Annotated in this window: 59 protein-coding genes and 2 pseudogenes (1 of these 61 only partly in view); 29 read left to right on the plus strand and 32 right to left on the minus strand. The window is 70.3% G+C overall.

The features are described from left to right. Nucleotides 1–119: 119 nt before the first annotated feature. Together ACZ5CR_RS17515 and ACZ5CR_RS17520 are read right to left on the minus strand one after the other, a co-directional pair. Complete coding sequence (locus ACZ5CR_RS17515; protein ID WP_468858248.1) at nt 120–389, minus strand: WhiB family transcriptional regulator; 270 nt, start codon at nt 387–389, stop codon at nt 120–122. 101 nt (nt 390–490) lie between these two features. Continuing rightward, on the minus strand, nt 491–868 hold the full coding sequence (locus tag ACZ5CR_RS17520; RefSeq protein ID WP_468858250.1) for an ANTAR domain-containing protein: 378 nt from the start codon (nt 866–868) through the stop codon (nt 491–493). A gap of 132 nt (nt 869–1000) precedes the next feature. On the opposite strand from ACZ5CR_RS17520, the gene ACZ5CR_RS17525 reads away from it, so the two are divergent. Beyond that, nucleotides 1001–1327, plus strand: a complete 327-nt coding sequence (locus tag ACZ5CR_RS17525) for a MarR family transcriptional regulator (protein WP_468858252.1) — start codon at nt 1001–1003, stop codon at nt 1325–1327. A 97-nt stretch (nt 1328–1424) separates the two neighbouring features. Further along, nucleotides 1425–1718, plus strand: a complete 294-nt coding sequence (locus ACZ5CR_RS17530; protein WP_468858254.1) for a type II toxin-antitoxin system Phd/YefM family antitoxin — start codon at nt 1425–1427, stop codon at nt 1716–1718. Between the two features lie 68 nt (nt 1719–1786). Here the strand turns inward: ACZ5CR_RS17530 and ACZ5CR_RS17535 are convergent, their stop codons facing one another. Next, complete coding sequence (locus tag ACZ5CR_RS17535) at nt 1787–2281, minus strand: Lrp/AsnC family transcriptional regulator (protein WP_468858255.1); 495 nt, start codon at nt 2279–2281, stop codon at nt 1787–1789. A 72-nt stretch (nt 2282–2353) separates the two neighbouring features. Here ACZ5CR_RS17535 and ACZ5CR_RS17540 point away from each other — a divergent pair, with 72 nt between their 5' ends. The 3 genes from ACZ5CR_RS17540 to ACZ5CR_RS17550 all read left to right on the plus strand — a co-directional run bounded on the left by ACZ5CR_RS17540 (nt 2354) and on the right by ACZ5CR_RS17550 (nt 4720). Then, nucleotides 2354–3373, plus strand: a complete 1020-nt coding sequence (locus ACZ5CR_RS17540; RefSeq protein WP_468858256.1) for a DMT family transporter — start codon at nt 2354–2356, stop codon at nt 3371–3373. A gap of 47 nt (nt 3374–3420) precedes the next feature. Continuing rightward, nucleotides 3421–3921, plus strand: a complete 501-nt coding sequence (locus ACZ5CR_RS17545; protein WP_468858258.1) for a DUF2000 domain-containing protein — start codon at nt 3421–3423, stop codon at nt 3919–3921. 139 nt (nt 3922–4060) lie between these two features. After that, complete coding sequence (locus ACZ5CR_RS17550; protein ID WP_468858259.1) at nt 4061–4720, plus strand: dihydrofolate reductase family protein; 660 nt, start codon at nt 4061–4063, stop codon at nt 4718–4720. Between the two features lie 47 nt (nt 4721–4767). Here the strand turns inward: ACZ5CR_RS17550 and ACZ5CR_RS17555 are convergent. Further along, nucleotides 4768–5145 (minus strand): annotated as a pseudogene (locus tag ACZ5CR_RS17555) (ABC transporter permease); the annotation flags it as partial. A gap of 53 nt (nt 5146–5198) precedes the next feature. Here ACZ5CR_RS17555 and ACZ5CR_RS17560 point away from each other — a divergent pair. From ACZ5CR_RS17560 to ACZ5CR_RS17595, 8 genes are all read left to right on the plus strand, one after another. Continuing rightward, nucleotides 5199–5558 (plus strand): TetR family transcriptional regulator C-terminal domain-containing protein, encoded by a 360-nt coding sequence (locus ACZ5CR_RS17560; RefSeq protein WP_468858261.1) that lies wholly within the window; start codon nt 5199–5201, stop codon nt 5556–5558. A 221-nt stretch (nt 5559–5779) separates the two neighbouring features. Beyond that, nucleotides 5780–6082: an urease subunit gamma gene (locus ACZ5CR_RS17565; protein WP_190078901.1), complete on the plus strand. Its 303-nt coding sequence runs from the start codon at nt 5780–5782 to the stop codon at nt 6080–6082. Between the two features lie 13 nt (nt 6083–6095). Then, entirely contained in the window at nt 6096–6425 is a 330-nt protein-coding gene (locus ACZ5CR_RS17570; protein ID WP_468858263.1) for an urease subunit beta, read from the plus strand. Beyond that, nucleotides 6418–8139 carry an urease subunit alpha gene (locus tag ACZ5CR_RS17575; RefSeq protein WP_468858265.1) on the plus strand — a complete coding sequence of 574 codons (1722 nt, stop codon included), beginning with the start codon at nt 6418–6420 and terminating at the stop codon, nt 8137–8139. Before ACZ5CR_RS17570 ends, ACZ5CR_RS17575 begins: the two co-directional genes overlap by 8 nt. Before the next feature lie 11 nt (nt 8140–8150). Continuing rightward, nucleotides 8151–8825 (plus strand): urease accessory protein UreF, encoded by a 675-nt coding sequence (locus tag ACZ5CR_RS17580; protein ID WP_468858267.1) that lies wholly within the window; start codon nt 8151–8153, stop codon nt 8823–8825. Between the two features lie 89 nt (nt 8826–8914). Beyond that, nucleotides 8915–9598, plus strand: coding sequence for an urease accessory protein UreG (gene ureG / locus ACZ5CR_RS17585; RefSeq protein ID WP_389906582.1), 684 nt, complete (start codon nt 8915–8917; stop codon nt 9596–9598). Beyond that, a complete protein-coding gene (locus tag ACZ5CR_RS17590; protein WP_468858268.1) occupies nt 9595–10368 on the plus strand; it encodes an urease accessory protein UreD in 774 nt (257 codons plus the stop codon). Before ureG ends, ACZ5CR_RS17590 begins: the two co-directional genes overlap by 4 nt. A 151-nt stretch (nt 10369–10519) precedes the next feature. After that, entirely contained in the window at nt 10520–12124 is a 1605-nt protein-coding gene (locus tag ACZ5CR_RS17595; protein WP_468858270.1) for an alpha/beta hydrolase, read from the plus strand. 163 nt (nt 12125–12287) lie between these two features. Here ACZ5CR_RS17595 and ACZ5CR_RS17600 read toward each other — a convergent pair whose 3' ends face one another. Then, complete coding sequence (locus tag ACZ5CR_RS17600; RefSeq protein ID WP_468858272.1) at nt 12288–13016, minus strand: lysophospholipid acyltransferase family protein; 729 nt, start codon at nt 13014–13016, stop codon at nt 12288–12290. A gap of 271 nt (nt 13017–13287) precedes the next feature. Between ACZ5CR_RS17600 and ACZ5CR_RS17605 the strand changes: the two genes are divergently transcribed. Next, the gene (locus ACZ5CR_RS17605) at nt 13288–13704 is read left to right on the plus strand and encodes an SSI family serine proteinase inhibitor (protein WP_468858273.1); all 417 of its coding nucleotides are present in this window, start codon (nt 13288–13290) and stop codon (nt 13702–13704) included. 59 nt (nt 13705–13763) lie between these two features. On the opposite strand, the gene ACZ5CR_RS17610 is transcribed toward ACZ5CR_RS17605, so the two are convergent. From ACZ5CR_RS17610 to ACZ5CR_RS17630, 5 genes are all read right to left on the minus strand, one after another. Continuing rightward, the gene (locus ACZ5CR_RS17610; RefSeq protein ID WP_190078913.1) at nt 13764–13925 is read right to left on the minus strand and encodes a hypothetical protein; all 162 of its coding nucleotides are present in this window, start codon (nt 13923–13925) and stop codon (nt 13764–13766) included. A gap of 85 nt (nt 13926–14010) precedes the next feature. Next, nucleotides 14011–14964: a cytochrome c oxidase assembly protein gene (locus ACZ5CR_RS17615; protein ID WP_468858275.1), complete on the minus strand. Its 954-nt coding sequence runs from the start codon at nt 14962–14964 to the stop codon at nt 14011–14013. A 184-nt stretch (nt 14965–15148) separates the two neighbouring features. Next, entirely contained in the window at nt 15149–16174 is a 1026-nt protein-coding gene (locus tag ACZ5CR_RS17620) for a 6-phosphofructokinase (RefSeq protein WP_453533885.1), read from the minus strand. Between the two features lie 162 nt (nt 16175–16336). Continuing rightward, nucleotides 16337–17065 carry a type 1 glutamine amidotransferase gene (locus ACZ5CR_RS17625; RefSeq protein ID WP_389906588.1) on the minus strand — a complete coding sequence of 243 codons (729 nt, stop codon included), beginning with the start codon at nt 17063–17065 and terminating at the stop codon, nt 16337–16339. Between the two features lie 40 nt (nt 17066–17105). Next, nucleotides 17106–18344, minus strand: a complete 1239-nt coding sequence (locus tag ACZ5CR_RS17630; protein ID WP_389906589.1) for a MurT ligase domain-containing protein — start codon at nt 18342–18344, stop codon at nt 17106–17108. Between the two features lie 142 nt (nt 18345–18486). On the opposite strand from ACZ5CR_RS17630, the gene def reads away from it, so the two are divergent. Continuing rightward, entirely contained in the window at nt 18487–19026 is a 540-nt protein-coding gene (def, locus tag ACZ5CR_RS17635; RefSeq protein ID WP_468858278.1) for a peptide deformylase, read from the plus strand. A gap of 21 nt (nt 19027–19047) precedes the next feature. Here def and ACZ5CR_RS17640 read toward each other — a convergent pair whose 3' ends face one another. After that, a complete protein-coding gene (locus ACZ5CR_RS17640; RefSeq protein WP_468858280.1) occupies nt 19048–19695 on the minus strand; it encodes a TetR/AcrR family transcriptional regulator in 648 nt (215 codons plus the stop codon). 167 nt (nt 19696–19862) lie between these two features. Here ACZ5CR_RS17640 and ACZ5CR_RS17645 point away from each other — a divergent pair, with 167 nt between their 5' ends. The 4 genes from ACZ5CR_RS17645 to ACZ5CR_RS17660 all read left to right on the plus strand — a co-directional run bounded on the left by ACZ5CR_RS17645 (nt 19863) and on the right by ACZ5CR_RS17660 (nt 23613). Beyond that, nucleotides 19863–21089 (plus strand): acyl-CoA dehydrogenase family protein, encoded by a 1227-nt coding sequence (locus ACZ5CR_RS17645; RefSeq protein WP_389906592.1) that lies wholly within the window; start codon nt 19863–19865, stop codon nt 21087–21089. An 81-nt stretch (nt 21090–21170) separates the two neighbouring features. Beyond that, a complete protein-coding gene (locus ACZ5CR_RS17650) occupies nt 21171–21617 on the plus strand; it encodes a MarR family winged helix-turn-helix transcriptional regulator (RefSeq protein ID WP_468858283.1) in 447 nt (148 codons plus the stop codon). Beyond that, nucleotides 21614–23011 (plus strand): MFS transporter, encoded by a 1398-nt coding sequence (locus ACZ5CR_RS17655; protein ID WP_468858285.1) that lies wholly within the window; start codon nt 21614–21616, stop codon nt 23009–23011. Before ACZ5CR_RS17650 ends, ACZ5CR_RS17655 begins: the two co-directional genes overlap by 4 nt. 53 nt (nt 23012–23064) lie before the next feature. Next, on the plus strand, nt 23065–23613 hold the full coding sequence (locus ACZ5CR_RS17660; protein ID WP_468858287.1) for an isochorismatase family protein: 549 nt from the start codon (nt 23065–23067) through the stop codon (nt 23611–23613). A 15-nt stretch (nt 23614–23628) separates the two neighbouring features. Here the strand turns inward: ACZ5CR_RS17660 and ACZ5CR_RS17665 are convergent, their stop codons facing one another. The 8 genes and pseudogenes from ACZ5CR_RS17665 to ACZ5CR_RS17700 form a co-directional block, all read right to left on the minus strand. Then, complete coding sequence (locus ACZ5CR_RS17665; protein ID WP_468858290.1) at nt 23629–24708, minus strand: FecCD family ABC transporter permease; 1080 nt, start codon at nt 24706–24708, stop codon at nt 23629–23631. Beyond that, nucleotides 24705–25703: a FecCD family ABC transporter permease gene (locus ACZ5CR_RS17670; protein WP_468858292.1), complete on the minus strand. Its 999-nt coding sequence runs from the start codon at nt 25701–25703 to the stop codon at nt 24705–24707. Before ACZ5CR_RS17670 ends, ACZ5CR_RS17665 begins: the two co-directional genes overlap by 4 nt. Further along, the gene (locus ACZ5CR_RS17675; protein WP_468858294.1) at nt 25700–26752 is read right to left on the minus strand and encodes an ABC transporter substrate-binding protein; all 1053 of its coding nucleotides are present in this window, start codon (nt 26750–26752) and stop codon (nt 25700–25702) included. The genes ACZ5CR_RS17670 and ACZ5CR_RS17675 overlap by 4 nt, the downstream gene beginning before the upstream one ends. A 105-nt stretch (nt 26753–26857) precedes the next feature. Further along, the gene (locus tag ACZ5CR_RS17680; protein ID WP_468858296.1) at nt 26858–27658 is read right to left on the minus strand and encodes a GNAT family N-acetyltransferase; all 801 of its coding nucleotides are present in this window, start codon (nt 27656–27658) and stop codon (nt 26858–26860) included. A gap of 84 nt (nt 27659–27742) precedes the next feature. Then, complete coding sequence (locus tag ACZ5CR_RS17685; RefSeq protein WP_468858298.1) at nt 27743–28663, minus strand: PhlD; 921 nt, start codon at nt 28661–28663, stop codon at nt 27743–27745. Nucleotides 28664–28894: 231 nt separating this feature from the next. Beyond that, nucleotides 28895–29356, minus strand: a complete 462-nt coding sequence (locus ACZ5CR_RS17690) for an MmyB family transcriptional regulator (protein WP_468858783.1) — start codon at nt 29354–29356, stop codon at nt 28895–28897. 126 nt (nt 29357–29482) lie between these two features. Continuing rightward, a pseudogene (locus ACZ5CR_RS17695) lies at nt 29483–29863 on the minus strand (helix-turn-helix domain-containing protein); the annotation flags it as partial. Between the two features lie 332 nt (nt 29864–30195). Next, the gene (locus tag ACZ5CR_RS17700) at nt 30196–31083 is read right to left on the minus strand and encodes a Gfo/Idh/MocA family protein (RefSeq protein ID WP_468858300.1); all 888 of its coding nucleotides are present in this window, start codon (nt 31081–31083) and stop codon (nt 30196–30198) included. A 222-nt stretch (nt 31084–31305) separates the two neighbouring features. On the opposite strand from ACZ5CR_RS17700, the gene ACZ5CR_RS17705 reads away from it, so the two are divergent. Genes ACZ5CR_RS17705 through ACZ5CR_RS17715 form a run of 3 tightly spaced genes read left to right on the plus strand, consistent with a single transcriptional unit; the run spans nt 31306 to nt 33915 of the window. Beyond that, nucleotides 31306–32784 (plus strand): MFS transporter, encoded by a 1479-nt coding sequence (locus ACZ5CR_RS17705; protein ID WP_468858302.1) that lies wholly within the window; start codon nt 31306–31308, stop codon nt 32782–32784. A 22-nt stretch (nt 32785–32806) separates the two neighbouring features. After that, nucleotides 32807–33409 carry a TetR/AcrR family transcriptional regulator gene (locus tag ACZ5CR_RS17710; protein WP_468858786.1) on the plus strand — a complete coding sequence of 201 codons (603 nt, stop codon included), beginning with the start codon at nt 32807–32809 and terminating at the stop codon, nt 33407–33409. Nucleotides 33410–33468: 59 nt separating this feature from the next. Next, nucleotides 33469–33915, plus strand: coding sequence for a cupin domain-containing protein (locus tag ACZ5CR_RS17715; RefSeq protein ID WP_468858304.1), 447 nt, complete (start codon nt 33469–33471; stop codon nt 33913–33915). On the opposite strand, the gene ACZ5CR_RS17720 is transcribed toward ACZ5CR_RS17715, so the two are convergent. Further along, nucleotides 33888–34907 (minus strand): DMT family transporter, encoded by a 1020-nt coding sequence (locus ACZ5CR_RS17720; protein ID WP_468858307.1) that lies wholly within the window; start codon nt 34905–34907, stop codon nt 33888–33890. The genes ACZ5CR_RS17715 and ACZ5CR_RS17720 overlap by 28 nt on opposite strands. A gap of 193 nt (nt 34908–35100) precedes the next feature. Between ACZ5CR_RS17720 and ACZ5CR_RS17725 the strand changes: the two genes are divergently transcribed. Beyond that, a complete protein-coding gene (locus ACZ5CR_RS17725) occupies nt 35101–35688 on the plus strand; it encodes a TetR/AcrR family transcriptional regulator (RefSeq protein ID WP_468858789.1) in 588 nt (195 codons plus the stop codon). A gap of 165 nt (nt 35689–35853) precedes the next feature. After that, entirely contained in the window at nt 35854–37695 is a 1842-nt protein-coding gene (gene asnB / locus ACZ5CR_RS17730; protein ID WP_468858309.1) for an asparagine synthase (glutamine-hydrolyzing), read from the plus strand. A gap of 48 nt (nt 37696–37743) precedes the next feature. Here the strand turns inward: asnB and ACZ5CR_RS17735 are convergent, their stop codons facing one another. The 4 genes from ACZ5CR_RS17735 to ACZ5CR_RS17750 all read right to left on the minus strand — a co-directional run bounded on the left by ACZ5CR_RS17735 (nt 37744) and on the right by ACZ5CR_RS17750 (nt 40657). Then, nucleotides 37744–38070 (minus strand): plasmid mobilization protein, encoded by a 327-nt coding sequence (locus tag ACZ5CR_RS17735; RefSeq protein WP_468858311.1) that lies wholly within the window; start codon nt 38068–38070, stop codon nt 37744–37746. 240 nt (nt 38071–38310) lie between these two features. Continuing rightward, nucleotides 38311–38994: a formylglycine-generating enzyme family protein gene (locus ACZ5CR_RS17740; RefSeq protein ID WP_468858313.1), complete on the minus strand. Its 684-nt coding sequence runs from the start codon at nt 38992–38994 to the stop codon at nt 38311–38313. A 14-nt stretch (nt 38995–39008) separates the two neighbouring features. Next, on the minus strand, nt 39009–40229 hold the full coding sequence (locus tag ACZ5CR_RS17745) for an RNA polymerase sigma factor (RefSeq protein WP_468858315.1): 1221 nt from the start codon (nt 40227–40229) through the stop codon (nt 39009–39011). An 11-nt stretch (nt 40230–40240) separates the two neighbouring features. Beyond that, nucleotides 40241–40657 carry a YciI family protein gene (locus ACZ5CR_RS17750; RefSeq protein WP_468858318.1) on the minus strand — a complete coding sequence of 139 codons (417 nt, stop codon included), beginning with the start codon at nt 40655–40657 and terminating at the stop codon, nt 40241–40243. A gap of 200 nt (nt 40658–40857) precedes the next feature. On the opposite strand from ACZ5CR_RS17750, the gene ACZ5CR_RS17755 reads away from it, so the two are divergent. After that, nucleotides 40858–41664 (plus strand): isocitrate lyase/PEP mutase family protein, encoded by an 807-nt coding sequence (locus ACZ5CR_RS17755; RefSeq protein ID WP_468858323.1) that lies wholly within the window; start codon nt 40858–40860, stop codon nt 41662–41664. On the opposite strand, the gene ACZ5CR_RS17760 is transcribed toward ACZ5CR_RS17755, so the two are convergent. Together ACZ5CR_RS17760 and lpdA are read right to left on the minus strand one after the other, a co-directional pair. Further along, entirely contained in the window at nt 41661–43784 is a 2124-nt protein-coding gene (locus ACZ5CR_RS17760) for an MMPL family transporter (RefSeq protein ID WP_468858325.1), read from the minus strand. The two genes, ACZ5CR_RS17755 and ACZ5CR_RS17760, sit on opposite strands and share 4 nt — an antisense overlap. A 142-nt stretch (nt 43785–43926) precedes the next feature. Next, nucleotides 43927–45330, minus strand: a complete 1404-nt coding sequence (gene lpdA, locus ACZ5CR_RS17765; protein ID WP_468858327.1) for a dihydrolipoyl dehydrogenase — start codon at nt 45328–45330, stop codon at nt 43927–43929. A 293-nt stretch (nt 45331–45623) separates the two neighbouring features. Between lpdA and ACZ5CR_RS17770 the strand changes: the two genes are divergently transcribed. The 3 genes from ACZ5CR_RS17770 (at nt 45624) to ACZ5CR_RS17780 (ending at nt 48896) form a co-directional block, all read left to right on the plus strand. Then, nucleotides 45624–46472: an SAM-dependent methyltransferase gene (locus ACZ5CR_RS17770; RefSeq protein ID WP_468858329.1), complete on the plus strand. Its 849-nt coding sequence runs from the start codon at nt 45624–45626 to the stop codon at nt 46470–46472. A 256-nt stretch (nt 46473–46728) separates the two neighbouring features. Then, nucleotides 46729–47604, plus strand: a complete 876-nt coding sequence (locus ACZ5CR_RS17775) for a TauD/TfdA dioxygenase family protein (RefSeq protein ID WP_468858792.1) — start codon at nt 46729–46731, stop codon at nt 47602–47604. Between the two features lie 59 nt (nt 47605–47663). Further along, nucleotides 47664–48896, plus strand: coding sequence for an epoxide hydrolase family protein (locus ACZ5CR_RS17780; protein ID WP_468858331.1), 1233 nt, complete (start codon nt 47664–47666; stop codon nt 48894–48896). A 21-nt stretch (nt 48897–48917) separates the two neighbouring features. Here the strand turns inward: ACZ5CR_RS17780 and ACZ5CR_RS17785 are convergent, their stop codons facing one another. Further along, complete coding sequence (locus ACZ5CR_RS17785) at nt 48918–49448, minus strand: GNAT family N-acetyltransferase (protein ID WP_468858333.1); 531 nt, start codon at nt 49446–49448, stop codon at nt 48918–48920. A 91-nt stretch (nt 49449–49539) separates the two neighbouring features. On the opposite strand from ACZ5CR_RS17785, the gene ACZ5CR_RS17790 reads away from it, so the two are divergent. Continuing rightward, a complete protein-coding gene (locus ACZ5CR_RS17790; protein ID WP_468858335.1) occupies nt 49540–49926 on the plus strand; it encodes a YunG family protein in 387 nt (128 codons plus the stop codon). Between the two features lie 40 nt (nt 49927–49966). On the opposite strand, the gene ACZ5CR_RS17795 is transcribed toward ACZ5CR_RS17790, so the two are convergent. The 5 genes from ACZ5CR_RS17795 to ACZ5CR_RS17815 all read right to left on the minus strand — a co-directional run. After that, entirely contained in the window at nt 49967–51181 is a 1215-nt protein-coding gene (locus tag ACZ5CR_RS17795) for an RNA polymerase sigma factor (RefSeq protein ID WP_468858795.1), read from the minus strand. A 68-nt stretch (nt 51182–51249) separates the two neighbouring features. Then, entirely contained in the window at nt 51250–51600 is a 351-nt protein-coding gene (locus ACZ5CR_RS17800) for a YciI family protein (RefSeq protein WP_468858337.1), read from the minus strand. A 163-nt stretch (nt 51601–51763) separates the two neighbouring features. Next, the gene (locus ACZ5CR_RS17805) at nt 51764–52732 is read right to left on the minus strand and encodes an aminoglycoside phosphotransferase family protein (RefSeq protein WP_468858339.1); all 969 of its coding nucleotides are present in this window, start codon (nt 52730–52732) and stop codon (nt 51764–51766) included. A gap of 336 nt (nt 52733–53068) precedes the next feature. After that, nucleotides 53069–53458 (minus strand): subtilase-type protease inhibitor, encoded by a 390-nt coding sequence (locus ACZ5CR_RS17810; protein ID WP_468858798.1) that lies wholly within the window; start codon nt 53456–53458, stop codon nt 53069–53071. Between the two features lie 357 nt (nt 53459–53815). After that, nucleotides 53816–54384, minus strand: the 3' end of a protein-coding gene (locus ACZ5CR_RS17815) for a polysaccharide lyase 8 family protein (RefSeq protein WP_468858341.1). It continues 1876 nt past the right edge of the window; only the last 569 of its 2445 coding nucleotides appear in the window; its start codon lies off the right edge, out of view; its stop codon occupies nt 53816–53818.

Here is a 54384-nt window from a genome sequence, read left to right on the forward strand (position 1 = left end):
CGAGCCGACGTCCTCTTCGCGATGCTCCGCGACGGCACCTTCTACGAAGCCCAACCCGCCCCAACCCCTTGACCAAAGTCATAGGGGCACCCCCCGGCACTTGCCGTGACTCCGCGGGGCTAGCGCGACTCCGCGGAACTGAGGTGTGCGCGTGCGGAGCTGTCGGCCTTTCGTCGCAGCACCGCACGCTCCTCCGCGTTGGCTCCGCCCCAGACTCCGAACGCCTGACCGCTGTCGAGAGCCCAGGTGAGGCAGGGCCGGAGCACCGGGCACCGCAAGCAGATCCGCTTGGCGGCCAGCTCCTCGCGCAGCGCAGGTCCCGCCGCGCTGACGGGGAAGAACAACTCGGGGTCCTCGCGCGCGCAGAGCGCGCCGTGTACCCACTCCATCAATGCCTCCCTTCGGGGGTGGAGTTGGCACGGGTGCCCCCGCCACGCGGACGGAAACCGGAGAGTCCCGTGAGAAGGAAGGGGCCGGTGTTGTGCCGGGCTCATCCCTCATCCGTGCCAGATGCCGCTGGTAGTCCCTGGAGCTGGGCGACGATCGCGGCCAGTTGCCGCCGATACGGCTTCGGAATCTCTCCTCCTGCGACGGCGCTGACCAGCTCATCAGCCACGAGGTGCAGCTTGGTGTTCGTGTTCTGGGAGACGGAGACCAGGACGTCCCACGCGTGCTCGGCGCTCAGGCCGAAGGAGGCCATCAGAACTCCGCGCGCCATGTCGATGACGGGCCGCGTCTCCATGGCCCGCCGCAGCTGACAGAGTTCGGCGCTCGGGCACTGCTCGACCCCGCCGTCCGGAGCGATTTCGCTGTCCGGAGCGGCTTCGATGTCCCGCGCGAGCCGCGCGGTAAGTGCACGTTCTGTCATGGCGGCAGCTCCGTAGCATCCGTGCGTCGTCACCTCACTCAGAGTCGGCCCGTCGAGGTTCACCCGTCAAGAGATACCGGAAACGTAGTTCGTCCTTTTGAATGCGCGAATCAGACGCCCTATCTTGGAGCGATGGGTGAAGTACCTGAACCACACAGCGGTTGGACGTTCCTCACCAACCACGCCCGTGTCCTTGCCGCGATCGCCGACGACCCCGCCACCCGCATCCGGGACATCGCCGCTCGCTGTCGGCTCACCGAGCGGGCCGTACAGAAGATCGTCGCTGATCTGGAGGGGGGTGGCTATCTCTCCCATACGCGTCAGGGCCGTTCCAACGCGTATCTCATCGAAGCGGGGACCATCCTGCGCCACCCCGCCGAATCAGGCCTCGCCGTCGCGGAACTCCTCACGCTCCTGGCCCAGCACGACGCCGAGAGCGGCGACGAACCAAGGCGGTAGCGCCGCTCCTGATGCGGATGGCGCCCCCTCTGACCTGCGGCGAACCCGTGCCGCGCGAGCCTGATGGCCGTGCCGGGTGCCGGTTAAGCTGGGGAACATGGCCTACGAGATTCCGGTGACGCAAGCCCGGGCAGAGCTCGCCGATCTGATCAACCGCGTCGTCTACGGCGATGAGCGGGTGGTCGTCACCCGTCACGGCAAGCCACTTGTGGCCCTTGTCTCCGCCGCCGACCTGGAGCGACTCGAGCAGTTGCCCAAGGCCGACGCCGACGGGGAGCAGGTGGTCAGCTCCGTCTCGTCGCTGCGCCCGACCTCCGCCCCGTCGTCCGGCGCGGGGGAGCGGCAGCGCTTCGGCATCGCCGCCGAACACCGGGGCCCCAACGCGACCTAGCCGTATGGATGTTGAGAACGTCAGCCGTTGAGAACGTCAGCCGTCGAGAACATCGGCTGCTGAGAACGTCAGCGGCTTCTGTGCGAGGAGCGGGGCCGATCGGGGCTCGTCGGCTCGATGCAGCGGGACTGGACGTGCTCGTAGATCATCGTGGTCTGTACGTCGGCGACTTCGCGGCGTTCGGTGAGACGGTCGATGACGAAGGCGTACACGCTGTCGACGTCCGGGACGGCGATGTGGATGAGGAAGTCGTGAGCGCCGGAGGTGACGAACAGGCCGATCACCTCGGGCAGTCGGGCGGCCCACTCGCGGAATCCCTCGATGACCGGGCGGGCCGGCGGCCGGATCCGCACCGAGATGAGCGCCTGGACGGGGCGGCCGGCGGCGTCGAGGTCAAGGGCCGCGTGGTAGCCGGTGATGACGCCGCGCTCGCGGAGCAGCCTGACGCGTTCCAGTGAGGTCGAGGGGGAGACCCCGGTCCTGGCCGCCAGCTCGCGGTTGGTCTGCCGTGCATCGTTCTGCAGTTCCCGCAGCAGGGCCCTGTCGAGTGCATCAAGTTCCATGAAATCCACTGTATGTCGGACGAAGTTCGGCAAGCGGAGGTGCTTGCCGGATTCCTGCCTAGTCTCGCCGCCATGGATACACGGAAGAACGGCCCGGCCTTCGGTGCGGGTCTTGTGCTTGCGGCGGCGGTGCTGTGGGGCACGGTCGGCCCTGCTCAGGTCCTGGCGGACGATCCCATGGAGCCGGCGGCCCTCGGCGGCTGGCGGCTGGTCGTGGGCGGGCTGATCCTCGGGGCGCTCACCGCGTGCCGCCCGAGGAAGCTCCGGGTTCTAGCCGAGGGCACAGTCCTGCGCCCGCTGCTGGTCTGCGCGGTCTCGACGGGCGTCTACCAGGCGGCCTTCCTCTCCTCGGTGTCGCGGACCGGGGCGGCTCTGGCCACGGTGATCGCCCTGGGCGCCGCGCCCGCGGTGACCGGCGTGTGCGCCCGGCTGGTCGTCGGTGAGCGGATGGGCGCCGGCTGGATGACCGGCACCGTCGCGGCCGTCGCAGGCTGCGCCCTGTTGCTGGCGCCGGGCAGCGGAGGCCGTGTGGATCTGCTCGGCCTGCTCCTGGCGGTGGCCGCGGGTGCCTGCTACGGCCTGTACACCGTCTTCGCGAAGCAGATGGCCGCCGCCAGCCGCGCCGCCGATCTGCCCACGCTCTCCGCGCTCTCCCTGCTCCTCGGCTCGCTCCCTCTGCTGCCCTGGATGATCACCGACACCACCCCGCTGCGCGACGGCTCCACCCTCGCCCTGATCGGCTGGCTCGGCGTGGCCACCACGGCTGCCGCTTACTGGCTGTTCACCGCGGGTCTCGTCAGGGTGCGGGCGACCGTGGCCGGGACGCTCAGCCTCGCCGAGCCCCTGGCCGCGGCCCTGATCGGCGTGCTGCTCCTCCACGAGCACCTTCCTCCGCCGGCGTGGGCCGGTTGCGCACTGATCCTCGCCGGAATGATCACCACCTGCCTGCCCGCGCTGCCGCGCGGTCGCTCCGCCACACGAGCGACGGAGTTTCCGCCCGATCGCCGCACCACGTGCGCCGGAGCCTCCGCGAGCGTCTCTAAGGCCGAACTAAATGCGGATTCAGCGCCGCGACCCAGTACATATGCCTAGCATTCCCGGATCTGACCGCATGAGTAAAGAGGATTGCCATGTCTGTGATGAACGCACCGAGCACGGCGACAGTGGACTTCGCGCCGGAAACGGTGGGCTTCGCGCCGGAAGAGGTGGACTTCAGTCTTTCCACCCGCAAGGCCCGGCTGAAGTGGGTCGTGGTCGTCAACGCCGACCTGCCTCCCGGCCGGGCCGCCAACGCCGCCATCTGCGCCGCCGCCCCCACGGTGACCGCTGTCCCCGGCCTCCTTGGCACCGACGCCACCGATGAGGAAGGCACCATCCACCCGGGCCTGCCCTGGGCGGGCTGCTCGGTGCTCGTCGCCGACTCCGCCACGCTGCGCACCATCCGCGCCAAGGCGGCCTCCCGCACCGACACCTTCATGGCCGACGTGCCCGCCGCCGCCCAGAGCACCCGCGTCTACAGCGACTTCATCGCGGCCGTGGGCGAGACCCGGACCGAGGACATGGACTACTGCGCGGTCAGCATCGTCGGCCCCCGCAACCCGGTCGACAAGATGGTCGGCAAGCTCCCCCTCATGCCCTGAAGGGACCGGCTTTCGGCGCGCCTTGGAAAGTTCTGGAAAATAGCTGTGGGCCGCTGTCGATCCGGCAACGTCCCGTTCGACGTCATGGTGTGTGGCGCCCCGCCGCACGATGACGCGACAGGACCTGACGAGGGAACACGTGGATCAACTGCTGAGAGTCATGAACTTCAACGTTTCGGCTGACGGCATCGGTGCCGGTGAGCACCAGAGGCTCGACCTGCCGTTCGGCCTCGATCATCCCGAGAGGCTGTTCGCCTGGGCCGGAGCCACAGCGAGCTGGCCCATGCGCACGGATTCCGGAGGAAGCCGCGGCCTCGACGACTACTTCACGCGAGACTTCGCACGCAACATCGGCGCCGAGATCATGGGCCGCAACAAGTTCGGACCCCAGCGCGGGCCCTGGCCGGACCACGAGTGGCAGGGCTGGTGGGGGGAGGAGCCCCCGTTCCACACGCCGGTGTTCGTCATGACCCACCACAAGCGTCCGTCGGTCACGCTCTCCGACACCACGTTCCACTTCGTCGACGGCGATCCGGCCACGGTCCTCGAACGGGCGCGGGAAGCGGCACAGGGCAGGGACGTACGACTCGGCGGCGGGGTCACCACCATCCGGCAGTTCCTCGATGCCGACCTCGTCGACACCCTGCATGTGGCGGTCTCGCCGTTGAAGCTCGGGTCCGGGCTCCGCCTCTGGGATTCCCCCGATGAGCTGCTCGACCGGTTCCACCTGGAGGTCGTACCCAGCCCGAGCGGCGTGGCGCACCACCTGTTCTGGCGAAGGTCGTCGCCGACGGAGTAGGCGCGCAGCGGGCCCGCCAGGTTCTACGGACGAGCTCTGAGCGCAGGAGCAGCCTGCCCGGTGACCGCCTGCTCAAGGAGTTGGGCGACCACCGGGCTGGCCGCCGTCGCGGTAAGGAGCTTCATTCCTTGCGGCGTGACGACGACAGCCCCGTACACGGCGCGGTCCTCGATGGCGTCGCGGGCCGCGGCCTCATCGGCGTACTGATGGATGTCGAACGCACCCTTGTGCTCCGCCAGTTGGGACTGGAGGGGAGCCGTCGCCGCGGCGGGCCCCGCGACGCCGAGCGGCAGGTCGCGAGGGGCGGTCCTGGTGGCGGGCCAGGCGAAGGCCCCTAGAGCCAGGGCCACGAGCGCGGAGACCAGGATGGCCACCGCCACCATGCGGCGGCCCTGTGGAGGCGGGGTGGCGACCGACGTGGACATGGGCTGAGCTCCTACTGGGATGCGCGTGCCTACGACCGCCGCCACCGCCGGACGTGCTGGTCGACCGCGTCCTGACTCAGGTGCTCGGCCGGAGGCCGGGAGGCGGGGAGGGGGAGTCCTCGTACTTCCCGCGGCTGATCGTCCAGGTGTGGGCGGAGACTTTGCGCAGCGAGGAGCTGGCCACCCTGATGAAGCAGGGGTACGCCAAGGTGCGCGTGGCCTGGGTGAAGATCGTCGAGGGGTGTCAGGCGGCGGGCATGATGCGTGACGACATCCCGGCCGACCATGTCGCGCGGGTGATGGTCGCCGCGGCCCAGGGGGTCGCCGCGCAGCTCGCGCTGTTCGACGAGGTGCCGGTGGAAGCCCTGCAGGACGGTCTGCGCGGCCTGATGAGCATGGGGCAGCCCAGCTGATGGGTATGGGGCAGCCCTGCTGATGGTCATGAAGCAGTCAAGCGCTGGTTAACCTCGTTGAAACTCCTCCCAACTAGCCTGCAAAGCCACGCCACCAGGGGTTTTGTAACCGGGGTGCGCAAGATCAAGCGTACTGCCTGTGTGTTACATCTATATCCGTCGCGGTGGCCGCGGCAGCCGGACCCCGCACGGTCCGGAGCGAGGACTGTGAGGTGGGACGCGTGCAACTGACCCCGCACGAGCAGGAGAGACTGCTCATCCATGTGGCCGCGGACGTGGCCGAGAAGCGAAGGGCGCGGGGACTGCGGCTCAACCACCCCGAGGCGATCGCTCTGATCACGTCCCACATTCTCGAAGGCGCCCGCGACGGCCGCACCGTCGCCGAGCTCATGTCATCGGGACGCAAGGTGCTCACCCGCGACGACGTCATGAGCGGCATCCCCGAGATGATCCACGACGTCCAGGTCGAGGCCACCTTCCCGGACGGCACCAAGCTCGTCACCGTCCACGATCCGATCGTCTGACGGGGGCCGAGACATGAGTTCCGCGCAACCCGTCATCCCCGGCGAGATCCTCTTCGCCGACGAGCCCGTCGCCTTCAACGAAGGCCGCGAGGTCACCCCCCTCACCGTCCTGAACGCCGCCGACCGCCCCGTCCAGGTCGGTTCCCACTACCACTTCGCCGAGGCCAACCCCGGTCTCGACTTCGACCGTGCCGCCGCGCACGGCAAGCGGCTCAACATCGCCGCCGGCACCGCCGTGCGCTTCGAGCCCGGAATCCCCGTCGACGTCGAACTCGTCCCCCTGGCCGGTCTGCGGATCGTGCCCGGTCTGCGCGGCGAGACCGGAGGTGCCCTCGATGCCTGAGCTGTCCCGCGCCGCGTACGCGGACCTGTTCGGCCCCACCACGGGCGACCGGATCCGGCTCGCCGACACCGATCTCCTCGTCGAGATCGAGGAGGACCGCTCCGGCGGCCCCGGACTCTCCGGCGACGAGTCGGTGTTCGGCGGCGGCAAGGTCATCCGTGAGTCGATGGGGCAGTCGCGCACGACGCGCGCCGAAGGAGCCCCCGACACCGTCATCACCGGCGCCGTGATCATCGATCACTGGGGCATCGTCAAGGCCGACGTCGGCATACGCGACGGCCGGATCACCGGCATCGGCAAGTCCGGCAACCCGGACACGATGGACGGCGTACACCCCGATCTCGTCATCGGCCCCGAGACCGAAGTGCTCGCGGGCAACGGCAAGATCCTCACCGCGGGCGCCATCGACACCCATATCCACTTCATCTCGCCGACCATCGTCGACGAGGCGCTCGCCTCCGGAGTCACCACCCTCATCGGCGGCGGCACCGGACCGGCCGAGGGCAGCAAGGCCACCACCATCACCCCCGGCGCGTGGCACCTGGCCCGGATGTTCGCGGCGATGGAGTCGAGTCCGGTCAACATCGGCTTCCTCGGCAAGGGCAACACGGTCTCCACCGAGTCCATGCACGCCCAACTGCGCGCCGGAGCCGTCAGCTTCAAGATCCACGAGGACTGGGGCGCGACGCCCGCCACCATCGACGCGTGCCTGAACGTCTGCGAGGACACGGGGGCCCAGCTCGCCGTCCACACCGACACCCTCAACGAGGCCGGCTTCGTCGGCGACACGTTCGACGCCGTCGCGGGCCGCACGCTGCACGCCTTCCACGTCGAAGGCGCGGGCGGCGGGCACGCCCCGGACATGATCACGGCGGTGTCCCTGCCGAACATGCTGCCGAGCTCCACCAACCCGACCCGGCCGCACACCGTCAACACCATCGAGGAACACCTCGACATGCTGATGGTCTGCCATCACCTCAACGCGGCGGTCCCCGAGGACCTCGCCTTCGCCGAGTCGCGGATCCGGCCCACCACCATCGGGGCCGAGGACATCCTGCACGACCTCGGCGCCATCTCGATCATGTCGTCGGACTCGCAGGCCATGGGGCGCATCGGCGAGGTCGTCATGCGTACATGGCAGACCGCGCACGTGATGAAGCGACGGCGTGGTTTCCTGCCGGGGGACTCGCGTGCGGACAACCGGCGTGCGCGTCGCTATGTCGCCAAGTACACGATCAACGCGGCCGTCGCGCAGGGCGTCGACCACGTGATCGGCTCGGTGGAGAGCGGAAAGCTCGCCGACCTGGTGCTGTGGGACCCGGTCTTCTTCGGCGTCAAGCCGCTGGTGGTCATCAAGGGCGGGCAGATCGCCTACGCGCAGATGGGCGATGCCAATGCCTCGATCCCCACGCCGCAGCCGGTCCTTCCGCGGCCCATGTTCGGCGCGCACGGCAAGGCGCCGGGGCTCAACTCGCTCAACTTCGTGACGCAGTCGGCGCTTGACGACGGGCTGCCCGAACGTCTCGGTCTGGCCAAGGAGTTCACCGCGATCCGCTCGACGCGCGGGCGCACGAAGGCGGACATGCGCGAGAACGACGCTCTGCCGAGGGTCGAGGTCGCTCCCGACAGCTTCGCCGTCACCATCGACGGTGAGCTGGTCGAGCCGTCGCCCGCCGCCGAACTGCCGCTCGCACAGCGGTACTTCCTGTTCTGACGGGCGCCGTTATGTCCAGAGCCGCACTACTCGTTCTGGCCGACGGCCGGTTTCCCGCCGGAGGGCACGCACACTCCGGCGGGGCCGAGGAAGCCGTCAAGGCAGGGCGTATCACCGGCGGAGCCGACCTGGAGGAGTTCTGCCGGGGCCGGCTGCACACGACGGGGCTCGTGTCGGCCTCACTGGCGGCGGCGGCCGCGCTCGGGTTCGACCCGCTGGAGCTTGACGAGGCCGCCGACGCGCGGACGCCCTCGGCCGCGCTGCGGGTCGCCGGGCGGCGGCTCGGGCGGCAGATGATGCGGGCCGCGCGAGCCGCGTGGCCCGATCCCTCGCTGGACCAGCTGGCCGCTGCCCGGCCCAAGGGGGCACACCAGCCCGTCGTTCTCGGGCTCGCCGCCCGGGCGGCGGGGCTGGATGCGCAGGACGCCGCGTACTGCTCGGTGTATGAGAGCGTCAGCGGGCCCGCGACGGCGACCGTCCGGTTGCTGAGTCTCGACCCGTTCGACGCGACGGGCGTGCTTGCCCGCCTTGCGCCCGAGCTCGACCTCGTGGCGCGGGCCGCGGCGGACGCGGCGCGGGAGGCGCTGGTCGACGGGGTCGACGCGCTGCCCGCGGCCTCCGCGCCGCTGCTCGAGGTCGGGGCGGAAGCACACGCGGGGTGGCCCGCGCGGCTGTTCGCGTCATAGGGAAGCTCCGGCCCCCCCTCGCGCGGCGCCCCACCGCAAAACCCTGTCGTACAGGGCGAAACGAATTGCTGAACCATAGGAGTCGCACCATGCACCTCAACCACTCCCACGACGAATCCGCCGCCGTGAGCGCCGACGCCCACCGCCCCGACGGGCGCCGTCGTGCCCTGCGGATCGGGCTCGGCGGGCCCGTCGGGTCCGGCAAGACCGCCACCGTCGCCGCGCTCTGCAAGGAGCTGCGGGACGAGCGTGCCCTCGCTGTCGTCACGAACGACATCTACACCCGTGAGGACGCCGAGTTCCTGCTGCGCGAGGCCGTGCTTCCGCCCGAGCGGATCACCGCCGTGGAGACCGGCGCCTGCCCGCACACCGCGATCCGTGACGACATCTCCGCCAACCTGGAGGCCGTGGAGGACCTCGAGGACGAGGTCGGGCCGCTGGACCTGATCCTCGTCGAGTCCGGCGGGGACAACCTCACCGCCACCTTCTCCAAGGGACTCGTCGACGCGCAGATCTTCGTGATCGACGTCGCGGGCGGCGACGACATCCCGCGCAAGGGCGGCCCCGGCGTCACCACCGCCGATCTGCTCGTCGTCAACAAGACCGACCTCGCCCCGTACGTCGGCTCCGACCTCGCAGGGATGGCCGCGGACGCCAAGGCCCAGCGTGCCGAACTGCCCGTGATCTTCCAGTCCCTGAGGTCCGACGAGGGCATCGCTCCCGTCGCCGCCTGGGTGCGTGCCCAGTACGCCGCCTGGACCGCGTCCGCATGACCGTGCACGCCGTCGCGGCATCCGGGGTGCGCGGCACGGCCCGCATCACCGCGCGAGGTGACGGGCGGGGCGGCACCGCCCTGCCCGTGCTGGACGGTCACGGGCCGATCGTCCCGCGCCGCACCCGGTCGGCCGGAGCAGGCGCCCACGTCACCCTCGTCGGAGCGATGAGCGGCCCCCTCGGGGGTGATCACCTCACCGTCGAGGCCGCCGCCCACGAAGGGGCCCGGCTGCGTATCGGCTCGGCCGCCGCCACGCTCGCCCTGCCGGGGCAGTCGAAGGAGCAGGCGCGGTACGACGTGCGGCTCTCGGTCGGTGAGGACGCCGAACTGTGCTGGCTGCCGGAGCAGTTGATCTCCGTACGCGAGAGTGATCTACGGGTCACCACGCGGGCCGAGCTCGCGGAGAGCGCGAGCCTCGTGCTGCGGGAGGAGCAGGTGCTCGGGCGGACCGGTGAAGACTCGGGACGTCTCACCAGCCGCCTGACCGTGCGCCGTGCCGGTCGGCTGCTCCTGGATCAGGAGCTCTCCTGCGGCCCCGGCGCGCCCGGCGGATGGGACGGCCCCGCTGTCCTTGCGGGGCATCGCGCCATCGGGCAGCTCGTCGTCGTACGCCCTGAGTTCGAGCGGAGCCGTCCCGAGCCCGCGCTGCTCGGCGAAGCGGCCGCGCTCACCCCGCTCGCCGGACCCGCCGTGCTCGTCACCGTGGTCGCTCCCGACGCGCTGCGCGTGCGGCGCACTCTCGACCAGGCGCTGCGCACACTCACCTGAACAGGGGCATAACCGCTCAGCGGGGTTCCGTGCACCGTCTATCGGATTGGTAAAGAAATACCCGCTCGGTCTGTCGCACTGAACCTGTTCAACGACAGGATCCTCCTACTGTTCGAAAATCGACAGGTAAATCGACAGGGGGAGGAACCAGTTGAGACGCACCACAGCATTCGGCGCAGCCGGCACGCTGATCACGGGCTCGCTCATAGCGGGCGCGATCTTGGCGCCCGTCGCCAGTGCCGACGCCCGCCGGAGCAGCGGAAACGCTGACGCTCGCCAGCGCACCAGCTCGGAGGCGCGCGGTGTCGCACTCGCCGCGCAGCGTGCCGCCAAGGCCGGTATCGACTGGCAGGCGTGCCCCGACGACTGGGGTCTGGACAAGGCGATCAAGTGCGGCTGGGTCACCGTCCCGCTCGACTACGCCAAGCCCAACGGCAAGAAGATCAAGCTTGCCGTCGACCGCATCGGCAACACCGGGACGAAGAAGGAGCGCCAGGGCGCTCTTCTCTACAACCCGGGCGGCCCCGGCGCCTCCGGCCTCCGCTTCCCCGCCCGCGTGGTCACCAAGGCCAAGCTCTGGGAGAAGACGGCGAAGGCGTACGACTTCGTGGGCTTCGAGCCGCGCGGTGTCGGTCACTCGGCGCCCATCTCCTGCGTGGACCCGCAGGAGTTCGTCAAGGCTCCCAAGCAGGACCCGGTGCCGGACTCCGAGGCGGACAAGCGCGCCCAGCGCAAGCTGGCCGCCGAGTACGCGGACGGCTGTGCCGAGCGCAGCGGCGAGATGCTGCCGCACATGACGACGCCGAACACCGCACGTGACCTGGACGTCATCCGGGCCGCGCTCGGCGAGAAGAAGCTGAACTTCCTCGGCGTCTCCTACGGCACCTACCTCGGCGCGGTCTACGGGACGCTCTTCCCGTCGCACGTGCGTCGTATGGTCGTCGACTCGGTGGTCAACCCGTCGAAGAAGAAGATCTGGTACGAGGCCAACCTCGACCAGGACGTCGCCTTCGAGATCCGTCTCAAGGACTGGATGAAGTGGGTCGCCAAGTACGACGCCACCTTCCACCTCGGCGACACCGCCGAGAAGGTCAGCAAGAACTGGGACAAGCTGCGTGCCGCCGCGAAGAAGGCGCCCCTCGGCGGGGTCGTCGGCCCCGCCGAGCTCATCGCCTACTTCCAGAGCGCTCCGTACTACGACTCCGCCTGGGTGGAGATCGCGACGAACTTCAGCAAGTACGTCGCCGGTGACGCCAAGCCGCTGATCGAGGCAGCCAGCCCCGACCTGTCGGACACCGCGGGCAACATCGCGTCGGAGAACGGCAACGCCGTCTACACGGCCGTCGAGTGCGCGGACGCCAAGTGGCCCACCAGCTGGAAGAAGTGGGACCGCGACAACACCCGCATCCACCGTGACAACCCGTTCATGACGTGGTCCAACGCCTGGATGAACCTGCCCTGCGCGACCTGGAAGAGCAAGCAGCACGAGCCGGTCGAGGTCAAGACCGGCAAGGGCCTGCCGCCCGTCCTCATCGCCCAGTCGACCCGCGACGCGGCCACGCCGTACGAGGGCGCTGTCGAGCTGCACAAGCGGTTCAAGGGCTCGCGTCTGATCACGGAGAAGGACGCCGGTTCGCACGGCATCACGAACCTGGTCAACCCGTGCCTCAACGACCGTGTCGAGGCCTACCTGCTCACCGGCAAGCTGGACAGCAAGGACGTGACGTGCACCCCGCACGCCACGCCCAAGCCGTAACGGCCCGCCGCTAGGCGTCTCAGCAAGGGGCGACCGGGTCCGCCCGGTCGCCCCTTCGCTGTGCCGCCTCAGCTCTCTTCGCTCATCCGCTTCTTCTCCCGTGCCTGACCGTCGTGCCGGACCGTGCCGCCCCCTGATGCCGGCCGGACCGTACGCCAGGGCATCAACTCAGCGGCATCCGGGGGAATTTCCGCCTCCTCGCCGCGGCGTCCCGCTCGGCCTCCTCCGCCTTGACGACCGCTGCGTACTTGTCGACGTACTCCTGCCCTGAGAGCCCGAGGATGGCGTACATGATCTCGTCGGTGACCGCCCGCAGGACCGCCTTCTCGTTCTCCATGCCCGCGTAGCGCGAGAAGTCCAGCGGGGCGCCGAAGCGGACGGACACACGCTGGAAGTTGGGCACCTTCTGACCCGGCGGCTGCGCCTCGAACGTGCCGATCATCGCGCACGGGATCACCGGTGCCTGGGCCTTGAGCGCCATCGCGGCGACGCCGACCTTCCCCTTGTAGAGGCGCCCGTCGTGCGAGCGGGTGCCCTCCGGATAGATGCCGAGCAGCTGCCCCTTGCGCAGCACGCCCAGGCCCTCGCGGATCGCGGCCTGGCCCGCCTCCTTGCCGGAACGATCCACCGGGATCTGCCCGGCGCTGTGGAAGAACGCGGCCGTGAGACGGCCCCTGAGACCCGGCCCCGTGAAGTACTCGGCCTTCGCGAGGAAGGTGATCCGCCGCTTGATGATGGCGGGCATCAGAAAGTGGTCCGCGAACGAGAGATGGTTGCCCGCCACGATCGCCGCGCCGGAATCCGGTATGTGCTCGAGCCCCTCGATACGCGGCCGGAACATGAGCCGCAGCAGCGGCCCCAGGATGACGTACTTGAGCAGGTAGTAGAACACCCGTTGCTCCTTGACGTAGGTGGACCGGCCAGGGTGCTGCGTCGTCGCAGGTCACGGGTCCTCGCGCAGCGGTCAGTTTAGGTGCGCCGTCCCGACGGGAGAAGGGAGCGACGAAGCCCGTGGCCCGGACCCTTCGGCCGACGGGAGGCCCATCCGGACCCCGCACCGGACTCGTACGGGTGAGCGCCCGGCGTGTCGGCTCGGTGAGCGGCGGCCGTGGAGGTGGCCTGGCCTCTCTCCGACGCAGCACGTCACCGTCCCAGGAGGTCCCATGAGGTCCCGCCCCACGTCCCGCCTGAACCCGGCCCTGGCCACCGCCGCCGCGCTGATCTCCCTCGCCGCGGCCGCGCCCGCCCACGCGGCCGACGAGACGGCCCCCGCCCGGCCGAGCGGCGTCTTCCTCACCGTCACCGGGGACGACAACGCCTGGGTCCGCGGGGTGCTGCTCGACTGCGTGACGCAGCAGCCCGGACACCATCCGCACATGGCCGAGGCCTGCGCGGCGATCGACGCGGCGGGCGGCGACTTCGACGCGCTGCCGGCGAAGAAGGGAATCTGCACCAAGCAGTACGCCCCGGTCACCGTGAGCGCGACGGGGACCCACCGCGGCAAGCCGGTCAGCTGGCAGAAGACGTACGGCAACGCCTGCGAGATGGGGTTCTCGACAGGCGCCGTCTTCCGTTTCTGACCGTTTCCGGGTGGGCGCCGTCCCGCCCCGCACCTCTCCTCGCTGCCGCGCGGCGCCCCTCAGGGGGTGCTGCGCGAGAGCACCATCGCCAGCGTGAGCATCCCGATGACGACCCAGCCGAACCACAGCCAGCCGTTGCTACCGAGCGCGACCGTGTAGGCGGTCACCGCCACCAAACCTCCGATGGTGAACACACCCATCGTCTTCGTAGAATCAGGCATCGCCCTGCCTCCTCCCGGCAGCCCCGACGCCTTGACGCCAAGACCGCGGCCTAAGGCCATCCTGACCCGCGAACACCCTTCGCCGCTAGCGCCCGCGCGCGGCCAGTGAGGCGAGATAGGCGTTGTACGCCTCCAGCTCCTTGTCACCGTCACGGTCAGCGGCCCGGTCCGTACGCCGTGCCTGGCGCTGATCGGAGCGGTACCACTGGAAGAGCAGCGCGAGCAGCACGAGCACCGACGGCACCTCGCTGAACGCCCACGCGATGCCGCCCGCGGCCGTCTGATCGGCGAGGGCGTCGATGCCGAGCGAGGAGGGCGGGTTCTTGTAGGTGCCGACCATCGGCTCGGACGCCATCATCAGGGCGATGCCGAAGAACGCGTGGAAGGGCATGCCCGCGAACAGCTCCAGCATCCGCATGATGTAGCCGGGCCGGTGCGGGCCCGGGTCGACGCCCATGATCGGCCAGAAGAAGACAAGGCCGACCGCGAGGAAGTGCACCATCATGCCGATGTGGCCGACCTTGGACCCCATCAGGGTGTCGAAGATCGGCGTGAAGTACAGCGCGTACAGGCTCGCGATGAAGAGCGGGATGGTGAACGCGGGGTGCGTGATGATCTTCATGTAGCGGCTGTGCAGGACCCACAGCAGCCACTCGCGCGGGCCCTTGTGACCGCGACGGGCCGCGACCGGCAGCGCGCGCAGGGCGAGGGTGATCGGGGCGCCCATCAGGAGCAGGATCGGCGAGAGCATGCTGATGACCATGTGCTGCACCATGTGCACACTGAACATGACCATGCCGTAGTCGTTCAGCTTGGTGCACATCACGAGCAGGATGGTCAGCACGCCCACCACGAAGGAAATGACGCGGCCGACCGGCCACTTGTCACCGCGTCGCACGAGCCGCACCACGCCCCAGGCGTAGAGGGCGAGGGCCACCAGGGAGCCGATGAGGAAGAAGGGGTCGGCCGAGAGCTCGAGCCCGCGCCCCAGCGTGAACGGCGGCAGATCCATGTTCATGCCGTGCCCGCTGTGATCCATCCGCTGGCTCCTGATTCGTGCGGTTGTGCGCTGTGTGTCCGCACCAGACTAGAACGGCCCCCGGGCGCCGACGCGTCCGGGGGCCGTTCGTTGAGTCTTGATCTAAAGCGTGATCAGTCTTGACCTGAAGTCTGACCTGAAGCCTGGTCTGAAGTCTGATCTGAAGCCTGGTCCGAGGCTTGGTCTAGAGGACGCACTCCGCCTCGGCGTAGCGCTCGTCCGGCACCGTCTTCAGCGTCTCGACGGCCTCGGCGAGCGGGACCATCGTGATGTCCGTGCCGCGCAGCGCCGTCATCTTGCCGAACTCGCCGCGGTGCACGGCCTCCACGGCGTGCCAGCCGAAGCGGGTGGCGAGCACGCGGTCGTACGCGGTGGGGGTGCCGCCGCGCTGGACGTGCCCGAGGATCACCGGACGCGCCTCCTTGCCCAGGCGCTGCTCCAGTTCGATGGAGAGCTGCCGGGCGATGCCGGCGAACCGCTCGTGGCCGTACATGTCCTTGATGCCCTCGTCGAACGCCATGGAGCCCTCACGGGGCTTGGCGCCCTCGGCGGCCACGACGATCGCGAACTTCTTGCCCGCGGAGAACCGTTCGCCGACCTTGCGCGCCAGTTCCTCAATGTCGAAGGGCCGCTCGGGCACGACGATCGCGTGGGCGCCCGCGGCCATGCCCGAGTGCAGCGCGATCCAGCCGGTGTGCCGGCCCATGACCTCGACGATCAGGACCCGCTGGTGCGACTCGGCGGTCGTCTTGAGACGGTCGAGGGCTTCGGTCGCCACGCCGACCGCGGTGTCGAAGCCGAACGTCACATCGGTCACCGCGATGTCGTTGTCGATCGTCTTGGGCACCCCGACGATCGGCAGCCCCGCGTCCGACAGGAGCCGGGCCGCCTTCAGCGTGCCTTCGCCGCCGATCGGGATGACCGCGTCGAGGCCCAGGTCGGCGAGGTGGCCCTTGGCCCGCTCGACGCCGTCGCGCAGATGCGCGGGCTGTACACGGGATGAGCCCAGAATCGTTCCGCCACGTGCCAGGATGCCGCCCACCGCGTCCAGGTCGAGCTTGCGGTAGTCGCATTCGAGCAGGCCACGCCATCCGTCGTGGAAGCCGATGACCTCGTCGCCGTGGTCGACGACGGCGCGGTGCACGACCGAACGGATGACAGCGTTGAGACCGGGGCAGTCGCCGCCGGACGTGAGGACACCAATGCGCATAGCCCGCCAACGTCTTTCATAAAGAGGGGCCCTCTGCAACGCGGGCCGGAGTCCGGACCACGTCGTCCGGCGGGAACCCCGCCACCCTATAGGCGGGAGGGGGCGGGGCAGCACCGGGCGTCCGACTGCTGGACTGTGCCGCTCACCTGTGCGGCACGGGCATCAGGCGGGCTGCTGTGCGGCGTTCATGCGCTCGGCGCGCAGCGCCTCGTACCAGCGGTCGTCCGTCGGCGGCAGCGCGTTCACGTCGAGGGCCAGCTTCAGGAGCAGGTCCGCGATGAGCGGGTTGCGGGCGAGGACGGGGCCGTGCATGTACGTGCCGAAGACGGTGCCGTTGAACGCGCCCTCGGTGCCGTCCCCCGTGCCGTTGCCCCGGCCGAGCGAGACGCGTGCGAACGGCCGCGCCGACGGGCCGATGTGCGTGATGCCCTGGTGGTTCTCGAAGCCGGTCAGCGGGGGCAGGCCCAGCTGGGGGTCGATGTCGCCCAGGACGTCGCCGACGCACCGGTCGCCCTCGCCGCGGGTGGAGATCACGTCGAGCAGGCCGAGGCCCGGCTCGCGCTGGCCGAGGTCGTTGATGAACTCGTTGCCCAGGATCTGGTACCCCGCGCACACCGAGAAGACGATCGCGCCGTTGCCCACGGCCCGCTGCAGTCCGCCGTCGCGGCGCAGGCGCTCGGCCGCGAGCCGCTGCGGGCGGTCCTCGCCGCCGCCGATCAGATAGATGTCGCCGGAGGTGGGCACCGGCTGGTCGCTGCGCACGTCGTAGCGCTCGACCTGGAGGCCGCGCTGCTGGGCGCGGCGCTCCACGACCAGGGCGTTGCCCTGGTCTCCGTACGTGCTCAGCAGGTCGGGGTAGACCCACACCAGCCGCAGGCTGTTGTCGCTCATGCTCATTCGTCCCTACGAGGGTCTAGAGGGTCCGGTGGGGTCAGTTGCCGACGCGGCGGCGCAGGTCCTGGAACGCGGTGTAGTTCGCGATCGTCTCGATCCGTCCGGGCGGCGCCAGCTGCACGGCCTCGTCGAGTGACTCGCAGACCCGGAAGTCGAGGCCCGCGACCTCCAGACGCACGGCGAGGTCCAGCTTGCGGTCGCCGAGCACGAAGATCGGGTGTCCCGCCAGGCGGGTGTAGTCGACGTCCCACAGCCAGGAGGTGTCGGTGCCGTCGGCGCCACGGGCGTTCACGGAGAGCACCACCGGGGTGGGCGGCGGGTCGATCAGCGAAAACGTTTCGAGCCAGCCCGCCGGGTTCTTCGCGAGCAGCAGACGCAGATCGCGGCCCTGGAACTGCACGACGTCATAGCGTCCGGCGACCGCCTGCACCTGGTACATCCGCTCCAGGGCGACCTGGGGCGGCACTCCGAAGACGGCGGCGACGGCGGCCGACGTGGTCGCGTTCGCCTTGTTCGCCCGGCCCGGCAGCTGCAGATGGATCGGCCAGGCGGAGCCGTGCGGGTCGAGGACGTGGTCGCCGGAGAGCACCCAGCTGGGCGCGGGACGGCGGAAGCCGCACTCGCCGCAGAACCAGTCGTCCCCGGGGCGCTGCATCACACCGCCGCAGGAGGGGCACGACCAGGCGTCGTCCTTCCACTCCTGTCCCGCGGCCACCCACACCACGTTCGGCGACGAGGACGCCGCCCAGACGACCAGCGGGTCGTCCGCGTTCGCGATCACGACCGCCTTGGAACCGGCCAGGCCCTCGCGCCAGTTCTCCGCCATCATGCGGGTCTCGCCGGCGCGGTCCAGCTGGTCGCGCGAGAGGTTGAGCAGCGCGATCGCCTTCGGTGTCACATCACGGGCGACACCGGCGAGGTACTTCTCGTCGACCTCGATCACGCCGAACCTGGCATCCGAGCCGCCCGCGAGGGCCGAGGTGATCCCGGCCGGCATGTTCGCGCCAAGGGCGTTCGACACCACGGGCCCGCTGGCGCGCAGCGCCTCCGCGAGCAGCCGGGTCGTGGTCGTCTTGCCGTTCGTGGCGGAGACGAGCACCACATCGAGGTGCGTGGCAAGACGCCCGAGCAGGTCGGGGTCGAGCTTGAGCGAAACGCGGCCGCCGATCACCGATCCGCTGCCGCGGCCCGCCGCGCGCGACACCGCCGCGGCCGCCTTGCCCGCCGTCACGGCCAGCTTGGCCCGCGGCGACAGCGGGTCCGTGTTGCCTGCCATCAGTTCTGGATCCTCCTTGCGTACGGCGCCGCGACTGCCCCCGGCAACGCGATGAACCTCAGCCTATCGAGATCCACTCACAAGCCCGAACCGCGGCACCACCCCGACCCCGGGGCTTTCCAAGGACCGTACCCTTGCGGCCATGCGACACGGCTCGATCCCGGGCGCCTCAGGGCGCGTACGACCCCTGACTCTGCTCGGCGACCCCGTGCTGCACAAGCCGTGCGAGCAGGTCACCGACTTCGGACCCGAACTGGCGCGGCTCATCGAGGACATGTACGCCACGATGTACGCCGCCCAGGGCGTGGGTCTGGCCGCCAACCAGATCGGCGTGAACCAGCGGGTCTTCGTGTACGACTGCCCGGACGACGACGATGTGCGTCATCTCGGGCACGTGGTGAACCCGCGCCTCGTGGAGGCCGACGGCATCAGCGTGCGCGGCCCCGAGGGGTGCCTCTCGCTGCCCGGCCTGGAGGCGGGTACGCCGCGCTTCGACCACGCGGTGGTGGAGGGCGTCGACCTGCGCGGTGAGCCGGTGCGGGTGCACGGGACCGGCTGGTTCGCGCGCTGCCTGCAGCACGAGTGCGACCACTTGGAGGGCGGCGTCTACACCGATCACGTCACCGGCTGGCGGCGGCGCAAGGTTCTGCGGGCCGCCGCCAAGGCGCCCTGGAGCAGCTGACTTCCCGCGGGCCCTCGGCCCTCAGAAGCCGGGGCCGCCGATGCGGTTGCCCGCAGCGGCGAGCCGTCCCCACAGCAGGTCGGCCAGGCTGCTCACCAGATCCGCGCGCGGGCAGGGCCGTTCGCCGAGCCACCAGTCACCGGCCGCGTGCATCATGCCGACGATGCCGTGCCCCCACACGCGGGCGAGCTGGGCGCTGCCAGGACCGAGGTCGACCCGCTCCTCGATGACCTGCGCGAGCTCCTCGCCCATGCGCCGAAGGACGGGGGCGGAGTGCAGGCCCACGTCGAAGCCCTGCTCGCCGGAGTTCGAGGCGTCCGAGGGGTGCATCAGGAAGCGGTAGACCTGCGGGCGGGCCTCGATCGCCGCGAGGTAGGTGTCAAGCGTCTGCTCGACCCGCTCCCTGCGCTCGGCCGGGGCGTCGAGGGCGGCGCGCAGCGAGCCGAGGAGCGCGTCGGTGTGCCGTTTGGCGAGCGCGGCGTACAGTCCGCCCTTGTCGCCGAAGTGCCGGTACAGGATCGGCTTGGTGATGCCGGCCTCGGCGGCGATGGCGTTCATCGAGGCGCCGGGCCCGTCACGCAGCACCACCCGGTCGGCGGCCTCCAGCAACTCGCGCCGCCGGCGCTCCGCAGACCGTTGCTGATCGGTCTGCTCTGTGGTGGTCTCCATAGCGATTCTCTCCCCGCCCATGCGATTGCGTTACGCATGCGCAACGTAACACCCCGCGCTCGGCGTCCATCGAACGGGCGGCCGGGAGTTGACATCGGCTACCGGCCGGTAACAGACTCCAGTTACCGCAAGTAACGTATGTCTTCACCGCAGGTCCTGGAGGGGTCATGGCCGAGTTCACCATGGAGCTCAACGACGAACAGAAGGAGGTCCGGGACTGGCTCCACGGGTTCGCCGCTGACGTGATCCGCCCCGCGGCCGCCGAATGGGACGAGCGTGAGGAGACCCCCTGGCCGATCATCCAGGAGGCTTCGAAGCTGGGGATCTACTCCCTCGACTTCTACGCCCAGCAGTTCTTCGACCCCACGGGCCTGGGCATCGTGATGGCGACCGAGGAGATCTTCTGGGGTGACGCGGGCATCGGCCTGTCCATCATGGGCACGGGCCTGGCCGCCGTCGGCGTCCTCGCCAACGGCACCGAGGAGCAGATCGGCACCTGGATCCCGCAGATGTACGGCGACGTGAACGACGTCAAGCTCGCCGCCTTCTGCTCCTCGGAGCCCGACGCGGGCTCCGACGTGGCGGCCATGCGCACCCGCGCCGTCTATGACGAGGCCAAGGACGAGTGGGTCCTCAACGGCACCAAGACCTGGGCGACCAACGGCGGCATCGCCAACGTCCACGTCGTCGTCGCGGTCGTCGACGCCGACCTCGGCTCCAAGGGCCATGCCTCCTTCATCGTCCCGCCGAACACCCCCGGCCTCTCCCAGGGCCAGAAGTTCAAGAAGCACGGCATCCGCGCCTCGCACACCGCCGAGGTCGTCCTTGAGGACGTCCGCGTCCCCGGTCACTGCCTGCTCGGCGGCAAGGAGAAGCTGGACGAGCGCCTCGCCCGCGCCAGGGAGCGCGCCAAGACCGGCGGGGAGCGCGTGAAGAACGCCGCGATGGCCACTTTCGAGGCGTCCCGCCCGGCCGTCGGTGCCATGGCCGTGGGCACGGCCCGAGCCGCGTACGAAGAGGCTCTCGAATACGCCAAGACGCGTACGCAGTTCGGTCGCCCGATCATCGACAACCAGGGCATCGCCTTCCAGCTCGCCGACATGCGTACGCAGATCGACGCGGCCCGTCTGCTCGTCTGGCGCGCTTCGTGGATGGCGAGCACGGGCAAGAAGTTCGAGTCGGCCGAGGGCTCCATGTCGAAGCTGTACGCGAGCGAGGTCGCCAAGAAGGTCACCGCCCAGGCGGTGCAGATCCTCGGTGGAAACGGCTTCACGCGTGAGTACCCGGTGGAGCGCATGCACCGGGACGCCGCGATCTACACGATCTTCGAGGGTACGAGCGAGATCCAGCGTCTGGTGATCGCGCGGACGTTGTCGGGGATGCCGATCCGCTAGTACGCGTCCGCTGGTCCGCATGCAGAGGAGATAGGCAGGCAACCTTGCAAGGTTGCCTGCCTATCTCGTACGGTGGCGCACATGAGCGCACCCCCCTCCGGCGACTCGGCTCCCGAGCAGATCGCCGCCGATCTGTCGAACGTCGTCCGGCGACTCGTGCGACGCCTGCGCGGCGTGACACCGGCGACCGGACTCAGCCCCACGCAGCGTTCCGTGCTCGCCCGCCTCGACCGCAAAGGCCCCACCACCACCGCGGGCCTGGCCCGCGAGGAGCTCGTCCGGCCGCAGTCCATGCGGCTGACCGTGAGCGCGCTCGAGGAGATGGGACTCGTCGAGCGCGCCCCCGATCCCGACGACGGGCGGCAGTCCGTCGTCTCCGTGACCGATCAGGGGCATCGCACCCTCACCGAGATGCGGGCCGCCAAGCACGACTGGCTCTCGACGGCCCTCGCCGACGGATTCGACCCGGCGGAGCGCCGCCAACTGGCCGATGCCATCGTGCTGTTGGAGCGGTTGGTGCAGAAGTGAGGGCGAAGGCGGACGCCCCGGCCCGCCCCGCGGCGGCCGAGCGTCCCGCCTTCGGGGCGCGGCTCACCGCACCCCTCCTCCTCGGCTCACTGCTCAACCCGCTCAACACCACGATGATCTCCACCGCCCTGGTGGCGATCGGGCACGACTTCGGCGTGGGCGCCGCCGACACCGCCTGGCTCGTGTCCGTCCTCTACCTCGCGAGCGCCGTCTCCCAGCCCGTGCTCGGCAAACTCGCCGACAGCATCGGGCCGCGCCGGGTCTTCCTCGGCGGACTCGTGGTCGTCGTCGCCTCCGGGCTCGTCGGCACGCTCGCCCCGGGCTTCGCCTGGCTGCTCGTCTCCCGATTGCTCCTGGGCATAGGCACCTCGGCGGCCTACCCCGCCGCCATGGCCGTCCTGCGCGACGAGTCGCGCAGGCTCGGCAGGACGACCCCGCGCACCGTCCTCGGCAGGCTCTCCTTCGCCGCGCTCGGCAGCGCGGCGATCGGACCGACGCTCGGCGGACTCCTCGTCGCGACCGCCGGATGGCGCGGCATCTTCGCCGTCAACGTCCCCGTCGCACTCCTCGCGTACGGCGCGGCGCTCCGCTGGATCCCCAAGGACCCGCCGCGCGGGGAGCGGCCGGGCAAGGCCGTGCCGGGCGGCCTCGACCCGCTCGGCACCCTGCTCTTCACCGGTGCGCTGACCTGCCTCGTCGTCTTCCTGCTCGACCTGGCGCACCCTCTGTGGTGGCTTCTCGCCCCCGTGGCGGTGCTCTCCACCGTGCTGGCCTGGTGGCAGCTGCGCCACCCGCACCCCTTCATCGACCTGCGCATGCTCGGCCGCAACCACGCACTGGCCCGCACGTACCTGCGGCACGGCCTGAGCTACCTGGTCGTCTACTGCGTGATGTACGGCTTCACCCAGTGGCTGGAAGAGGCCCGCGGCCTCTCGTCCCTGCACACCGGGCTCGTCATGCTGCCCATGTCCCTTGCCGCCCTTGCCTGTTCACTGCTCGGTGCCCGTACGAAGGGCATCCGCGCCCCGCTGGGCATCGCCTCCGTCCTGCTCGTCGTGGGCAGCGCGCTGCTCTTCTTCACCTCCGGCGGCACACCGCTCGCCGTGCTCCTCCTGGCCGGCGCCTGCTTCGGCATCCCGCAGGGCCTCATGGGCACCAGCAACCAAGCCGCCGTGCAGAGTTTCGCCCCGGCCGACGAGATCGGCTCCGCCGCCGGGCTGCAGCGCACGGCGCAGTACATCGGCGCCATCGCCGCGTCAGGACTGATCGGCCTGGCCTACGGGCAGCGGGCCGACGACGCCGGACTGCACCTCATGGGTGCGGTCGGCGTCGTCCTCGCGCTCGCCCTGGTCGCCCTGACCCTCACGGACCGGGCCCTGCGCGCCCGCGCCTGACCAGCTCCCCGGCCCCGTCCCCGTACGCCCCACGGAAGAAAGAGATCTGATCCATGACTGCCACCGCCCTCGACCCCACCACGGCGCTCGTCCTCGTCGACCTCCAGAAGGGCATCACCGGCCTGCCCACGGCCCACCCCTCCGCGGAGATCGTCGAGCGGTCCGCCCGCCTGGCCGACGCCTTCCGTGAGCGGGGTCTGCCCGTCGTCCTGGTCCGTGTCACCGGTGGCGCCCCCGGGCGCACCGAAGGGCCCGCTCGCGGCGGCTACGTGCCCGCCGACTGGGCGGACCTTGTTCCCGAACTCGGGCGCGAGGACAGCGACATCGTCGTCACCAAGCAGCAGTGGGGCGCCTTCTACGGCACCGACCTGGACCTCCAGCTGCGCCGCCGAGGCGTCACCCAGGTCGTGGTCGCCGGCATCGCGACGAGCATCGGCGTCGAGTCGACGGCCCGCGCGGCGCACGAGCACGGCTACCACGTCACGGTCGCCGTCGACGCCGTGACCGACATGGACGCCGACGCACACCGCAACAGCGTCGAGAAGATCTTCCCGAGGCTCGGCGAGACGGACACGGCGGAGGCGATCGCGAAGCTGCTGTAGCCGGTCAGGGCGCCCTCACCGGATGCCGTTGCCGTCCCCCTTGCCGAGGAGCCACAGCAGGTACGGGCCGCCGACCAGCGCCGTGAGCGCGCCGACCGGGATCTCCAGCGGCGGCACCAGGGTGCGGGCGGCGAGGTCCGCACCCACCACGGTGATCGCACCCGTCAACGCGGCGCACACAAGCGGGAGATGGGCGGTCCTGGTGAGACGGCGGGCCAGCTGTGGTGCGGTGAGGGCGACGAAACCGATGGGTCCCGCGGCCCCGGTCGCGGTCGCCGCGAGAATCACGCCCAGGACCGTCAGGCCGAGTTGGGTCGGCCGTACCCGTACTCCCAGGGCCGCCGCGGTGTCGTCGTCCAGGCTCAGGTAGCGCTGCGCACGCGCGGCCCAGGGCAGGGCGGGCAGGCACAGCAGCAGGATCCAGGTGAGCGGGACCGTCTGTTCCCACCCGCGTCCGTTGAGGCTGCCCGCGAGCCACAGTTTGACCTGCTCGGCTGCGGCCTGGTCGCTGTCCGTGAGGTAGAGCTGGACGATCGCGGACAGGGCCACCCCGATCCCGACTCCCGTCAGGACGAAGCGGTTCGCCCGCACTCCGTGCCGCTGCCACGCCACCGCGTACACCAGCGCCGCCGCCCCCAGACCGCCCGCGACCGAGACGGCGGGCAGGGCGCCCGGTGAGGTCACCGTGCCGGTGGCGAGCAGCAGCACGGTCGCCGCCGCGGCGCCGTGTCCGACGCCGAGGACGTCGGGGCTGGCGAGCGGGTTGCGGGTGACGGTCTGCACCAGAGCGCCGGAGACCCCGAGCGCCGCGCCGACCAGTGCCCCGAGCACGATGCGCGGGACGCGCAGCTCCGAGACGACCAGGGTGTACGGGCTCGTCCTGCCGCGCAGGACGTCCCATACGTCGCCGGGCGCGACATAGTTCTGGCCCGCGCAGACCGACACGGCCATCGCCGCGGCGAGCAGGACCAGGAGCACGGTGGCCGTGGCAGCGGAACGCCGGTGCAGGAGGAGGGACACGCGACGGCGGCGCAGGACCGTCTGACCGGCGGCGGGCGGGTGGGCGGTGGTCACCGTGCCACCGTTGCCTTTCACGTGGCCGCTCCCTTTCTCCGTACGAGCACGATCAGTACGGGCACCCCGACCAGCGCGGTCATCACCCCGGCCGGTACCTCCGCGGGCGCCCGCACCACCCGCCCCGCCACGTCGGCCGCGAGCAGCAGACAGGCGCCGAGCAGAGCGGAGAGCGGCAGCAGCGTGCGGTGGCCGCCGCGGACCATGCGGCGGGCCAGGTGCGGGACGGCCAGGCCGACGAAGGCGATGGGCCCCGATGCCGCGACGGCCGCCGCGGTCAGGACGGTGGCGCCGAGCGCCGCGCAGATCCGCACGGTGTGCACCTTGTGGCCGAGGGCCCGCGCGGTGTCGTCACCGAGGACGAGCGCGTCGAGGCCTCGCGCGCAGCCAAGGACGAGCAGCGCCCCGGCGACCATGAACGGCAGCATCTGCGTGACGATCCCGGCATCGCGGCCGGCCAGCGAACCCGCCTGCCAGAACCGGAACTGGTCGAGGGTGGCCGAACTCGACGTCAGCAGAGCGGTGGTGGCGCCCGCCACCATCGCGGAGAACGCCGTCCCGGCGAGCGCGAGCTTGACCGGTGAGGCCCCGCCCCGGCCGCGTGCGGCAATGGCGTACACGACGCAGGCGGCGACGACCGCACCTCCGAAGGCGTACCAGACGTACCCGGAGAACCCGCTCGCCAGGCCGGTCGCGATGGCGAGGACGACCCCGGCCGCCGCTCCCTGGCTCAGCCCGAGGATGCCCGGGTCGGCGAGGGGATTGCGGGTGACGGCCTGGAGCGCGGCCCCGGACAGACCGAGGGCCGCGCCCGCGGCGAGTCCCACAGCGGTGCGGGGCACCCGCAGTGACCGCACCACGAGAGCGTCCGGTGAGTCCGCATGGTGCAGCACCGCGTCGAGAACGGTGGACAGCGGCACCGACCGGGTGCCGACGGCGAGGCTGAGGGCGGCGGCAGCGACGGTGAGACCCAGCGCGACCGCCAGCCAACTCGCCCCAGCTGTACGGGAGCTCATGCGCCGAGCGACGCCGCGAGCTGCTTGACCACCAACCGGGCCGCCGTCGGGCCCGCGTTGAGGTACCACGGGTCGTCGTCGACCTTGACGGCATGTCCGGCCTCGACCCCCTTCAGGGACTTCCACAGCGGCCCGGCGAGCACGCTTCCGGCGTCCGTCTTCTTGGGGTCGCCCTGGACCGAGTAGAAGATCCAGTCGCCGTCCGCGAGGTCGATGCGCTCGGTGCTGATGTCCTCGGAAATCGCCCTGAACTTCTGGGACTTGGGTCGTCCGACGCCCATGTCGACGGCGAGGGACCCGGTGAAGGAGGAGACACCGAACATCCGGGTCCTGTCGGGTGTGAAGCGCACCATGGACACGGTGGTGCCGGTGCCGTCGGTCTTCTTCCCCTCGGCGGCCGCCTCGTCGGTGATGTCGTCGAGCAGGCTCTTGGCCTGCTCGCCCTTTCCGACGGCCGCGCCGACCAGGAGCAGATCGCGCTTCCAGTTGATGCCCTGCCCCTTGGTCACGACCGTCGGCGCGATCTTCGACAACTTGGGGTAGAGGTCCGCGAGAGACTGGTTGACCAGGATCAGGTCCGGCTGGGCCGCCTCCAGGCTCTCCAGGTTGGGCGCGGAGCGGGTGCCCGCGTCGGTCATCTTCGCGAGCCGGGACTTGTCACGGGGGAAGGCGTCGCGCAGATAGTCGGGCACAAGACCGGCGTTGTCGGCGCGCGTGGTGGCCGTGGGGACCAGGCCCAGGGTGAGCAGGTCGTCGAGTTGGCCGGTACTGAGGGCGGCTATCCGCTTCGGCTGTTCGGAGATCTCGGTCTTGCCCTCGTAGTGGCCGACGGTGCGCGGGAAGTCCCCGTCCGTGGCTTTCGACCCCATGGTGCCGGTCAGTTCGTCGGGGGCCGCGGTCGGCCCCTCGGCGGCTCCGGCCACCTTGTTGCGGGACCCTTCGGCCGCGCCCTTGCCTTCCGCCCCGCTGTCGCCGCCCGACGAGCAGCCGGTCAGCAGCATTCCGATCACGGACAGGCCGACGACGGCCTTCACGTCCCACGCACGCACAATGATCCCCTCAGGCAGATAAGGTGAGGCTTACCTTATCTCCCTGTCGCGAGGGTGAAGTCACCGGCCGCCTGGCGTGCGCGGAACCCCAAAGGGCGATCACCGCTACTGATGCCTCGGGGGCTCGTACACGAACGGCGTTGTCACGCTCAGCGGCACGAACCCGAGGCGCCGCAGGATCGGGCGGCTGTCGTCGGTGGCGTCCACCTGGAGGTAGCGGTAGCCGCGGTCGGCGGCGATGCGGGTGCGGTGGGCGATCAGGGCGCGGTAGATGCCCTTGCCCCGCCACTGCGGTGCGGTGCCGCCGCCCCAGAGGCCGGCGAAGTCGGTGCCGGGGCAGAACTCCATCCGCGCCGAGCTCACCGGCACGTCACCCGCCATCGCGACCACCGCGACGACGGCATCCGGGGTCTCGGTCAGCTGGGCCAGGACCCGCTTGGCGAGGCGCTCGCCGACTCCCGAGCCGTCATCGCCGAACGCCACGTCGTGGGCGTCCGCCATCAGTCGCACGCCGACGGCGTCCGTCACCGGGAGCAGGCGGACTCCCTCGGGCAGTTCGGGCTCCGTGGACAGGTCGGCGACCTCGGCCACCATCACGGTCTCCGGCGGCTCGGGGACGAAGCCGGCCGCCCGCAGCCGGTCGGCGAGGTCGGCGGGGCGGTCGTGGGAGTACAGCTTCCACTCGAACCCGCGCCCGAGAGACGTGTAGTGCCGCACCTGCTCGGCGATGACGGCATCCGCCGTGGCCGCGTCGACGTCCGCCCAGTGGACGCCGTTCCAGTCGTGCTCCGCGCCGACCTGCCGGACCACGGCCCCGGCCCGCTCGCCGCGCGCACCGGGGCTGTCCGTCTGGGCGCCGCGCCGAATCTGCCGGTCGTACGCCGCCAGTACCTCTGCATGATTCATGCGGGTACTTCAGCAGCGAGGGTGGGGTGCGGCAACCGAATTACCGCTGGTGGAGCTCCGGCTCCGCCCCGGGAGCGGTCAGGGTCACGCCTGCCAGTGACAGCGCAGCGCCGCGGTGGCGAAGCCGGGTCCGAAGGCGACCATGACGCCGCGGGCGCCGTCGGCGGGGGGAGCGGCGTGGGTGCGTTCGAGGACCCTCAGGACGCTGACACCGCCGAGGTTGCCCTCGTCGGCGAGGGTGGCGGTGGAGTGGCGGGTGTGGTGGGGGGTGAGGCCGAGTGCGGTGGCGGTGTCGGAGATGATGCGGGGGCTGCCGGGGTGGATGACGGCGAAGTCGGGTGTTTCTTCCGGGCCGTACCAGTCTGTGAAGTGGGGCAGGACTTCCGCGGCCGCGCTGAGGGCCTTCTTGCTGGAGTCGAAGTGGATGCCCTCCACGTCGATGCGGCCGCGCTGCCGATCGAGGCTGTCCGCCAGGACGTACTCGAAGGTGTCGTCGATCGTGAGTCCCGGGCCGAGTGGGGTGTCCGTGACGACCGCTGCGGAGGCCGAGTCCCCGAACAGGGCCTTGTAGATCATCGATTCGATGCTGGTGTCGGAGTGCTGGTAGATGGCGGACAGGACCTCCGCGGCCACCACGAGGACCTTGCTCCCGGGGCGCGCGCCGACCAGTTCAGCGGCACGGACGAGCGTGTGGGCGCCCCCGGGGCAGGCCACCGTGGTCAGCGCTATGCGGCGCACTGTAGGGCGCAGACCGAGACGTTCGATGAGGTTGACGTCGAGGTTCGGGATCGCCCAACTGGTGGTGTGCGTGGTGACGATGGCATCGATGTCACCGGCGGCGATTCCGGCCGTGTCGAGGGCTGCGACGGCGGCACGCTCGGCCATGGCGAGAGCGTCGCCGAAGGCCACGCGGGCACGTTCGCCCATGTCGGCCGAGCCGGAGACGGTGGGGGAGTCCAGCGGCCGGGTGAAGTGGCGTGTCAGGACACCGCAGTTGCCGACCACACGAAGGATCGCCCGGAGCCGGGGATGGTCAGGATGATGGGCGAGTATGTCGTCGGCTATCTCGGAGGTAGTGACTTTGTGGTCACCCAGAACTGTCTTGGGTCTGGAGACATGAACGGGCACGAGGTGACTCCCACGGGCGGTCGTGTCGGATGTGGGGGGTGGGCCACAACGTACTTCAAGGTGCTGAAGTCGTCCCCCCTCCGAACCACGGAGGCCGCTGACGTCCCGTCAGTGGGCACGCAGCATGGGCGCACGCGTGTGGGCGCGCTGGGCACCAGGGTGGAACACAAGGATCATGAGCCGGGCTCCGGGCGCGGTCAAGGGTTGGGCGGCGCACATGGTGACCCAGCCCGGGCCCCGTTCGGCGTGCAGCAGCGGACGCTCGTCACCGTCCGGGTGGGGATAGGGGTTGCCGGCGTCATAGGGGGCGGCGGTCTCGGGGTCGGCGAGGACTTCCTTCTCTATCTGCCGCAGAGTGCCGTCCTCGGGCCGGGACGCGAGAGCCGCTCGCAGCTGCGGCAGCACCATGGGAGCCCAGGCGGTGTGCCAGTCCATCAGTGTCCGGCGGGCGACGGGGTCGAGGACCATCCACCGCATGATGTTGCCGGGGACTTTCCTGCCGGGGAACATGGTGGTGAGGGCTTCGTTGTAGGCGAGCATGTCCCATGACGCATCAGTGATGTAGGCCATGTGCCGGACACCGTCGACCGCCTCCTGCCACACTCCGGGTACTTCTTTCCCGGACGACTGGTGAAGTGGCCCGGGTGGCTCCTGCAGCAGGGCGTACCGGCAGAGCGAAACCCACTCCTGCTCATTGAGCCCAAACAGACGTGCGACATCCCGCAACAGCGGTGCGGGTGGATTGGGATAACTCCCCGACTCCAAGCGGTGATACGTCCCAATGGCCCGGTGCAACAGCTGGTCGACCTGATGCTGGGAGAGACCGCGGGCCCGTCGCCCCTGGCCCGTGGGGCGGCTGAAGCCGTGGGATTCGGGGGCAATGAGGGCGCGTCGTTCGCGGAGCAGAGCGCGGAGCGCCGTCTTGTTCATGGTGGCTAATCCCTCTTGTACACGCCGAGTTGAGCACCACCAGTCTAAATATTCGCAGCAACTTTGGTAGTAAAGATTGCCCGAAGAAAAACGATCAGCCGATGCGGCATCATGGATGGAGCGGAACCGCCGACCTGCAAGCTCCATCGTCGGCGGGCACGCGGACACAAGTGTGGGGCATCTTGACCGGGGAGCTGAAATTGGCTGAAATTCCCCGGCGTTGGGTACCCCCTAGGCCCATTGGGCCGTTGCGGGAAGTGTATGGATCGCTTGTTCGTATTCCGATGTGTGTGGTCGGTAACGGCACACTCGGGACGTACGGCGCATGACTTCCCGAATCGGTTCTTGGGTCCACTGGCTGCGGCCGGTGCCGTCACTCGCCATTACGTAGCGGCCACGGTACCGGCCGCCCGCAGTTGTGCCGGGCGGTTCAGCGACACGATCGGCAGTCGCGTTCATCCGGCGGGGAGCCGGTCACCTCATCCGGCAGGAAGCTGCTTCTCGGCCAGGGCCAGGATCTCCGTCACGCGCAGTCCGAACCGCACGTCGCAGCCGTGCGGCCGACCGGATCGTGCGAACTCGACCAGCGCGTCGACCGCCGAGCGGAACGCGCCGAGCGCCTCACCCCCGGACGGCATCAGCGCCGTTCCGGCCTCGCCGCGCAGTTCCACCGTCACCCCCGAAGCCTTCGCGGGCGTGCTCAGGCTGAGCGTCGCGGTGCTCGAAGCCCCGCCGCTGTGCCGCAGGACCAGATGGACCAGGTCCGCCGGGCCCGCCGCCGCCGTCACGTCGGTCACATCGCCGAGCACCGGCACCAGGATGGACAGGGCGTGCGGACCGACATCCCACAGACCTCCCCGCTGCGCCCGCCACGGCGACGGGAACGGGCTGGTCCCGTCCGCCGAGTAGAACGAGCCGTACCAGTCGGCGCGCCCCGTGAACCAGCCCTCGGTCGCCGCCTGTTCCGCCACCCAGGCCGACGTCGGCCCGGCGAAGCGCAGCGTGAAGAAGACGACGGACGCCACCCGGGCCGCCTCGACCGCCGCCGCGAGGTCGCGTGCCGCGGCCACTGTCGTCGCCACCGGCTTGTCCAGGAGCAGATGACACCCCGCCGCGGCGGCCCGCGCGGCCAGCGGCGCCTGCACGTCCGGCGGCACGGCGAACGCCACGGCGTCGCTCGCGGCGAACAGTTCATCGACGTCCGCGTACGCCGTGGTCGCGTGCCCCGACGCCAGCGCGGTCGCCGCGTCGGACCGCCGTCCCCATACGCCGCTGAACTCCACGTCCGGGTGAGCGGCGAGCGCCGGAGCGTGCGTGGACGAGGCCCAAGGGCCGGTGCCGACCAGTCCAATACGCAGATTCTTCATGAGCGGCATTATGGCTGACTCCATACCGTCCGCGGTGGCGGTGCCCAGCGCTCACAAGGCGGTTGGCTGCTCTTCGCTGTGGTGTTCAAGCCTGGGATGGCTGGAACTTGTTTCCGAACTCATCGGTGGTGAAAGCCCATTCACCCGCTATGGTGAATTCTCATTCACTTCGTTTCGCCTTCCATTCGCTTCTCTGCACTGCGTGCCCGCGCTGGAGTGATCATGAAGCTCGTTCCGATATCTTCTGCGGCAGGCACAGGCATAGGTGCCCGCCTGACGGTTCCGGTTCTGGCCTTCGGCGGCATTCTCATGGCGGTCATGCAGACGGTGGTCGTGCCGCTGCTGCCCGACCTGCCGCGTCTGACGGGCAGTTCACCGGCTGCGGTGTCCTGGCTGGTCACCGCCACCCTCCTGGCCGGTGCCGTCCTCACACCCGTACTCGGCCGGGCCGGCGACATGTACGGCAAGCGGCGGGTGCTGCTCGCCGCGCTCGGCCTGATGACCGTGGGCTCGACACTCTGCGCGCTCACCTCCGACATCCGCCTGCTGATCGCGGCCCGCGCGTTGCAGGGCGCCGCGGCCGCCGTCGTACCGCTGTCGATCAGCATTCTGCGGGACGAGCTCCCGCCGGAGCGCACCGGTTCGGCGGTGGCGTTGATGAGCTCGACGGTCGGGATCGGCGCGGCGCTCGGCCTGCCGCTCGCCGCGCTGATCGTGCAGTACGCGGACTGGCACGCCATGTTCTGGGCGACGAGCGCTCTCGGCGCCCTGGGTCTCGCCCTCGCCTGGTGGACCGTACGCGAGTCGCCGGTCCGTTCGCCGGGACGCTTCGACATAGGCGGTGCACTGGGTCTTGCCGTCGGTCTGGTCTGTCTCCTGCTCGCGGTGTCGCAGGGCGGGCAGTGGGGGTGGGGCAGCGCGCCCGTGCTCGGCCTGTTCGCCGGTGCCTTCGTCGTCCTTGCCGTGTGGTGGAGGCAGCAACTCCGCTCGAAGCAGCCCCTGGTGGATCTGCGCCTGGCCTCCGGGCGGCGCGTGGCGCTGCCGCACGTGGCGGCGCTTCTGGCGGGGTTCGCCTTCTACGCCAACTCGCTGGTCACCGCCCAGCTGGTGCAGGCGCCCGTCGCCAGCGGCTACGGCCTCGGCCTGTCGATCGTGGCGACCGGGCTCTGCCTGCTGCCCAACGGCCTGATCATGCTGGTGCTCTCGCCCGTGTCGGCCCGGGTCTCCACCGCGTACGGCGCCCGCGTGACGCTGGCGATCGGGGCTGCGGCCATGGCGCTCGGCTATGTCGTGCGCATCGTCGACAGCCGCGATCTCTGGGTGATCCTGCTGGGGGCGGCCGTGGTCTCGACGGGAACGACGTTCGCGTACTCGGCCCTGCCCACCCTGATCCTGCGGGCGGTGCCCCTCGCGCAGACCGCGTCCGCGAACGGCGTGAACGTCCTGATGCGCACCATCGGGCAGAGCGTGTGCAGCGCGGCGGTCGCCGCCGTGCTCGTCCGGCACACCACCGTCCTCGACGGGGTGCATGTGCCGACCCTGCCCGGCTATCAACTGGCCTTCGCCATGGGCGGAAGCGTCGCACTCGTCGCCTGCGCCGCGGCTGTCGCCATACCCTCGGACCCGTCACCGGACGGCCCGGAGCGGACCGTCGGGCGGCCAGGACCCACGCAGGAGACGGCCCTGGAAGGGAGAAGCTGACACCTTGAACACCTCTGACGCCATGACCAGCCCGGCCTCCGCTACGGCGGCGCGGCCCGCTGCGTGTGTCACCGGACCCGCCCGCCGCGACGCCGAGGAGACGAAGGCCGTCATCGTCCGCGCCGCCCGCCACCTTCTCGCCCGGCACGCACACGCCGACATCACGCTCAAAGCGGTGGCCGAACGGGCCGGCGTGAGCGCGCCGTTGATCCTGAAGTACTTCGGCAACAAGGACGCGCTCTTCGCCCGCGTCATGTCCTTCGAGACCGACGCCGAGGCACTCCTCGACGCGCCCCTCGCCGAACTCGGCCACCACATGGTCCACCACCTCCTCACCGGCCAGGCCGAGCACGGCGCCGACCCCATCCTGCGGATCGTCTTCGCCCCGCTCCACCGTGAACAGGGCGACATCCTGCGCGCCAACTTCCGTGCTCAGGTGGTGGATCGCCTCAGCGAGCGCCTCGCGGGACCGGACGCGGGCGTGCGCGCGGAGCTGGCGGTGAGCACGCTGCTCGGTCTTGGCGTGATGTACGGGATAGCCCGCGGGCAACATGTGCGGGGCACGCCGATCGCCGAGATAACCGAGCGGTACGCGCCCACTGTGCAAGTCTTTCTCACGCCTTGAGTCCGCGTCGTCCCCGGCGTCGGATTCGTCCCCATCACCATTCGGAACGGAGAGCGCGCGTGAGTGACGCGAGTGAACGCCCCGCCTTGGCGTGTGAGTTGGGTATGGAGCCGCATCCGGAAGGCGGCTGGTTCGTGGAGACCTGGGCCTCGGGCCACTTCTTCACGCCCACGGGTTACCCCGGCGCGCGAAAGGCGGCCACCGCCATCTACTTCCTGCTCTGTCCGGGAGAGGAGTCCCGCTGGCACGTGGTGCGTTCCGACGAGATCTGGCTGTGGCACCGTGGTGGCCCCCTGGACCTGCGCCTGGGGGGTGACGGCGATCGTCCGAAGGAGGGTTCGGCGCCCATGCGTCTTGGCCCGGGGGTCGAGCATGGTGAGCGCCCGCAGATCCTGGTGCCCGGCGGAGTGTGGCAGGCGGCGCGTCCGGCCGGGGACGAGCCGGTCCTGGTGAGCTGCGTCGTCGCGCCGGGCTTCGACTACGCGGACTTCCGGCTGGCGGACTGAGGCAGTGTGGGCTGAGGCGATGGGGACTGAGGCGACGTGAGCTGGGGCGATGCGGGCCGAGACGGCGTGGCCCGACGCCGCTCGTCCTGCGACTCCTCCCGCGGCGAGCACACCACTGTGGTCGCCGAGCCCTTCCCCCGGTGCACGACGGCGACCGCCGCGAGTCCGACCGCGAGCCCCAATGCCGTCTGTACGCCGAAGGGCTCGCCGAACATCAGGGCGCCCCACAGGGCCGTAACCGGCGCCATCAGGAACATGAGCGTGTTGACCTGCGTGACCCCGGAGCGACGCAGGATCAGCCAGTAGAGCCCGTACCCGCCGAAGGTGGAGAGCGTCACCAGCCAGCTGATCGCCACCCAGAACGACGCCTCCGCCGGCGGCGCTGCGGCGCCCGCGCCCGCCGCGAGTGCCGTGAAGATGACGGCGCTGGTCACGCAGTGGACCGTCATCGAGACCGCGGGGGCGACCGGAGTGGGGGAGCGGCGGTCCAGGAAGGTCGCCGCGACCAGCGAGAACATCCCGAGGAACGGCACCAGATAGGCCCACCAGGGGGCGTCGGTGCCGCCCATGGCGTCCGCCGCCGTCACGATGACGACCCCGCTCACCCCGAGCCCGAGGCCCACCCACTGGGTGCGCGAGACGTACTGGCCGAGCAGCGGCCCTGCTAGAGCACCCGCGACCAGTGGCTGGGTGCCGTCGATCAGGGCGGTCGTGCCGCTGGAGACGCCGAGCTGGATCGCGTAGTACACGGTGAGCAGATAGCCGCTCTGTGAAAGCGCCCCGACCGCCGTCTGCCGCAGGACGTCGCGCGCCGTGAGCCCGCGCCACGACGCCCGCGCCACGGTGAGGGCGACGATCGCGAGCACGAGGGCCAGCGGCAGGAACCGCCACATCAGGATCGTCACCGCGGACGCGCTCCCGGCGCCCATCTTGGCCCCGATGAAACCCGAGCTCCAGGTCAGTACGAACGCTGTCGACAGCAAGACGTTCATGGGCGTTCCTCCGATGCGGTGGTGGCTGCGGTCCCGACGGGGGACAGGACCGTCAGGAGCGGACGCGTAGTAAACCGATCTGTCTACTCGCCGTCGAGTATACAGATCGGTTTACTATGGAGTCATGAGCGACAGGGTGAGTGAGATCGCGAAGGCCGTCACGGGCTCCGGTAGTGCGCCGCGGAGGATCGTCATGACGCCGGGCGCGCGGCGCGCACTGGATGCCGCGAGCGTGCTGTTCTACGAGCGCGGCATCCATGCCGTCGGGGTGGATCTCATCGCCGCGGAGGCCGGGGTCACCAAGAAGACGCTGTACGACCGGTTCGGCTCCAAGGAGCAGATCGTCGTCGAGTACCTGGCGGCCCGAGACGAGCGCTGGCAGGCCTTCCTCGCCCCGTACGTGGAGGCCGCGACCACCCCGCGGGCCCGGATCCTGGCCGTCTTCGACGCCTCGCGCGACTGGGCCGACACGAACAGCGCCAAGGGGTGCAGCATGGTCAACGCGCACGCCGAGATCAGCGACCCCGCGCACCCCGCGTATCAGGTCATCACCGGCCAGAAGGCCTGGATGCTCGCCCTGTTCACCGGCCTCGTGCGTGACATCGCGCCCCGCGGGGCGGCGAAGCTCGGCAGGACCCTCATGCTGCTGCATGAGGGTGGCCTGGTCGCACACGGTCTGCGCGTCTTTCCGGACGCGATCGATCATGCCCGCGACGACGCGGCGGCGCTGCTCCGTGACGCTCGCCGTGCCGCCTCCTCCGCTGAAGAAAAGCGCAGGTGAGAGCACCTTTGGGGAAGTCTTTGCCGTTGGCCGGAATGAGCTGTTCCGTGTTACCGGGTCATTGACCGTATGCAGTCGCCGGGCGCACGCTGACCAAATAGCTGCTAGCTACACCTAGTTTCGTCGGGTAGTGGCTCGCAGGCAGCGTGAACCAGGAGGTAGCGCATGTGCGGCATCACTGGCTGGGTCTCCTTCGACCGTGATCTGCGGTCCGTGTCCGACACCTTGGACGCGATGACCGAGACGATGTCCTGCCGCGGCCCCGACGACCGCGGCACCTGGACCGAAGGACCCGCCGGACTCGGGCACCGCAGGCTCGCCATCATCGACCTGCCCGGCGGACGCCAGCCCATGACCGCGCGGACGCCGCGCGGCACCGTCGCCCTCGTCTACTCGGGGGAGACGTACAACTTCACCGAACTGCGCCGCGAACTGTCCGGTCGCGGCCACCGGTTCACCACCGAATCCGACACCGAAGTCGTCCTGCGCGGCTATCTGGAGTGGGGCGAGGCGGTCGCCGAACGGCTCAACGGCATGTACGCGTTCGCGGTGTGGGACGGCCGGCACGACAAGCTCGTCATGATCCGCGACCGGATGGGCATCAAGCCCTTCTACTACTACGAGACCCCGGACGGCGTCCTGTTCGGCTCCGAGCCCAAGGCGATCCTCGCCAACCCGCTGGCCCGTGCCCGGGTGACCACCGACGGTCTGCGGGAGCTCTTCACCTTCGTCAAGACGCCGGGCCACGCCGTGTGGGACGGCATGAACGAGGTCGAACCCGGCACGGTCGTGACCGTCGACCGCAGCGGTCTGCGCCGCCACACCTACTGGCAGCTGGAGACCCGCCCCCACCCCGACGGCCGCGAGGAGTCCGTCGCCAAGGTGCGCGAACTTCTGGACGACATCGTGCGCCGCCAGCTCGTCTCGGACGTGCCGCGCTGCACGCTCCTGTCCGGCGGCCTGGACTCATCGGCCATGACCGCGATCGCCGCACGTCAACTCGGCGAGGCGGGCGAGACCGTACGCAGCTTCGCCGTCGACTTCGTCGGCCAGAGCGAGAACTTCGTCGCCGACGCGCTGCGCTCCACCCCGGACACGCCCTATGTGCACGACGTGGCCAAGGCCTCGGGTACCGATCACCGCGACATCGTCCTGGACTCGCACGCCCTCGCCGACCCCGAGGTACGGGCCAAGATGATCCGCGCCCGCGACCTGCCCATGGGCTTCGGCGACATGGACGCCTCCCTCTACCTCCTCTTCCGGGCCATCCGCGAACACTCGACGGTCGCGCTGTCGGGGGAGTCGGCGGACGAAGTCTTCGGCGGCTACCTGCAGTTCTTCGACGAGGATGCCCGCAGCGCCGACACCTTCCCCTGGCTCGTGCGGTTCGCCGAGCACTTCGGCGACGACGCGGACGTGCTGCGCCCGGACCTGAGCGACGCCCTCGACCTGCCCTCGTACATCAAGAACAGCTACGACACGGCGGTCGCCGGGATCCGACGCCTGGACGGCGAGAGCGACTTCGAGTTCCGGATGCGCAAGATCTGCCATCTGCACCTGACCCGGTTCGTGCGCGTCCTGCTCGACCGCAAGGACCGCGCGAGCATGGCCGTCGGGCTCGAAGTGCGGGTGCCGTTCTGCGACCACCGCCTGGTCGAGTACGTCTACAACGCCCCCTGGTCCCTGAAGTCCTTCGACGGCAGGGAGAAGACCCTCCTGAGGGAGGCGACGGCGGACGTCCTGCCGCGCTCCGTGTACGACCGGGTGAAGAGCCCCTATCCCTCCACCCAGGACCCCAAGTACGCCATCGCCCTCCAGGAGCACGTCAGGGATCTCCTGGCCAAGCCCGCCCACCCGGTCTTCGACATCGTCGACCGGGACCGGGTGACGCGGGCGGCGGTACGCGACGTACCGCAGATCACCCAGGCGTCCCGGCGCGGGCTCGAACGCACGCTGGACCTGGCGCTCTGGCTCGATCTGTACAAGCCGGAGATCGTCCTGACCTGAGCGTCGCTGTCCTGAGTGACGCTGTCCTGAGCGTCGCCGCCCCGGCCGTCACTGCTCCGAGCAGCTGCGGACCGTCGGCTGCGGTGGAACCCGTTCCTCGGGGTCGGGTTCCACCGAGGTCGCCAGGGTGTCGAGGAAGCGCTGGAGCGCGGGTGCGCCGCCGGGGCCCAGGCTCCGGCGGACGGGCGGCACGGCCGCCGGAGCGCCGGAGCCGCGACTGGCCTTGGTGGTGGGGCAGGGGTGTTCCGTCGCGTCGACGATCACGGCCCGGCGTATGAACTCATCGACCGGGAGCCCGAGTTGGTCCGCGTTCCGCAGGACCGCTTCGTACTCTTCGGGCGTGAACAAGACCTGCACAGGCTTGGCACCGTCCATGAACGCATGATGCCGTCCGATCGTCCGCCGTGCGGTGCGGTTGGCATATTCGCGCTCGAAGGCGTGAAACGGAACGGTATCGACATGAACGGTCGGAAAGAGATGTAGGCCCCGACCGGACGGGGGAATCGCGATCGGGACCTACGTACTGTTCAACGGTGAACCAATAGCCGGTGTTCCCAGGTCGGGGCCCTGTCGCTGTGAGCTGCGTTACGTCCCTGACGGTGTCGAGAAGGGCACTTACCGCGACTCCGGGCCCGGGTCGTACGCCGCGGAAGAACGCGCGACGCGGAACCCCACATCGTCGATCCGGAACGTCGGATGGCTGCGGCGCCGCACCGAGGCCCGGCAGCTCCAGTGCTCGTCGAACCACCCACCGCCACGGAGCACCCGATAGGTGCCGTACACCTCGGGGTCGTAGAGATCCCAGCACCATTCCCAGACGTTGCCCAGCATGTCGTGCAGGCCCCACGCGTTGGGCTGCTTGCCGCCCACCTCGTGGATCCGTCCGGAGCCATTGCCGCCGTGCCAGGCGATCTCGTCGAGCGGCCCGTACCGCGCACCGGTCGTACCGGCCCGGCAGGCGTGCTCCCACTCGGCCTCGGTCGGCAGCCGGTAACCGTCGGCGGACGTGTCCCACTCGGCGCCTTCGGTGCCTTCTCCGTCGGTGCCGAGCCGGTAGGCGGGCGTCAGTCCCTCCCGCAGGGACAGGGCGTTGCAGAACCGGACCGCGTCCAGCCAGGAGACGCTCTCGACGGGCAGCCCGCCGCCGGTCGCGGTGCTCGGCCACTCGCCGGTGACTCGCGCGTACTGCTCCTGGGTGACGGGGAACGCCGCCAGTTCGTGGGCCGCGACCTCGACCGTCCAGCTGCGCCGCGTCCGCCGGTCCGACAGCATCACCTGCCCCGCCGGGACGCTGATCATCTCGTTCTCCGTACTCAGGTGGACAGCAGGCGGGCCGCACGCATCTGCAAGTAGCGCGTCTCGGGAACGCTCAGCGTACGCTTGGCCGCCAACTGGTAAGCCTCCCGGGCCGCTTCGGTCTCGCCCGCCCGCTCCAGGAGATGGGCGCGTACGGCATCGAGCCGGTGATGGCCCGCCAACCGGTCCTCGAGCGAAGCGACTTCGGCGAGCCCGGCACGCGGCCCGTGCACCATGGCGACGGCGACGGCCCTGCTCAGTTCGGCCATGGGCTCGGGAGTACGGCGTACGAGAATGTCGTAGAGGGCGAGGATCTGCGGCCAGTCCGTGTCGTCGGCGCGCGCCGCCTCGTCGTGCAGCGCGGCGATCGCCGCCTGTAGCTGGTACGCGCCCGCGGGGCCTTGGGAGAGGGCCTTCTCGACAAGGGCGGAGCCCTCCTCGATCGCGCGCCGGTCCCAGCGCGAGCGGTCCTGTTCGTCGAGCGGGATGAGCTCCCCGTGGGGGCCGGTGCGGGCCGCGCTGCGGGCCTCGGTGAGGAGCATGAGGGCGAGCAGCCCGGTCACCGCGCCCTCGTCGGGCAGCAAGGGGCGCACGGACCGGGTGAGCCGGATCGCCTCGCGCGCCAGATCCGCGCGGTGCAGGTGACTGCCGGAGGTCGCCGTATAGCCCTCGTTGAAGATGAGGTAGAGCACCTGGAGCACCACCGCGAGCCGCTGATCGCGGTCCTTCGGGTACGGCTGCCGAAAAGGCACCCCCTTGACCTTCGCCTTCGCCCTGCTGATCCGCTGCGCCATCGTCGCCTCGGGCACCAGATGGGCGCGGGCGATCTCGGCCGTGGTCAGACCGCCGACGGCGCGCAGCGTGAGGGCGACCTGCGCGGCGGGGCTGAGCGCGGGATGGCAGCACAGGAAGAGCAGGGTCAGGGTGTCGTCGTCGGACGGTGCGCGGCTCTCGCCCGGCGCGGGCGCCGTGAAGGCGTCCCGGGGCGACAGCTGGGCCGCCTCCTCCTCACGTCTGCGCCGCGCCTCGTCACTGCGCAGCTGATCCATGAGCCGTCGCGAAGCGACCCTGATCAGCCAGCCGCGCGGGTTCTCGGGAATGCCCTCCCTGGGCCATTGCCGTGCCGCGGCGAGCAGCGCCTCCTGTACGGCGTCCTCGGCCTCGCCGAAGTGCCCGTACCGGCGCAGGAGCGCGCCGAGGACCTGCGGCGCGTGCAGGCGCAGCAGGTCCTCGACCACGGCTTCGCCGTTCAGGACGCGTCGTCGGGGGCGCCCATGATGGGGCGGATCACCACCGGATAGAGAGGTGCGCCCTCGGGGACCGGACACTGCTGGATGCGGTTGGCGATCTCGGTCACGCGGTCCAGGCTCGCGCAATCCAGGACCCAGTACCCGGCGAGTACTTCCTTCGTCTCGCCGTAGGGACCGTCCGTGATCACCGGGCGGCCGTCCTTGTCCACGCCGACCAGGCGGGTCTGGGCGGGCTCGGCCAGACCCTGCGCGTCGAGCATCTCGCCGGACTCGGCCAGGTCGTCGTTCAGGGCGCCCATGAAGCCGAACATCGCCTGCAGATCCTTCTCGCTCCAGGACGGGCTCGTCGCGTTCGCCTTGCCGCTCTGCGCCTCGTAGTCCGCCTGCGTGCCCTGCACCATCACCAGGTACTTCATGACGTCACTCCTCGACTGTGCGGTGGTCACCCTTGGTGGGCAACTCTCACAGGGGACGTCGGAGCCGACCACCTGTTCTCGACATTACGCCGCGAGATTTCCGAGGACATCCGGAAGGACGTCTCCGGTAGCCGTCGCGGCCCCTCGCCCACCAGGACGTTTCGGTGGTCGCCGAATCGACGCGCGGCTACGGTCCGGGCATGACCTACGCACATCGAGCCGATCAGTTCCGCGCCCTGCACCGCGCCGGTGAGCCCCTGCTGCTGCCCAACGCGTGGGACCACGCCTCCGCCGCCGCGCTCGCCCACGGAGGCTTCCCCGCGATCGGCACCACCAGCCTCGGTGTGGCGGCCGCCGCCGGCAAGGCGGACGCCACGGGCGGCACACGGGAGGAGACCCTGCGCCTGGCCCACGGCCTGGCCCGGCTGCCCGCACTGGTCACCGTGGACATCGAGGGCGGCTTCAGCGAGCGGCCCGATGAGGTCGCGGCGCTCGCGGTGGAACTGGCCCGGGCAGGCGTCGTGGGCGTCAACATCGAGGACGGGCGCCCGGACGGGACGCTGACCGGCACGGCACAGCAGTGCGAGCTGATCCGCACCATCAAGGAGACCGTCCCCGCCCTGTTCGTCAACGCGCGCACGGACACGTACTGGCTGCGCGCCGGGGGAGCGGGGGAGACCGAGCGCCGGGCATCGGCCTACCAACTGGCAGGTGCTGACGGCCTGTTCGTCCCGGGCCTGCAGGACGAGGAAGTGATCGGTGGCCTTGTCGCAGGGGTGCTCGACATCCCGCTCAACATCCTCCACGCGCCCGGCGCCCTGACCTACCGGCGCCTCGCGGAACTCGGCGTGCGCCGGGTGAGCAGTGGCTCGCTGCTCTTCCGCGCCGCTCTGCACGCCGCCGTCGGGACGGCACGCTCGATCGCCCGGGGCGGCGCCGTGCCGGAGGACCTGCCTTCGTACGCTGACGCCCAGGCGCTCTCCGCGGCCTATGGCGAGGAGGGCTAGGCCCCCGGCTTCTCGTTCCCCTCGCCCTTCTCGTCCCCGTGCCCCGGCCACCACGCCGCGTGCCCGATCAGGGCCGTCAGCGCGGGTGTGAAGATCATCGCCATGACGAAGGCGGCGATGAGGATGCCGAAGGAGAGGGAGAAGCCCATCTGGGAGAGCGTCGAGTTGCCCGCGAGCATCAGCGTCGCGAACGTACCCGCCAGGATCACGCCCGCCGAGCCGATCGTCGGGCCGGAATGGCGCACCGCCGTGCCCGCCGCGTCGTGCGGGGTGCGGCCCTCGCGTGCCTCCTCGCGCAGCCGCGACACCATCAGGATGTTGTAGTCCGTGCCGAGGGCGACCACGAACAGATACATGATCACCGGCAGCATGAACATCAGCCCGGGCTGGCTGCCGATCTGCTGGAAGAGCAGCGAGGTCGCGCCCAGGGTCGCGCCGAAGCCGAGGGCGACGGACACCATCAGGTACCAGGGCGCCACCAGGCTCCGCAGGAGCAGGCCGAGGATGACCATGATGGCGAGGGCGGCCACCGGGAAGACCACCGAGTAGTCGCGGTCCACCGCCTTGTTGATGTCGACGTACACCGCCGTCGTCCCGCCGACGAGCGCCTCGGTGCCTGCCGGAGCGTCCTCGTGGGCGGTCGGGCGCAGCCGGTCCTTGACGGTCGCAAGGGCCTTGTCGGAGGCGGGCGGGTCCGTGAGGATCACGTCGAACGACGCCGTCGTGCCGTCCGGGTTCATGCGGGGAGCGGAGACCTCGCCCACGCCCCGGACGTCGTCAAGCTGCCCCCGGAAGGCGGCTGTCCGCGCTGTGGGGAGCGGGCCGTCGTCGGTCGAGGTGAGGTAGACGGAGGTCGGGTCGGTGGAGCCCGCCGGGAAGCCCTTCTGGAGGTTCTCCAGGGCGACCATCGACTCCTTGTCCTTGGGCAGCGAGGAGCCCGCCAGGTCGAAGTTGGCCCGGTAGCCGAGGGCGCCAAGGGTGAGAGCGCCCATGAACACCGCCGACACCAGGGCCCAGACAGCGGGCTTGCGTGCGATGGACGCGCCAAGGCGCGCGAATCCGGTGCCCTGCGGCTCCCGCTGCCACGACTTCGACGGCCAGAACACCTTCGTGCCGAGCAGCGAGACGACGGCGGGGACCAGCGTGAGCCCGGCGAGCAGCGTCACGAAGACCGCGATGGCCAGGGCGGGCCCCATCGACCGCAGCATGCCGAGCGAGGAGAGCGTGAGGGCGGCGAACGCGACGATGACGGCGCCCGCCGCCGAGGTGATCGCCTCGCCGACCCGTTCGACGGCGTGCACCATGCCGCCCTTGGGATCCTCGCCCGCCCGCAGGGCCTCTCGGTAGCGGAAGAGCAGGAACAGGATGTAGTCCGTGCCGACGCCGAACAGGACGACGGTGAGCAGCTGCTCGATGGAGGAGTCGGCCTTCATGTCGAAGGCCTTGTTCGCGGAGGCGATCAGACCGGTCGCCATCGGCGAGATGAGGCCGATCAGGACCACGGGGAGCAGCGCGATGATCGGGCTCCGGAAGATCACCAGGAGCAGCACGATGATGATCACGATCGTGCCGACCCCGACGAGCAGTCCGGCCCGCTCCGACGCGTCGCTCTCGTCGAGCGCCTGCGCGGCGGATCCGGTGATCCCCGCGGACAGGTCCGTGCCCTTCAGCTCGGGCTTGAGATCGGACCGCAGGTCCTTGACCGCGTCCTGCTGTGCGGTGTCCTCGGGGTTGGTGAGCTTCGGCATCGCGACGACCGACGTCCGCACGAGTTTGTTGGGCGAGACCGCGCCGGGCACGACCGCCTGCACCTCGGGGATCTTCTTGGCCCGCAGGTCCTTGGAGATGCGGGTGACGTCCGCGGAGTCGGCCGCCGTCAGCTTCCCGCCGTCGGAACGCTGGAAGACGATGATCGCGCCGACGTTCTGCTGTTCGGGGAACTCCGCTTCCTGTATGTCCGCCGCGCGGATGGACTCGTAGTGGTCAGGAAGGAAGCTCGCCTCGTCGCTGCTCGAGGTGAGTTTCGGCGCAAGGGAGATCACGGCACCGGCCGCCACCACCCACGCCAGAATGATCCACCACGGGCGACGGACCACGAATCGGCCCAGGCCAGAGAACATCGGCTGCTGCCTCTCCCTCGCCCCCGAGGCGTAACAGATGCGTTCCGACCAAGGATCTTCCGGACCGGGCGACCCCGCCACTTGAGCCGTTCGGCGCAGCGGCGGGGCGCGCCCGCGGACGCTTGGGGGCGCCCGTGTGCCGTCAGAAGTTGATCATGTGCCCGGCCAGGCCGTGCACCGCTTCCTTGACCGCCTCGCCGAGCGTCGGGTGCGCGTGGACGTTGCGCGCGACCTCGTGCACCGTCAGGTCCCACTGCTGGGCCAGGGTCAGCTCGGGAAGCAGTTCGGTGACGTCGGGGCCGATCAGGTGGGCGCCGATGATCTCGCCGTACTGGGCGTCACTGATGATCTTGACGAAGCCGACGGTGTCGCCGAGGCCGTGCGCCTTGCCGTTCGCCATGAACGGGAACTTGGCGACCTTGACGTCGAAGCCCTTCTCCTTCGCCTGTGCCTCCGTCCAGCCGAAGCTGGCGATCTGCGGCTGGGAGTAGGTGGCGCGCGGGATCATCGGGTAGTCGAGTTCCATCGTCTCGGCGCCGGAGAGGGTCTCCGCGGCCACGACGCCCATGGACTCGGCGGTGTGCGCGAGCATCAGCTTCGCGGTGACGTCACCGATGGCGTAGATGTGCGGCACGTTCGTCCGCCCCCGCCCGTCGATGTCGATGGCGCCGCGCTCGGTCAGCGCCACACCCGTCGCCTCCAGGCCGAAGCCGGTGACGTTCGGGGCGAAGCCGATGGCCTGCAGGACCTTGTCCGCCTCCAGGACCTCCTGCTTGCCGTCCTTGCCGGTCACGGTGACCTTGACCTGCGGGCCCGACTCGTCGATCGACTCGACGCGGGTCGAGGTCCGCACGTCGATGCCGAGCTTGCGGTACTGCTTGGCGAGCTCCGTCGAGACGTCCGCGTCCTCAAGGGGCGCGATGCGGTCCAGGAACTCGACGATCGTGACCTTCACGCCGTAGTTGTGCAGGACGTAGGCGAACTCGATGCCGATGGCGCCCGCGCCCGCGATCACGATGGACTGCGGCACGCTGTCGGCGAGGATCTGCTCCTCGTACGTCACGACCCGCTCGGAGCGCCGCGTGCCGGGCAGCAGCTTCGGCGTGGCGCCCGTGGCGATGACGCAGTTCTCGAACGTGATCGTGTCCGTGGTGCCGTCCGACTTGGCGACCTGGAGCGTGTTCGCGTCGAGGAACGTGCCCCGGCCGTCGAACTCCGTGATCTTGTTCTTCTTCATCAGGAAGTGGACGCCCTTGACGCGGCCGTCCGCGACCGTGCGGCTGCGGTTGAACGCCTCGCCGTAGTCGAAGGACACATTGCCGTCGACCTTGATGCCGTACGTCTTCTGCTCGTGCGTGAACAGATGTGCCAGTTCCGCGTTGCGCAGCAGCGCCTTGGTCGGGATACAGCCGACGTTGAGGCAGACACCTCCCCAGTACTTCTCCTCGACGACCGCTACCCGCTTGCCCAACTGGGCGGCGCGGATGGCGGCCACATAGCCGCCGGGTCCTGCTCCGAGCACGACGACGTCGAAGCGGTCTTCCATGGGGAGGTCCTCTCTGGTGGTGCGTATCGGGTGTCTGGTGGTGCGTATCGGGCGGTACGTGACTCGCGCACGTCCGATCATGCGCCATCCGGCCGCCTCGCGGGCGGTCGGGTGTCCGATGTCATGCCGCCCGCCCCTGGCCGTGTCCTCAACCGCCCCTGTGGGCAAGCCCGTTGGTGATCGGTACCGGGTTCACCCGGCCGTGGGCCCCGGGATAGTGTCGCTGTGACGGAGCAGCAACCCATGTCCCTGTGAGAAACCCATATCCCTCTGGGAGAGGTGGAGAACGCACTGTGGCCGCAGACGACCTGTCGATAAGAACGTCCATCCCCTTCGACGTGCCGACGTCGGCACGTGCCTACGGCTGGATGCTCGGAGGCAAGGACAACTACGCGGTCGACCGCGAATTCCTGTTGCGGACGCTGCCCGACTTCCCCGAGTGCGTCGACATCGCCCGGCAGAACCGCGAGTTCCTGTTCCGCGTCGTGCGTCATCTGACCGAGGCGGGGATCCGCCAGTTCATCGACATGGGCTGCGGTCTGCCGACCGACGACAACGTCCACCAGGTCGCGAGGCGCTTCGCACCGGACACCCGCGTCGTCTACGTGGACATCGACCCGATCGTCCTCGCGCACGGCAGGGCGCTGCTCGCCGACGACTCCACCACCACTGTCATCAACGGCGACATGCGCGACCAGGACGCGATCCTGGAGCACCCCGACATGACCCGCCTCATCGACTTCGACGAGCCGGTCGCGGTGCTCTTCCTCTCGGTGGTGCACCACCTCACCGACGCCGACGGCCCCCGCCGCGTGCTGCGCACGATCATCGACCGTGCCGCCCCCGGCAGCTACCTCGGCCTCTCGCAGGTCGTCGCCGACGACCCGGCCCGCGGTGCCGCGATGACCGCGCACATCTCCGGCGGCGGCGTTCCCTGGCAGACCCGCACCCCGGCCGAACTCGACACCCTCCTGAACGGTCTGGAGCCGGTCGAGCCGGGCCTGGTGAACCTGGTCGACTGGCGCCCCGACGCCGACCAGCCCCCGCTCGCCCCGGTCCACGAGGACCTGGCCCCCTACCTGGGAGCCACCGAGCAGAACAAGGGGATCTACGAGTACGGGGGTTTGCTCCGCAAGGCATAGCCATACACAATGGTGTGCATGATCCAGCACCTGACCGCCGCCGTGAGGACCTTCGGGGTCCCCTGGCGTCGTGGGTGCGAGCGATCGGGTCGCTAGCTGCCCGGGAATCCGTTCCCGACTGTCCGGAGTTCCGCCTCCGTGACGCCACCCGTTCACTCACAACTGAAGGATCACCATGACTGTGGTTTCTCCCGCGACCGCGGCTTCCCCCGCCGTCGCCCCCACTCTCCGCGACGCCCGCGTCCCCGCCGACGGCATGTACGAAGGCCGCCGCACCCTGCGCCGCGTACCCGAAGGCTGGGAAGAGCGTCCCTACGAACTGATCGACGTCGTCCCCCAGGGGCGCCTCATCGGCGCCGAGATCCGCGGCGTCGACCTCGCTGAGCCGCTGACACCCGCGCTGCGCGAGGAGCTCAATCGCGCCCTCTTGGAGTGGAAGGTCCTCTTCTTCCGCGGCGCCGACATCACCTCCGAGCAGCAGCGCGCCTTCGCCCTCAACTGGGGCGACCTGGAGACCAATCCGCTGCTCGCACGGGGCTCGGCCGACGACGTCGTGCGGTTCGACAAGGGCGGCAGCGGCATCCCCACGTACGAGAACGTCTGGCACGCCGACGTCACCTTCCGCGAGAACCCCGCGCTCGGTGCCGTCCTGCAGCTGCGCGAGGTGCCGCCGGTCGGTGGCGACACGATGTGGGCGGACATGGCAGCCGCGTACGACAACCTCCCCGACGAGGTGAAGGCCCGCATCGACGGGGCCCAGGCGGTGCACGACTTCATCCCCGGCTTCATCCGCTTCTACGGCCCCGAGAAGCTGATCCAGCTCCAGGAGCAGTTCCCGCCGGTCACGCACCCCGTGGTGCGCAGGCATCCGGAGACCGGGCGGAAGATGCTCTTCGTGAACACCTCCTTCACGACGCACATCGTGGGCATGGAGCGTGCGGAGAGCGACCGCCTTCTGAGCTACCTGGTCCGGCAGGCACAGGTCCCGGAGTACCAGGTGCGGTTCCACTGGCAGGCCGGTGACGTCGCCTTCTGGGACAACCGCTCCACCCAGCACTACGCGGTCGACGACTACGCCCCGCACCGCCGCGTGGCCGAGCGCGTCGCGATCGCGGGAGACCGCCCGTACTGAGCAGGGCTGAGCAGTACTGCCCAGCCCTGAGACCCGTCCTCGTCTTCGGAAGGACCTTCATGGCAGCCGCAGAGCGCTTCCCGCTGACGCCCGAGCCGATCCACGTCCCCGACGCGGTGCTCGACGACCTCAGGGAGCGACTGCGGCTGACGAGGTGGCCCGACGACGTCGGCAACGACGACGGGTACTACGGCGTCCGCCGCGGCTACCTCCAGGAGTTGGCCGACCACTGGCTGCACCACTACGACTGGCGCAAGGCCGAAGCGGCGATCAACTCCTACGAGCACTACCGGGTCACGGTCGACGGCGTGCCGGTGCACTTCATGCGCAGGCCCGGCGTCGGCCCCGCCCCCACCCCGCTCGTCCTCACGCACGGCTGGCCCTGGACCTTCTGGCACTGGTCCAAGGTCGTCGACCGGCTCGCCGACCCCGCCGCGTTCGGCGGTGACCCGGCCGACGCGTTCGACGTCATCGTCCCTTCCCTGCCGGGCTTCGGCTTCTCCACGCCGCTGCCCGACCACCCCGACATGAACTTCTGGAAGGTCGCCGACCTCTGGCACACCCTGATGACCGACACGCTCGGCCACGAGAAGTACGCCGCCGCCGGATGTGACGTCGGCGCCCTCGTCACCGGTCAGCTCGGCCACAAGTACGCCGACGAACTGCACGGCATCCACATCGGCTCCGGCCTGAAGCTCACCCTCTTCAACGGCGACCGGGGCTGGGACCTCAGCGGCGGACAGCCGATCCCCGAAGGTCTTTCCGAGTCCGGGCACCGCCAATTCCTCTCCCTGGAACGGCGGTTCGCCGCCCACCTGGCTGTGCACGTGCTCGGACCGAGCACCCTCTCCTACGGGCTCAGCGACTCGCCGGTCGGTCTGCTCGCCTGGATCCTCGAACGCTGGGACAAGTGGAGCGACAACCACGGCGACGTGGAGAGCGTCTTCTCCAAGGACGATCTCCTCACCCACGCCATGATCTTCTGGGTGAACAACGCCATCGGAACGTCGGTGCGTTACTACGCCAACAACAACCGCTACCCCTGGACGCCCTCGCACGACCGCAGGCCGGTCATCGAGGCGCCGACCGGCATCACCTTCGTCGGCCACGAGAACCCGCCCGGTGTCACCACCACCGAGCAGCGCGTCGAGAGCTGGCTCGCCGGCGACCGCGCCGACTGGTACCACCACGTCAACCTCACCGCGCACGAGAGCGGCGGCCACTTCATCCCGTGGGAGATCCCCGACGGCTGGGTGGACGACCTGCGCCGCACCTTCCGCGGCCGACGCTGAGGCGTTGTCACTCCACGTCGCTCAACGCTCAAGCACCCGCTGCCACGTGACCTCGCCGTCCTGCCACTCGTCCGTCGGGGAGAGCCCCGCGGCGGTGGCGACGGCGGCCGATGCCCGGTGGTCCGGGTGGACGTGCGCGATGATGCCGCGCACGTCCGGCTGCCCCGTCAGCCAGCCGACGAGTCCGCGGGCCGCCTCCACCGCGATGCCCCGCCCCTGCCAGGGAGTCCCCACCACCCAGGCGATCTCGGCGACGAGGTCGCCGCTGCCGTCGGCGCCGGGTACGACCGTCGCCTGGACGGTCCCGGCCAGGCAGCCCTCGTCGCGCAGCCGCAGCACCCAGTTGCACCAGGAGACCTCCGGGTCCGGGGCCCCCGCGGTCATCCGCCGGTAGCGGGCACGCAGGGCCTGCGGATCGTCGGGAGCGCCTCCGATGAAGGCATGCAGCCCCGGATCGGAGAGCACGACGGCCATCTCGTCCGCGTGCTCGACCTCAAGAGGTACGAGGACGAGGCGGGCGGTGCCGATCTCCTGGGCGAGGACCGTGGGCATGGATGACTCCTTGGGCGGACCGGTGCGGCCGGGCGGGGCGAGAGGTGCGGCAGGGGCAGGACTGTCAGTGGTGGCTGCGAGTATCCAGGCCATGAACCCGATCCACCTCACCGACCTCGAAGAAGCCGTGCGCGGCAGCTGGGGCCCTGACACCTACCCGTCGGACTCCTCCCGCCCCTGGCCCCCCGACAACCCGGCCCGCGGCCAGTGCGGCGTCACCGCGCTGCTCCTCCAGGACCTCCTTGGCGGCGAGTTGATACGGGGCGAGGTGCGTGTCGGCGGCGAGTGGACCGACCATCACTGGTGGAACCGTCTCGGCATGGGCCTGGAAGTCGACCTCACCCGCGAGCAGTTCCGCCCGGAGGAGATCGTCAGTGCGGGAATCGTCGTCCCACGCCCCGCGCAGATCAACCGCCTCCGCGAGGAGTACGAGTTGCTGCGCGGCCGCGTCCTGGAGAAGCTGGGCGGCCCATGGTGAGGCAGGAGACGCCCCGTCCCGCGGTCACGTGACTGTCGGTTCACGCGCCGGGCACGTCCTGGCGGCGGCCGAGCAGGAAGGCTCGCTCGGCGGCGTTCTCGGTGCGGGCGAGTGCGGCGTCGTAGGCGCGGGCCGCTTCTTCGGTGCGGCCCAGGCGGCGGAGCAGGTCGGCGCGGATGGCGTGGAAGAGGTGGTAGCTGTCGAGAGCGAGCTCGTCGACCAGGGGCAACGCCTGGGCGGGGCCCTTGACTTCGGCCACCGCGACGGCGCGGTTGAGGGCCGCGACCGGGCTCGGGGCCACGGCCAGGAGCTGGTCGTACAGCTGGAGGATCTGGCCCCAGTCGGTGTCCGCCGCGGTCGGCGCGTCGCTGTGCACGGCGTTGATCGCGGCCTGGATCTGGTACGGCCCAGGACGGTCGCGGCGCAGGCAGCGACGGACGAGCGCCTGTCCCTCGGTGATCAGCGCCTGGTCCCACCTGCCTCGGTCCTGGTCGGCGAGGAGGACGAGCTCGTCGTCCGCGGTGGTCCTGGCCGCCCGCCGCGACTCGGAGAGCAGCATGAGCGCGAGCAGACCCAGGGCCTCCGGCTCGTCGGGCATCAGCTCGGTCAGGAGCCGTCCCAGGCGGATCGCTTCGGCGCAGAGATCATCGCGGACGAGCGCGTCCCCCGCACTGGCCGTGTGCCCCTCGTTGAAGACGAGATAGATGACGGCGAGCACCGCGCGGAGCCGCTCCGGCAGATCGGCTTCGTGGGGGATCCGGTACGGGATGTGCGCGTCGCGGATCTTTCCCTTGGCCCGCACGATCCGCTGGGCCATGGTCGCTTCCGGCACCAGGAAGGCACGCGCGATCTCCGTGGTGGTCAGGCCGCCGAGGAGCCGCAGTGTGAGGGCGACCCGCGCCGCGGGGGCGAGCGCCGGATGGCAGCAGGTGAAGATCAGACGCAGTCGGTCGTCACGCACGGGTCCCTCCCCGGCCGGTGTCTCGTGGGCGTGCAGCAGCGCGGCCTGCGCGTGCCGGTCCTCGCGGGACGACTCCCTGCGGAGGCGGTCGATCGCGCGGTTGCGGGCGGTGGTGATGATCCAGCCCGCCGGGCTCGGCGGCAGTCCGGTGGACGGCCACCGCTGCACCGCCGTGGTGAACGCTTCCTGGACCGCCTCCTCGGCGATGTCGATGTCGCCGAAGACGCGGACCAGGACGGACACCGCGCGCCCGTACTCCGCGCGGAAGATCCGCTCGGTCACCTCGGACGTGATCCGCTCGGTCACCTCGGACGTGTCCCGCTCGGTCACCTCGGACGTGTCCCGCGGGGCATCCGACGCCACTAGCGGGATCCGTGCTGCAGCGGCCTGACCTCGATGGGCAGGGTGATGGCACGGGCCACCTTGCGCCCCCAGGCGAGCGCCTCGTCCAGATCGGCCGCCTGGATGACGGTGAATCCGCCGAGATGCTCCTTGCCCTCGACGTACGGGCCGTCGGTCGTGAGCACCTCGCTGTCCTTGAGCCGCAGCACGGTCGCCGTGCTCGGCGGGAAGAGGCCCCCGCCGAAGACCCAGGCGCCCGCCTCCCGGATCTCGGCCTTCACGGCCTCGAGGTCGCGCACGATCGGTTCGAGGACCTCCGGCTCCGGTACGTCGCCGTCGGGCTGATAGATGCTGAGCAGGTACTGATTCATGGCTGCCTCTCCTGGCGGATCGCCCCGGGGCCGGCCCGGTGCCGACCTCTCACTGTCTATACGAACGGCGACCGGACGGATCGACATGCCATCGATTTGCCATCGACACGCCCTCGACAGGGCCGAGCAAGTTCCGCCGGATATTCACGCCGCGCGCTCTCGGCTAGCGGCCGGAGATGATCGCGTCGAGATGCCGCAGTGCCGCCGTCACCCTCGCCGGATCGTCGAAGAACGGGTCGTCCGGGACGGGCAGTGACCCCGCGAGGGCGAGCCCGCGGCCCCGCGCCCACGTAGCGTCGTCGACGTCGACCGCCGCGCGGAAGGCGCCGCGGGCCTCGTCCGGGAGAAACAGCCACGCGGGCAGCAGGTCCACCGCGGGGTCGCCCACGGCCAGGGTCCCGAAGTCGATGACGGCGCTCAGCCGGCCGTCGACCGCCAGGAGATTGCCGGTCGCGAGGTCTCCGTGCACCCACACCGGCGGACCGTCCCACGCGGGCGCCGCGAGAGCCGCCTCCCACACGGCGGTCACCGCGTCACTGTCGACGATCCCCGCCGCCTTCAGCTTCGCGATCTTGGACCGTACGAGGGAGTCGGCGAACAAGGAGTCGCACTCGGTGCCCACTCGTTCCCCGCGGAAGGCGTTGCTGAGCCGTGGGCCCGGACCGCCCGCGGGGTCGATCCGCCGCAGCGCGGTCACGAACCCGGCGAGGTCGGCCGCCGCCCCGAGCGGATCGGCGAGGGAGCCGGTGGTCGCGGTCTCGCCCTCCAGCCACCGGTAGACGGACCAGGGGAAGGGGTAGCCCTCGCCGGGCGCGCCCTTGCCCAGCGGCTCGGAGACGGTGAGCGGCAGCTGCGGGGCGAGCCACGGCAGCCACCGCTGCTCCGCCTCCACCTGTCCGACCCAGCGGCGGTAGCGCGGCAGCCGTACGGACATGTCGTCGCCGAGCCGGTACGTCGCGTTGTCCATGCCGGACAGCGGGACCGGAGTCAGCGGCAGGTCCGCCCACTGGGGGAACTGCGCCGCGAGCAACCGGCGGACCAGGTCCACGTCGATGGACGGGTCCCGATCGAGCGCGTGATCGGCGTCGAGTTCGCGGGCGACGTCGCGTTCGTCGGGTCGGTCCGATGACATGGGTGCAACCCCCGTTCATGGACAGCGGCCTGGGGGGGGGGGGGGGGGGGGGGGGAAGAGAGGGGGGGGGGGGGGGGGGGGGGGGGGGGGGGGGAGGGGGGGGGGGGGGGGGGGGGGGGGGGGGGGGGGGGGGGGGGGGGGGGGGGGGGGGGGGGGGCCGGACGCCCCCCCCCCCCCCCCCCCCCCCCCCCCCCCCCCCCCCCCCCCCCCCCCGCCCCTCCCCCCCCCCCCCCCCCCCCCCCCCCCCCCCCGCTGTCGTGGATGTCGAGGCCTCATCCCACCGTCAGGGCCGAGGCCGCGTCCACTCATTTACCCCCGGTCGCGGGGCGGACGGGTTCAGAACGCGAGGGCCGCACCCTCCGCGACACTCGCCCGCATCTCGCAGCTGTTGCCGAAGGTCGTGGACCACGCGACTCGTCTGCCCTGCCACACACCGTCGACGGTGACCACCACGGGCTTCCACTCCTTCGTGCAGACCATGCCGGACGGCTCGCCGACCAGCTGGGCGAACTCGCCGTTGGTGGCGAGCAGTTCCGCGCAGGCGGCGGACGCCGAGGGGTGGCTCCCCGAGGCCTTGGGCGTACAGGTCAGGGTCACGGCGCGTTGCATGGTCGCGGTGTCCGCTTCTTCGCCCTGGCCGACGGCGAGGACCAGCGACGAGGGCGCGTAGAGGCCGGCGGGGGCGGCCTTGGACTGGGCGACCGCCGTGCCAGAGGTTCCGGACATCACGCAGGCGGCCACGACAGCGGTGGCGCCCACCGTCTTGAGGAAGAAACGCACGTCAACTCTCCTTTGTTGCGGGGGATTTCCTGACTTTCTGCTTGCAGACGGGAGTTTTGCCGGTGCGGAGAGTGATCACCAAATGTGTGGTCGATTTCCGGATGCCTGTGTCCGCTCAGCGGTCACCGCATGACCGTTCGGGCAGCTCAGGGCGGATGATGGAGGTGCGGGGGAGGCGGATGAAAGGTGTCCAACATGTGGACCGGAGGGAATGGTGCAAGTAAGAACAACCGTCTGACCTGCAACGACAGTTGATCTGATTTTCTACCGGAATCCAGGGTCGACCGGAAAGCATCGGTGCTACTAGCTGCTGCCCAGCTTGACGCTGATCCGCTGACCGACCCCCTTTGTGCTGCTGAGGTCCCCGAAGGTCAGCTTCAGGGAGGCACCCGTGACCGCCGACGTGACCGTGGCGGGCTTGGCCGTCACCGCGGACACGGCGCGGTTCCAGGTGAGCGTCAGGGAGGTCCGCGCGCGCATCGGGTCGCTGACGCAGATGACCGCCGTGCCGTCGCTCTTCTCGCTGATCTGCACCGAGCAGGGCGCGCTAGCGGTGAGCTTGCCCGCGGTGCCGCCGAGCCAGAAGTTGACCCCGGTGAAGCCGAGCGAGGGCACGGAAACCCCTTGCTGACTGTCGGAGTTGACCAGGACCTGAAGCCATCCGGTGTCCGCCGACCGGGCCGCCGTCTGCGCCGCGCTCGCGCCCGGCATCAGGACGTAGGCGTACGTCCCGTTCGTGGGGGCGGTGCCGTGGTCGACGTACATCGTGAGGTACGTGCGGGCGAGCGCGGTCGTGGCGCCGCCCTTGTTGATGTCGCTCCACTTGCCGGTGCGCTCCTCGCGCAGCGCCTTCACCGCCGCGCCGCCCGGGA

Source organism: Streptomyces sp. NPDC031274, from assembly GCF_055570235.1.

What these genes read in the sequence shown, in the direction of transcription:
- ACZ5CR_RS17670 (WP_468858292.1), bottom strand. Translation starts at nt 25,703, where the DNA reads ATGAGCTCCCGTACAGCTGGGGCGAGTTGGCTGGCGGTCGCGCTGGGT.
- ACZ5CR_RS17705 (WP_468858302.1), top strand. Translation starts at nt 31,306, where the DNA reads ATGAAGCTCGTTCCGATATCTTCTGCGGCAGGCACAGGCATAGGTGCC.
- ureG (WP_389906582.1), top strand. Translation starts at nt 8,915, where the DNA reads ATGCACCTCAACCACTCCCACGACGAATCCGCCGCCGTGAGCGCCGAC.
- ACZ5CR_RS17720 (WP_468858307.1), bottom strand. Translation starts at nt 34,907, where the DNA reads ATGAACGTCTTGCTGTCGACAGCGTTCGTACTGACCTGGAGCTCGGGT.
- ACZ5CR_RS17680 (WP_468858296.1), bottom strand. Translation starts at nt 27,658, where the DNA reads ATGAATCATGCAGAGGTACTGGCGGCGTACGACCGGCAGATTCGGCGC.
- ACZ5CR_RS17610 (WP_190078913.1), bottom strand. Translation starts at nt 13,925, where the DNA reads ATGCCTGATTCTACGAAGACGATGGGTGTGTTCACCATCGGAGGTTTG.
- ACZ5CR_RS17800 (WP_468858337.1), bottom strand. Translation starts at nt 51,600, where the DNA reads ATGAATCAGTACCTGCTCAGCATCTATCAGCCCGACGGCGACGTACCG.
- ACZ5CR_RS17530 (WP_468858254.1), top strand. Translation starts at nt 1,425, where the DNA reads ATGGCCTACGAGATTCCGGTGACGCAAGCCCGGGCAGAGCTCGCCGAT.
- lpdA (WP_468858327.1), bottom strand. Translation starts at nt 45,330, where the DNA reads ATGGAAGACCGCTTCGACGTCGTCGTGCTCGGAGCAGGACCCGGCGGC.
- ACZ5CR_RS17575 (WP_468858265.1), top strand. Translation starts at nt 6,418, where the DNA reads ATGCCTGAGCTGTCCCGCGCCGCGTACGCGGACCTGTTCGGCCCCACC.
- ACZ5CR_RS17690 (WP_468858783.1), bottom strand. Translation starts at nt 29,356, where the DNA reads ATGGCCTACATCACTGATGCGTCATGGGACATGCTCGCCTACAACGAA.
- ACZ5CR_RS17615 (WP_468858275.1), bottom strand. Translation starts at nt 14,964, where the DNA reads ATGGATCACAGCGGGCACGGCATGAACATGGATCTGCCGCCGTTCACG.
- ACZ5CR_RS17740 (WP_468858313.1), bottom strand. Translation starts at nt 38,994, where the DNA reads ATGATCAGCGTCCCGGCGGGGCAGGTGATGCTGTCGGACCGGCGGACG.
- ACZ5CR_RS17660 (WP_468858287.1), top strand. Translation starts at nt 23,065, where the DNA reads ATGACTGCCACCGCCCTCGACCCCACCACGGCGCTCGTCCTCGTCGAC.
- asnB (WP_468858309.1), top strand. Translation starts at nt 35,854, where the DNA reads ATGTGCGGCATCACTGGCTGGGTCTCCTTCGACCGTGATCTGCGGTCC.
- ACZ5CR_RS17590 (WP_468858268.1), top strand. Translation starts at nt 9,595, where the DNA reads ATGACCGTGCACGCCGTCGCGGCATCCGGGGTGCGCGGCACGGCCCGC.
- ACZ5CR_RS17755 (WP_468858323.1), top strand. Translation starts at nt 40,858, where the DNA reads ATGACCTACGCACATCGAGCCGATCAGTTCCGCGCCCTGCACCGCGCC.
- ACZ5CR_RS17735 (WP_468858311.1), bottom strand. Translation starts at nt 38,070, where the DNA reads ATGGACGGTGCCAAGCCTGTGCAGGTCTTGTTCACGCCCGAAGAGTAC.
- ACZ5CR_RS17790 (WP_468858335.1), top strand. Translation starts at nt 49,540, where the DNA reads ATGAACCCGATCCACCTCACCGACCTCGAAGAAGCCGTGCGCGGCAGC.
- ACZ5CR_RS17630 (WP_389906589.1), bottom strand. Translation starts at nt 18,344, where the DNA reads ATGGCAGGCAACACGGACCCGCTGTCGCCGCGGGCCAAGCTGGCCGTG.
- ACZ5CR_RS17785 (WP_468858333.1), bottom strand. Translation starts at nt 49,448, where the DNA reads ATGCCCACGGTCCTCGCCCAGGAGATCGGCACCGCCCGCCTCGTCCTC.
- ACZ5CR_RS17625 (WP_389906588.1), bottom strand. Translation starts at nt 17,065, where the DNA reads ATGAGCGACAACAGCCTGCGGCTGGTGTGGGTCTACCCCGACCTGCTG.
- ACZ5CR_RS17540 (WP_468858256.1), top strand. Translation starts at nt 2,354, where the DNA reads ATGGATACACGGAAGAACGGCCCGGCCTTCGGTGCGGGTCTTGTGCTT.
- ACZ5CR_RS17775 (WP_468858792.1), top strand. Translation starts at nt 46,729, where the DNA reads ATGTACGAAGGCCGCCGCACCCTGCGCCGCGTACCCGAAGGCTGGGAA.
- ACZ5CR_RS17710 (WP_468858786.1), top strand. Translation starts at nt 32,807, where the DNA reads ATGACCAGCCCGGCCTCCGCTACGGCGGCGCGGCCCGCTGCGTGTGTC.
- def (WP_468858278.1), top strand. Translation starts at nt 18,487, where the DNA reads ATGCGACACGGCTCGATCCCGGGCGCCTCAGGGCGCGTACGACCCCTG.
- ACZ5CR_RS17725 (WP_468858789.1), top strand. Translation starts at nt 35,101, where the DNA reads ATGACGCCGGGCGCGCGGCGCGCACTGGATGCCGCGAGCGTGCTGTTC.
- ACZ5CR_RS17650 (WP_468858283.1), top strand. Translation starts at nt 21,171, where the DNA reads ATGAGCGCACCCCCCTCCGGCGACTCGGCTCCCGAGCAGATCGCCGCC.
- ACZ5CR_RS17570 (WP_468858263.1), top strand. Translation starts at nt 6,096, where the DNA reads ATGAGTTCCGCGCAACCCGTCATCCCCGGCGAGATCCTCTTCGCCGAC.
- ACZ5CR_RS17640 (WP_468858280.1), bottom strand. Translation starts at nt 19,695, where the DNA reads ATGGAGACCACCACAGAGCAGACCGATCAGCAACGGTCTGCGGAGCGC.
- ACZ5CR_RS17580 (WP_468858267.1), top strand. Translation starts at nt 8,151, where the DNA reads ATGTCCAGAGCCGCACTACTCGTTCTGGCCGACGGCCGGTTTCCCGCC.
- ACZ5CR_RS17515 (WP_468858248.1), bottom strand. Translation starts at nt 389, where the DNA reads ATGGAGTGGGTACACGGCGCGCTCTGCGCGCGCGAGGACCCCGAGTTG.
- ACZ5CR_RS17780 (WP_468858331.1), top strand. Translation starts at nt 47,664, where the DNA reads ATGGCAGCCGCAGAGCGCTTCCCGCTGACGCCCGAGCCGATCCACGTC.
- ACZ5CR_RS17750 (WP_468858318.1), bottom strand. Translation starts at nt 40,657, where the DNA reads ATGAAGTACCTGGTGATGGTGCAGGGCACGCAGGCGGACTACGAGGCG.
- ACZ5CR_RS17535 (WP_468858255.1), bottom strand. Translation starts at nt 2,281, where the DNA reads ATGGAACTTGATGCACTCGACAGGGCCCTGCTGCGGGAACTGCAGAAC.
- ACZ5CR_RS17805 (WP_468858339.1), bottom strand. Translation starts at nt 52,732, where the DNA reads ATGTCATCGGACCGACCCGACGAACGCGACGTCGCCCGCGAACTCGAC.
- ACZ5CR_RS17520 (WP_468858250.1), bottom strand. Translation starts at nt 868, where the DNA reads ATGACAGAACGTGCACTTACCGCGCGGCTCGCGCGGGACATCGAAGCC.
- ACZ5CR_RS17760 (WP_468858325.1), bottom strand. Translation starts at nt 43,784, where the DNA reads ATGTTCTCTGGCCTGGGCCGATTCGTGGTCCGTCGCCCGTGGTGGATC.
- ACZ5CR_RS17545 (WP_468858258.1), top strand. Translation starts at nt 3,421, where the DNA reads ATGAACGCACCGAGCACGGCGACAGTGGACTTCGCGCCGGAAACGGTG.
- ACZ5CR_RS17700 (WP_468858300.1), bottom strand. Translation starts at nt 31,083, where the DNA reads ATGAAGAATCTGCGTATTGGACTGGTCGGCACCGGCCCTTGGGCCTCG.
- ACZ5CR_RS17810 (WP_468858798.1), bottom strand. Translation starts at nt 53,458, where the DNA reads ATGTCCGGAACCTCTGGCACGGCGGTCGCCCAGTCCAAGGCCGCCCCC.
- ACZ5CR_RS17605 (WP_468858273.1), top strand. Translation starts at nt 13,288, where the DNA reads ATGAGGTCCCGCCCCACGTCCCGCCTGAACCCGGCCCTGGCCACCGCC.
- ACZ5CR_RS17645 (WP_389906592.1), top strand. Translation starts at nt 19,863, where the DNA reads ATGGCCGAGTTCACCATGGAGCTCAACGACGAACAGAAGGAGGTCCGG.
- ACZ5CR_RS17525 (WP_468858252.1), top strand. Translation starts at nt 1,001, where the DNA reads ATGGGTGAAGTACCTGAACCACACAGCGGTTGGACGTTCCTCACCAAC.
- ACZ5CR_RS17620 (WP_453533885.1), bottom strand. Translation starts at nt 16,174, where the DNA reads ATGCGCATTGGTGTCCTCACGTCCGGCGGCGACTGCCCCGGTCTCAAC.